The 51,073-nt window shown below is 63.1% G+C and carries 77 protein-coding genes and 1 tRNA gene (2 of these 78 running past the window's edge); 23 read left to right on the top strand and 55 right to left on the bottom strand.

Annotated features, from left to right (window positions below):
* Nucleotides 1-670: the 3' portion of a hypothetical protein gene (locus ACWIGI_RS28845; RefSeq protein ID WP_454205634.1), read on the top strand. It extends 95 nt beyond the left edge of the window; only the last 670 of its 765 coding nucleotides appear in the window; its start codon lies beyond the left edge, outside the window; the stop codon is at nt 668-670.
* 299 nt (nt 671-969) lie between these two features.
* Here ACWIGI_RS28845 and ACWIGI_RS28840 read toward each other — a convergent pair whose 3' ends face one another.
* From ACWIGI_RS28840 to ACWIGI_RS28830, 3 genes are all read right to left on the bottom strand, one after another.
* Entirely contained in the window at nt 970-1,149 is a 180-nt protein-coding gene (locus tag ACWIGI_RS28840; RefSeq protein ID WP_454205633.1) for a hypothetical protein, read from the bottom strand.
* Nucleotides 1,150-1,276: 127 nt separating this feature from the next.
* Entirely contained in the window at nt 1,277-1,495 is a 219-nt protein-coding gene (locus ACWIGI_RS28835) for a hypothetical protein (RefSeq protein WP_454205632.1), read from the bottom strand.
* 69 nt (nt 1,496-1,564) lie between these two features.
* A complete protein-coding gene (locus tag ACWIGI_RS28830; RefSeq protein WP_454205631.1) occupies nt 1,565-1,927 on the bottom strand; it encodes a hypothetical protein in 363 nt (120 codons plus the stop codon).
* Between the two features lie 148 nt (nt 1,928-2,075).
* On the opposite strand from ACWIGI_RS28830, the gene ACWIGI_RS28825 reads away from it, so the two are divergent.
* Nucleotides 2,076-2,846: a hypothetical protein gene (locus ACWIGI_RS28825; protein WP_454205630.1), complete on the top strand. Its 771-nt coding sequence runs from the start codon at nt 2,076-2,078 to the stop codon at nt 2,844-2,846.
* Nucleotides 2,847-2,864: 18 nt separating this feature from the next.
* Here the strand turns inward: ACWIGI_RS28825 and ACWIGI_RS28820 are convergent.
* From ACWIGI_RS28820 to ACWIGI_RS28780, 9 genes are all read right to left on the bottom strand, one after another.
* Nucleotides 2,865-2,935 (bottom strand) — tRNA-Trp (locus tag ACWIGI_RS28820).
* A 340-nt stretch (nt 2,936-3,275) separates the two neighbouring features.
* Nucleotides 3,276-3,503: a GIY-YIG nuclease family protein gene (locus ACWIGI_RS28815; protein ID WP_454205679.1), complete on the bottom strand. Its 228-nt coding sequence runs from the start codon at nt 3,501-3,503 to the stop codon at nt 3,276-3,278.
* 693 nt (nt 3,504-4,196) lie between these two features.
* Nucleotides 4,197-5,432, bottom strand: a complete 1,236-nt coding sequence (locus ACWIGI_RS28810; protein WP_454205629.1) for an IS256 family transposase — start codon at nt 5,430-5,432, stop codon at nt 4,197-4,199.
* Between the two features lie 252 nt (nt 5,433-5,684).
* Nucleotides 5,685-6,206, bottom strand: a complete 522-nt coding sequence (locus tag ACWIGI_RS28805; RefSeq protein ID WP_454205628.1) for a hypothetical protein — start codon at nt 6,204-6,206, stop codon at nt 5,685-5,687.
* Nucleotides 6,203-6,886 (bottom strand): pyrophosphohydrolase domain-containing protein, encoded by a 684-nt coding sequence (locus tag ACWIGI_RS28800; protein ID WP_454205627.1) that lies wholly within the window; start codon nt 6,884-6,886, stop codon nt 6,203-6,205. Before ACWIGI_RS28800 ends, ACWIGI_RS28805 begins: the two co-directional genes overlap by 4 nt.
* Nucleotides 6,887-7,156: 270 nt before the next feature.
* Nucleotides 7,157-8,788, bottom strand: coding sequence for a hypothetical protein (locus tag ACWIGI_RS28795; RefSeq protein ID WP_454205626.1), 1,632 nt, complete (start codon nt 8,786-8,788; stop codon nt 7,157-7,159).
* A gap of 63 nt (nt 8,789-8,851) precedes the next feature.
* Nucleotides 8,852-9,508, bottom strand: a complete 657-nt coding sequence (locus ACWIGI_RS28790) for a DUF7341 domain-containing protein (RefSeq protein WP_454205625.1) — start codon at nt 9,506-9,508, stop codon at nt 8,852-8,854.
* 181 nt (nt 9,509-9,689) lie between these two features.
* The gene (locus ACWIGI_RS28785) at nt 9,690-9,902 is read right to left on the bottom strand and encodes a hypothetical protein (RefSeq protein ID WP_454205624.1); all 213 of its coding nucleotides are present in this window, start codon (nt 9,900-9,902) and stop codon (nt 9,690-9,692) included.
* Nucleotides 9,903-9,904: 2 nt separating this feature from the next.
* On the bottom strand, nt 9,905-10,033 hold the full coding sequence (locus tag ACWIGI_RS28780) for a hypothetical protein (protein ID WP_454205623.1): 129 nt from the start codon (nt 10,031-10,033) through the stop codon (nt 9,905-9,907).
* 1,317 nt (nt 10,034-11,350) lie between these two features.
* On the opposite strand from ACWIGI_RS28780, the gene ACWIGI_RS28775 reads away from it, so the two are divergent.
* Nucleotides 11,351-12,388, top strand: coding sequence for a hypothetical protein (locus tag ACWIGI_RS28775; protein ID WP_454205622.1), 1,038 nt, complete (start codon nt 11,351-11,353; stop codon nt 12,386-12,388).
* Nucleotides 12,389-12,406: 18 nt separating this feature from the next.
* On the opposite strand, the gene ACWIGI_RS28770 is transcribed toward ACWIGI_RS28775, so the two are convergent.
* The 20 genes from ACWIGI_RS28770 to ACWIGI_RS28675 all read right to left on the bottom strand — a co-directional run bounded on the left by ACWIGI_RS28770 (nt 12,407) and on the right by ACWIGI_RS28675 (nt 19,917).
* Nucleotides 12,407-13,015: a hypothetical protein gene (locus ACWIGI_RS28770; protein ID WP_454205621.1), complete on the bottom strand. Its 609-nt coding sequence runs from the start codon at nt 13,013-13,015 to the stop codon at nt 12,407-12,409.
* 265 nt (nt 13,016-13,280) lie between these two features.
* Nucleotides 13,281-13,466 (bottom strand): hypothetical protein, encoded by a 186-nt coding sequence (locus ACWIGI_RS28765; protein WP_454205620.1) that lies wholly within the window; start codon nt 13,464-13,466, stop codon nt 13,281-13,283.
* A gap of 13 nt (nt 13,467-13,479) precedes the next feature.
* The gene (locus ACWIGI_RS28760; RefSeq protein WP_454205619.1) at nt 13,480-13,800 is read right to left on the bottom strand and encodes a hypothetical protein; all 321 of its coding nucleotides are present in this window, start codon (nt 13,798-13,800) and stop codon (nt 13,480-13,482) included.
* Nucleotides 13,801-14,050: 250 nt separating this feature from the next.
* Nucleotides 14,051-14,218, bottom strand: a complete 168-nt coding sequence (locus ACWIGI_RS28755) for a DUF4326 domain-containing protein (protein WP_454205618.1) — start codon at nt 14,216-14,218, stop codon at nt 14,051-14,053.
* On the bottom strand, nt 14,139-14,525 hold the full coding sequence (locus ACWIGI_RS28750; protein WP_454205617.1) for a DUF4326 domain-containing protein: 387 nt from the start codon (nt 14,523-14,525) through the stop codon (nt 14,139-14,141). Before ACWIGI_RS28750 ends, ACWIGI_RS28755 begins: the two co-directional genes overlap by 80 nt.
* Nucleotides 14,518-14,895 carry a hypothetical protein gene (locus ACWIGI_RS28745; protein WP_454205616.1) on the bottom strand — a complete coding sequence of 126 codons (378 nt, stop codon included), beginning with the start codon at nt 14,893-14,895 and terminating at the stop codon, nt 14,518-14,520. The genes ACWIGI_RS28750 and ACWIGI_RS28745 overlap by 8 nt, the downstream gene beginning before the upstream one ends.
* On the bottom strand, nt 14,888-15,196 hold the full coding sequence (locus ACWIGI_RS28740; RefSeq protein WP_454205615.1) for a glutaredoxin family protein: 309 nt from the start codon (nt 15,194-15,196) through the stop codon (nt 14,888-14,890). Before ACWIGI_RS28740 ends, ACWIGI_RS28745 begins: the two co-directional genes overlap by 8 nt.
* Complete coding sequence (locus ACWIGI_RS28735; protein ID WP_454205614.1) at nt 15,193-15,546, bottom strand: hypothetical protein; 354 nt, start codon at nt 15,544-15,546, stop codon at nt 15,193-15,195. Before ACWIGI_RS28735 ends, ACWIGI_RS28740 begins: the two co-directional genes overlap by 4 nt.
* A 37-nt stretch (nt 15,547-15,583) precedes the next feature.
* Nucleotides 15,584-15,877, bottom strand: coding sequence for a hypothetical protein (locus ACWIGI_RS28730; protein ID WP_454205613.1), 294 nt, complete (start codon nt 15,875-15,877; stop codon nt 15,584-15,586).
* Between the two features lie 97 nt (nt 15,878-15,974).
* Nucleotides 15,975-16,205, bottom strand: a complete 231-nt coding sequence (locus ACWIGI_RS28725; protein ID WP_454205612.1) for a hypothetical protein — start codon at nt 16,203-16,205, stop codon at nt 15,975-15,977.
* A gap of 68 nt (nt 16,206-16,273) precedes the next feature.
* Entirely contained in the window at nt 16,274-16,567 is a 294-nt protein-coding gene (locus ACWIGI_RS28720) for a hypothetical protein (protein ID WP_454205611.1), read from the bottom strand.
* Nucleotides 16,564-16,923, bottom strand: coding sequence for a hypothetical protein (locus ACWIGI_RS28715; protein ID WP_454205610.1), 360 nt, complete (start codon nt 16,921-16,923; stop codon nt 16,564-16,566). Before ACWIGI_RS28715 ends, ACWIGI_RS28720 begins: the two co-directional genes overlap by 4 nt.
* A complete protein-coding gene (locus tag ACWIGI_RS28710) occupies nt 16,830-17,252 on the bottom strand; it encodes a hypothetical protein (RefSeq protein ID WP_454205609.1) in 423 nt (140 codons plus the stop codon). Before ACWIGI_RS28710 ends, ACWIGI_RS28715 begins: the two co-directional genes overlap by 94 nt.
* A gap of 20 nt (nt 17,253-17,272) precedes the next feature.
* Entirely contained in the window at nt 17,273-17,965 is a 693-nt protein-coding gene (locus ACWIGI_RS28705; protein ID WP_454205608.1) for a hypothetical protein, read from the bottom strand.
* Nucleotides 17,966-18,079: 114 nt separating this feature from the next.
* A complete protein-coding gene (locus tag ACWIGI_RS28700) occupies nt 18,080-18,241 on the bottom strand; it encodes a hypothetical protein (RefSeq protein WP_454205607.1) in 162 nt (53 codons plus the stop codon).
* Between the two features lie 135 nt (nt 18,242-18,376).
* Nucleotides 18,377-18,592 carry a hypothetical protein gene (locus ACWIGI_RS28695; protein WP_454205606.1) on the bottom strand — a complete coding sequence of 72 codons (216 nt, stop codon included), beginning with the start codon at nt 18,590-18,592 and terminating at the stop codon, nt 18,377-18,379.
* Nucleotides 18,593-18,774: 182 nt separating this feature from the next.
* Nucleotides 18,775-19,131, bottom strand: a complete 357-nt coding sequence (locus ACWIGI_RS28690; RefSeq protein WP_454205605.1) for a hypothetical protein — start codon at nt 19,129-19,131, stop codon at nt 18,775-18,777.
* Nucleotides 19,128-19,406 carry a hypothetical protein gene (locus ACWIGI_RS28685; RefSeq protein ID WP_454205604.1) on the bottom strand — a complete coding sequence of 93 codons (279 nt, stop codon included), beginning with the start codon at nt 19,404-19,406 and terminating at the stop codon, nt 19,128-19,130. The genes ACWIGI_RS28690 and ACWIGI_RS28685 overlap by 4 nt, the downstream gene beginning before the upstream one ends.
* Before the next feature lie 26 nt (nt 19,407-19,432).
* On the bottom strand, nt 19,433-19,780 hold the full coding sequence (locus tag ACWIGI_RS28680) for a hypothetical protein (RefSeq protein ID WP_454205603.1): 348 nt from the start codon (nt 19,778-19,780) through the stop codon (nt 19,433-19,435).
* Nucleotides 19,777-19,917, bottom strand: coding sequence for a hypothetical protein (locus ACWIGI_RS28675; protein WP_454205602.1), 141 nt, complete (start codon nt 19,915-19,917; stop codon nt 19,777-19,779). The genes ACWIGI_RS28680 and ACWIGI_RS28675 overlap by 4 nt, the downstream gene beginning before the upstream one ends.
* A 286-nt stretch (nt 19,918-20,203) precedes the next feature.
* On the opposite strand from ACWIGI_RS28675, the gene ACWIGI_RS28670 reads away from it, so the two are divergent.
* The 6 genes from ACWIGI_RS28670 (at nt 20,204) to ACWIGI_RS28645 (ending at nt 23,214) form a co-directional block, all read left to right on the top strand.
* Nucleotides 20,204-20,404 carry a hypothetical protein gene (locus ACWIGI_RS28670; RefSeq protein WP_454205601.1) on the top strand — a complete coding sequence of 67 codons (201 nt, stop codon included), beginning with the start codon at nt 20,204-20,206 and terminating at the stop codon, nt 20,402-20,404.
* Nucleotides 20,405-20,463: 59 nt separating this feature from the next.
* A complete protein-coding gene (locus ACWIGI_RS28665) occupies nt 20,464-20,643 on the top strand; it encodes a hypothetical protein (protein WP_454205600.1) in 180 nt (59 codons plus the stop codon).
* Between the two features lie 105 nt (nt 20,644-20,748).
* Nucleotides 20,749-21,003: a hypothetical protein gene (locus ACWIGI_RS28660; RefSeq protein ID WP_454205599.1), complete on the top strand. Its 255-nt coding sequence runs from the start codon at nt 20,749-20,751 to the stop codon at nt 21,001-21,003.
* A 3-nt stretch (nt 21,004-21,006) separates the two neighbouring features.
* Complete coding sequence (locus ACWIGI_RS28655) at nt 21,007-21,420, top strand: hypothetical protein (RefSeq protein ID WP_454205598.1); 414 nt, start codon at nt 21,007-21,009, stop codon at nt 21,418-21,420.
* On the top strand, nt 21,417-21,656 hold the full coding sequence (locus tag ACWIGI_RS28650; RefSeq protein ID WP_454205597.1) for a hypothetical protein: 240 nt from the start codon (nt 21,417-21,419) through the stop codon (nt 21,654-21,656). The genes ACWIGI_RS28655 and ACWIGI_RS28650 overlap by 4 nt, the downstream gene beginning before the upstream one ends.
* Before the next feature lie 235 nt (nt 21,657-21,891).
* Nucleotides 21,892-23,214 carry a hypothetical protein gene (locus ACWIGI_RS28645; RefSeq protein WP_454205596.1) on the top strand — a complete coding sequence of 441 codons (1,323 nt, stop codon included), beginning with the start codon at nt 21,892-21,894 and terminating at the stop codon, nt 23,212-23,214.
* Between the two features lie 123 nt (nt 23,215-23,337).
* Here the strand turns inward: ACWIGI_RS28645 and ACWIGI_RS28640 are convergent, their stop codons facing one another.
* From ACWIGI_RS28640 to ACWIGI_RS28630, 3 genes are all read right to left on the bottom strand, one after another.
* On the bottom strand, nt 23,338-23,751 hold the full coding sequence (locus ACWIGI_RS28640; protein WP_454205595.1) for a hypothetical protein: 414 nt from the start codon (nt 23,749-23,751) through the stop codon (nt 23,338-23,340).
* Between the two features lie 93 nt (nt 23,752-23,844).
* On the bottom strand, nt 23,845-24,345 hold the full coding sequence (locus tag ACWIGI_RS28635; protein WP_454205594.1) for a hypothetical protein: 501 nt from the start codon (nt 24,343-24,345) through the stop codon (nt 23,845-23,847).
* Between the two features lie 280 nt (nt 24,346-24,625).
* On the bottom strand, nt 24,626-25,435 hold the full coding sequence (locus ACWIGI_RS28630) for a hypothetical protein (RefSeq protein WP_454205593.1): 810 nt from the start codon (nt 25,433-25,435) through the stop codon (nt 24,626-24,628).
* A gap of 405 nt (nt 25,436-25,840) precedes the next feature.
* Between ACWIGI_RS28630 and ACWIGI_RS28625 the strand changes: the two genes are divergently transcribed.
* Nucleotides 25,841-26,428, top strand: a complete 588-nt coding sequence (locus ACWIGI_RS28625; protein ID WP_454205592.1) for a Uma2 family endonuclease — start codon at nt 25,841-25,843, stop codon at nt 26,426-26,428.
* A 29-nt stretch (nt 26,429-26,457) separates the two neighbouring features.
* Here the strand turns inward: ACWIGI_RS28625 and ACWIGI_RS28620 are convergent, their stop codons facing one another.
* The 3 genes from ACWIGI_RS28620 to ACWIGI_RS28610 all read right to left on the bottom strand — a co-directional run bounded on the left by ACWIGI_RS28620 (nt 26,458) and on the right by ACWIGI_RS28610 (nt 28,503).
* Nucleotides 26,458-27,021, bottom strand: coding sequence for a hypothetical protein (locus ACWIGI_RS28620; RefSeq protein ID WP_454205591.1), 564 nt, complete (start codon nt 27,019-27,021; stop codon nt 26,458-26,460).
* A 330-nt stretch (nt 27,022-27,351) separates the two neighbouring features.
* The gene (locus ACWIGI_RS28615; protein ID WP_454205590.1) at nt 27,352-27,885 is read right to left on the bottom strand and encodes a hypothetical protein; all 534 of its coding nucleotides are present in this window, start codon (nt 27,883-27,885) and stop codon (nt 27,352-27,354) included.
* A 93-nt stretch (nt 27,886-27,978) separates the two neighbouring features.
* Nucleotides 27,979-28,503 (bottom strand): NUMOD4 domain-containing protein, encoded by a 525-nt coding sequence (locus ACWIGI_RS28610; RefSeq protein WP_454205589.1) that lies wholly within the window; start codon nt 28,501-28,503, stop codon nt 27,979-27,981.
* Between the two features lie 226 nt (nt 28,504-28,729).
* On the opposite strand from ACWIGI_RS28610, the gene ACWIGI_RS28605 reads away from it, so the two are divergent.
* The 3 genes from ACWIGI_RS28605 (at nt 28,730) to ACWIGI_RS28595 (ending at nt 32,710) form a co-directional block, all read left to right on the top strand.
* Nucleotides 28,730-29,422, top strand: coding sequence for a hypothetical protein (locus ACWIGI_RS28605; protein WP_454205588.1), 693 nt, complete (start codon nt 28,730-28,732; stop codon nt 29,420-29,422).
* A 1,792-nt stretch (nt 29,423-31,214) separates the two neighbouring features.
* Nucleotides 31,215-32,165, top strand: a complete 951-nt coding sequence (ligD, locus tag ACWIGI_RS28600) for a non-homologous end-joining DNA ligase (RefSeq protein ID WP_454205587.1) — start codon at nt 31,215-31,217, stop codon at nt 32,163-32,165.
* A gap of 20 nt (nt 32,166-32,185) precedes the next feature.
* Nucleotides 32,186-32,710 carry a hypothetical protein gene (locus ACWIGI_RS28595; RefSeq protein ID WP_454205586.1) on the top strand — a complete coding sequence of 175 codons (525 nt, stop codon included), beginning with the start codon at nt 32,186-32,188 and terminating at the stop codon, nt 32,708-32,710.
* A 128-nt stretch (nt 32,711-32,838) separates the two neighbouring features.
* Here the strand turns inward: ACWIGI_RS28595 and ACWIGI_RS28590 are convergent, their stop codons facing one another.
* Entirely contained in the window at nt 32,839-33,549 is a 711-nt protein-coding gene (locus tag ACWIGI_RS28590; protein WP_454205585.1) for a hypothetical protein, read from the bottom strand.
* 385 nt (nt 33,550-33,934) lie between these two features.
* Between ACWIGI_RS28590 and ACWIGI_RS28585 the strand changes: the two genes are divergently transcribed.
* Entirely contained in the window at nt 33,935-34,348 is a 414-nt protein-coding gene (locus ACWIGI_RS28585) for a hypothetical protein (RefSeq protein WP_454205584.1), read from the top strand.
* Nucleotides 34,349-34,522: 174 nt separating this feature from the next.
* On the opposite strand, the gene ACWIGI_RS28580 is transcribed toward ACWIGI_RS28585, so the two are convergent.
* The 5 genes from ACWIGI_RS28580 to ACWIGI_RS28560 form a co-directional block, all read right to left on the bottom strand.
* Nucleotides 34,523-35,185, bottom strand: coding sequence for a hypothetical protein (locus tag ACWIGI_RS28580; RefSeq protein WP_454205583.1), 663 nt, complete (start codon nt 35,183-35,185; stop codon nt 34,523-34,525).
* Nucleotides 35,155-35,952 carry a DNA cytosine methyltransferase gene (locus ACWIGI_RS28575; RefSeq protein WP_454205582.1) on the bottom strand — a complete coding sequence of 266 codons (798 nt, stop codon included), beginning with the start codon at nt 35,950-35,952 and terminating at the stop codon, nt 35,155-35,157. The genes ACWIGI_RS28580 and ACWIGI_RS28575 overlap by 31 nt, the downstream gene beginning before the upstream one ends.
* 79 nt (nt 35,953-36,031) lie before the next feature.
* A complete protein-coding gene (locus ACWIGI_RS28570) occupies nt 36,032-36,688 on the bottom strand; it encodes a hypothetical protein (RefSeq protein WP_454205581.1) in 657 nt (218 codons plus the stop codon).
* Nucleotides 36,685-37,110: a hypothetical protein gene (locus ACWIGI_RS28565; protein WP_454205580.1), complete on the bottom strand. Its 426-nt coding sequence runs from the start codon at nt 37,108-37,110 to the stop codon at nt 36,685-36,687. Before ACWIGI_RS28565 ends, ACWIGI_RS28570 begins: the two co-directional genes overlap by 4 nt.
* Nucleotides 37,107-37,244, bottom strand: a complete 138-nt coding sequence (locus ACWIGI_RS28560) for a hypothetical protein (RefSeq protein WP_454205579.1) — start codon at nt 37,242-37,244, stop codon at nt 37,107-37,109. The genes ACWIGI_RS28565 and ACWIGI_RS28560 overlap by 4 nt, the downstream gene beginning before the upstream one ends.
* A gap of 50 nt (nt 37,245-37,294) precedes the next feature.
* On the opposite strand from ACWIGI_RS28560, the gene ACWIGI_RS28555 reads away from it, so the two are divergent.
* Nucleotides 37,295-37,717, top strand: coding sequence for a hypothetical protein (locus ACWIGI_RS28555; RefSeq protein WP_454205578.1), 423 nt, complete (start codon nt 37,295-37,297; stop codon nt 37,715-37,717).
* Here the strand turns inward: ACWIGI_RS28555 and ACWIGI_RS28550 are convergent.
* The 9 genes from ACWIGI_RS28550 to ACWIGI_RS28510 all read right to left on the bottom strand — a co-directional run bounded on the left by ACWIGI_RS28550 (nt 37,693) and on the right by ACWIGI_RS28510 (nt 42,430).
* Nucleotides 37,693-38,007 carry a hypothetical protein gene (locus ACWIGI_RS28550; RefSeq protein WP_454205577.1) on the bottom strand — a complete coding sequence of 105 codons (315 nt, stop codon included), beginning with the start codon at nt 38,005-38,007 and terminating at the stop codon, nt 37,693-37,695. The genes ACWIGI_RS28555 and ACWIGI_RS28550 overlap by 25 nt on opposite strands.
* Entirely contained in the window at nt 38,004-38,780 is a 777-nt protein-coding gene (locus ACWIGI_RS28545; RefSeq protein ID WP_454205576.1) for a hypothetical protein, read from the bottom strand. The genes ACWIGI_RS28550 and ACWIGI_RS28545 overlap by 4 nt, the downstream gene beginning before the upstream one ends.
* Nucleotides 38,780-39,661, bottom strand: a complete 882-nt coding sequence (locus ACWIGI_RS28540; protein WP_454205575.1) for an HNH endonuclease — start codon at nt 39,659-39,661, stop codon at nt 38,780-38,782. Before ACWIGI_RS28540 ends, ACWIGI_RS28545 begins: the two co-directional genes overlap by 1 nt.
* A 33-nt stretch (nt 39,662-39,694) precedes the next feature.
* Nucleotides 39,695-40,408, bottom strand: a complete 714-nt coding sequence (locus tag ACWIGI_RS28535; RefSeq protein WP_454205574.1) for a hypothetical protein — start codon at nt 40,406-40,408, stop codon at nt 39,695-39,697.
* A gap of 155 nt (nt 40,409-40,563) precedes the next feature.
* Nucleotides 40,564-41,049 (bottom strand): hypothetical protein, encoded by a 486-nt coding sequence (locus ACWIGI_RS28530; protein WP_454205573.1) that lies wholly within the window; start codon nt 41,047-41,049, stop codon nt 40,564-40,566.
* Nucleotides 41,013-41,183 carry a hypothetical protein gene (locus tag ACWIGI_RS28525; protein WP_454205572.1) on the bottom strand — a complete coding sequence of 57 codons (171 nt, stop codon included), beginning with the start codon at nt 41,181-41,183 and terminating at the stop codon, nt 41,013-41,015. Before ACWIGI_RS28525 ends, ACWIGI_RS28530 begins: the two co-directional genes overlap by 37 nt.
* Nucleotides 41,184-41,235: 52 nt before the next feature.
* Nucleotides 41,236-41,385, bottom strand: coding sequence for a hypothetical protein (locus ACWIGI_RS28520; protein ID WP_454205571.1), 150 nt, complete (start codon nt 41,383-41,385; stop codon nt 41,236-41,238).
* On the bottom strand, nt 41,382-42,269 hold the full coding sequence (locus ACWIGI_RS28515) for a YqaJ viral recombinase family protein (RefSeq protein WP_454205570.1): 888 nt from the start codon (nt 42,267-42,269) through the stop codon (nt 41,382-41,384). The genes ACWIGI_RS28520 and ACWIGI_RS28515 overlap by 4 nt, the downstream gene beginning before the upstream one ends.
* Nucleotides 42,266-42,430 carry a hypothetical protein gene (locus tag ACWIGI_RS28510; RefSeq protein WP_454205569.1) on the bottom strand — a complete coding sequence of 55 codons (165 nt, stop codon included), beginning with the start codon at nt 42,428-42,430 and terminating at the stop codon, nt 42,266-42,268. The genes ACWIGI_RS28515 and ACWIGI_RS28510 overlap by 4 nt, the downstream gene beginning before the upstream one ends.
* A 473-nt stretch (nt 42,431-42,903) precedes the next feature.
* On the opposite strand from ACWIGI_RS28510, the gene ACWIGI_RS28505 reads away from it, so the two are divergent.
* Nucleotides 42,904-43,254, top strand: a complete 351-nt coding sequence (locus ACWIGI_RS28505; RefSeq protein ID WP_454205568.1) for a hypothetical protein — start codon at nt 42,904-42,906, stop codon at nt 43,252-43,254.
* A gap of 4 nt (nt 43,255-43,258) precedes the next feature.
* Here the strand turns inward: ACWIGI_RS28505 and ACWIGI_RS28500 are convergent, their stop codons facing one another.
* Entirely contained in the window at nt 43,259-43,783 is a 525-nt protein-coding gene (locus ACWIGI_RS28500) for a hypothetical protein (RefSeq protein WP_454205567.1), read from the bottom strand.
* 868 nt (nt 43,784-44,651) lie between these two features.
* Here ACWIGI_RS28500 and ACWIGI_RS28495 point away from each other — a divergent pair.
* The 5 genes from ACWIGI_RS28495 (at nt 44,652) to ACWIGI_RS28475 (ending at nt 48,346) form a co-directional block, all read left to right on the top strand.
* The gene (locus tag ACWIGI_RS28495; protein ID WP_454205566.1) at nt 44,652-44,870 is read left to right on the top strand and encodes a helix-turn-helix transcriptional regulator; all 219 of its coding nucleotides are present in this window, start codon (nt 44,652-44,654) and stop codon (nt 44,868-44,870) included.
* Between the two features lie 3 nt (nt 44,871-44,873).
* Nucleotides 44,874-45,020: a hypothetical protein gene (locus ACWIGI_RS28490; protein WP_454205565.1), complete on the top strand. Its 147-nt coding sequence runs from the start codon at nt 44,874-44,876 to the stop codon at nt 45,018-45,020.
* 15 nt (nt 45,021-45,035) lie between these two features.
* Nucleotides 45,036-46,160 carry a hypothetical protein gene (locus ACWIGI_RS28485; RefSeq protein WP_454205564.1) on the top strand — a complete coding sequence of 375 codons (1,125 nt, stop codon included), beginning with the start codon at nt 45,036-45,038 and terminating at the stop codon, nt 46,158-46,160.
* 227 nt (nt 46,161-46,387) lie between these two features.
* On the top strand, nt 46,388-47,038 hold the full coding sequence (locus tag ACWIGI_RS28480; protein WP_454205563.1) for a cyclodeaminase/cyclohydrolase family protein: 651 nt from the start codon (nt 46,388-46,390) through the stop codon (nt 47,036-47,038).
* 555 nt (nt 47,039-47,593) lie between these two features.
* Nucleotides 47,594-48,346, top strand: a complete 753-nt coding sequence (locus ACWIGI_RS28475) for a L,D-transpeptidase (RefSeq protein ID WP_454205562.1) — start codon at nt 47,594-47,596, stop codon at nt 48,344-48,346.
* 112 nt (nt 48,347-48,458) lie between these two features.
* Here the strand turns inward: ACWIGI_RS28475 and ACWIGI_RS28470 are convergent, their stop codons facing one another.
* Nucleotides 48,459-49,310 carry a bifunctional 5,10-methylenetetrahydrofolate dehydrogenase/5,10-methenyltetrahydrofolate cyclohydrolase gene (locus tag ACWIGI_RS28470; protein ID WP_454205561.1) on the bottom strand — a complete coding sequence of 284 codons (852 nt, stop codon included), beginning with the start codon at nt 49,308-49,310 and terminating at the stop codon, nt 48,459-48,461.
* Between the two features lie 248 nt (nt 49,311-49,558).
* Between ACWIGI_RS28470 and ACWIGI_RS28465 the strand changes: the two genes are divergently transcribed.
* Both ACWIGI_RS28465 and ACWIGI_RS28460 read left to right on the top strand, forming a co-directional pair.
* Nucleotides 49,559-50,419 carry an ElyC/SanA/YdcF family protein gene (locus tag ACWIGI_RS28465; protein WP_454205560.1) on the top strand — a complete coding sequence of 287 codons (861 nt, stop codon included), beginning with the start codon at nt 49,559-49,561 and terminating at the stop codon, nt 50,417-50,419.
* Nucleotides 50,420-50,482: 63 nt separating this feature from the next.
* A protein-coding gene (locus ACWIGI_RS28460) for a putative protein N(5)-glutamine methyltransferase (protein WP_454205559.1) crosses the window boundary here: on the top strand, nt 50,483-51,073 show its 5' portion. Its footprint extends 363 nt past the window's final position; 591 of the gene's 954 nt are visible here — the first part of the coding sequence; it begins with the start codon at nt 50,483-50,485; the stop codon falls past the right edge of the window.

The raw sequence follows: 51,073 nt of genomic DNA, 5'->3' as shown, positions 1-51,073 counted from the left end.
CAGCAACCGACTCAACGTAAAGCTGTTCTGGGAACCGAGTCGCACGCACATTGGCGAGGTCGACATCGAGGTCGTCATCGACGGCATCGCACCAGCCGAGGTGCCGGACGACTGGGGACTGGTCGCTGGTGATGCTCTGACGAACATGCGCGCCGCACTAGATCATTCGGTGTTTCCTCATTCGCGACAGTTTCCTATCCTGAAGACCTTTCATGACCGGCGGGGACGGCCACAAACCTTCGATATCTTCAGCCCTGCGGTTACTGCACTCATCGACTCCTACCAACCACGAGCAAGCGATTCGCCGGATCTCGATCCATTAGGGGTGCTTAACGAGTTGGTCAACGAGGACAAGCATCGCCAACTGCTCGTCGCAAACAGTTTCAACGCCGGACTCCTGGTCGCCAAGACTGAAGAGTACGAGATCACTCATGAAGAGGTCTACGACTTCGAAAAGCTCACCCAAGGGGACATTATTAGCCGCCTCCGGGTTAAGTCGCCGCAACGGGCGACCGAGATGGAGTTCGTCTACCGGCAGTACCTCTACACCGAACCGGTCATCAACATCCCCCATACCTCCGAGCATATTGTGATCGTCGATGGGTTACGTCGCGTACACGAGCGGGTTAGCGAAGTGGTTGAGGCCCTTGCTAAGGCCGGCATCCCCTAACCGCAACTGTCTGCACCGCTGCGGGAAGAGCCACGAGGGACACCCGGCGCTCGGGATTTGGTTGCGCTGCAGCAGTTGTCGAAGCACGGGCAGTCGAGGTTGTCGTTCCAGCACAGGTCGCTTTCGATCTGCGGGTCTGACTCGTACTCGTCTGCCCAGTCGCGCCATGATCGTTTCTCGCGGGCGCGGGCGATTCCGTGCGGGTCAGGTTCGCAGCAGCCGTACCGGCAGTTCGGCGGAACCATCATCGCCACAGCGCCTCCGTTCACATCTGAAAGAGAAAACTGCAGTTCAGGGCGCTACTTGCTGAAGAGTGCAGGATGCTGCGCAAAGAAGTAGGCGGCAGCGACATCCTCGTAGCAGGGCCGCAATGCCCGGTCGACGATGCCGGTCAGCTCTGCGGGCATTTGCAGGCCGATGGCGAGCTGATTCACGACCTCGCGCACTGTGGCACTGACGGTTTCGGCGACGTTCACCATTCGATGACTCCGATCGGTGGCACGAAACGCGCTTCGAGGGTGCGGATCGGCTGATGGTAGAACAGGATACGGACGAGTGCCGCGAGATCCATGATGCTCCTGGCGTGAGATGCGGTGGATGGGTGCGTTAGCCGGCGGGTCGCGTCAACTCGATGTCTGCGGCGTGGTTCGCACCGAGCAGCCAATGCGTGCCATCGCGGTCGACGAACACGGCCTGCTGACCGAGCAAACTGCCGAGTTCTCGCGTGCGCTCACGCGAATAGGCGTCGAGCATCTCCGCCTGGACCACGGAGTCCAGGGCTGGAGGAGGCAGCTCAAGATCTTCAGCGCGAACGGTGAACGACACGAGGACTCCTAGCGAGGTTCAGCAATTCGCGGCGTTCAATTCTCGTGAACAGGGCCGAAGGATGAACAATCACACCGTCGGCGTGTACGCGTTGTTCAACGGAACAGGTTGCACGCCTTCGGTATAGAACTTGATCAGCGTCCGCCCGACACGACACACCCAGACACCATCCGCGCTGTCGAAGTAGGGGATGAAGCGCGCCGCGGGAAGATCCTCTTCGAAGCCAGGCCAGCCAGCGAACGAAGCGAGGTACTCGTCGACCACGAACCAGCCCTCAGCGGTTGGTGTCGGATCGTCCTTCGTCTCGGCGATGACCGTGACCGAGTCGGGCAGACTGCCGGACTGTTCGATCGCGATGATTCGCGAGCCAGTCGGGAGATAGAACTTGGTCCAGCCAGTGTCAGGCAGGAGGAAGAGGTGACTGAGCTTCATGCAGACTCCGGGTTGAAAGTTGTTGCCGGAGTCTCCATCCGAACAACTGTTTGTTTGGCGTACAACGGAACTCTTAGGGCGTAGCGGAATTGCGCCACGTTCGTCATGCTCGTGCACCAGACTTCCTGCCCTACATCACACTGTCGGTATGGAAGAGGCTCCTCGCCCTAAGGCAATCGATGAGGACGCGCTGAAGGTCCTTCTCGGCATGTACGCGTCGGAGCGATCGGACGGCGCATCGTTGATGTCCGCCGGATTTGCTCAAGTCGCTGCAATGCTTGCCTACGTCGGCGTCGTGACAACGCTTGTTGCCAGGGAACCGCCCCCGTCGCCCTTCGCCGTGCTCGCAGCTCCAATCCCTGCACTACTGCTACTGCTGACCTACACCGTTCACAGCTTCGTACAGGGCATCCGCGCAACATCGGCGATGACGCTCGAACGGCTACTCCACTTCAGCCTCGATGCGTTCGCGCCGGCACAGCCCTTGCTCATCAACAAACCCAAGATGCTGCAACACCAGTTCAGTTCCGAGATCCTCAAAGACCTTCGGCTCGCGGCGCTCGGCCTTCACTCGACCGAAACCTTCTTCAACGACAGCCTTGCGAACAAGCGCCACGGCCGCGTGATGAGGTTCTACTACGTTCTGGCCATGCTCATCGTTCTCGGGTTTGCTGTCGTTCTCGACGTCCGGGGGTTCATCCTCGTATGGCATACCGAGGCAAACCATTTCAATGGTTGGATGCAGTTTGTGGCCGGCTTTGAGATAGCCGCAGCGATCGTGCTCGGACTGCTCGCGGCCTACTACGTAGTTGCAGGAGCGAAGCATCGAGGGCGCGCCCAGGAGGCGGGTCGGATCGTGATCCAGCGTGCCGCAGAAGCAGTCGCCGAGGCACAACCGCCTGATCCGACTCCAACGTAGCCAGTCGGGCTGGGCTCGCACGCCCGGCAGGAGTCGAACCTGCTGATCTTCCGTTTTGGAGACGGAGCCGCTGCCACCAGCTCGGGCATCTGCTCGGATTACGCGCCGAGTCGCGGGCCGTCACCGCCAGGTGGTCTGCACAGGAACCGCAGGAACGCGGAGGGTTGAGGAGTCGAACCCCCAGGACACGATGCCTGCCTCCGGTTTTCAAGACCGGCTGGCCTCCACAGGCCGGAACCATCCAATGCCCCTCAGTCGGGACGCCGACCGGATCTGGGCATGATGTCCCGAACCCATACGACCACAGATTGCCCCATTTGCCTAACTGCTCAATTGGATTTCACCGGTTATATGGCGTTCTCGCGAGGCCCGACCCACCCCCACCTGCACAAAGTCCATCAATGTGATTTAGGTCACTAAACCGCAGAATTACGCTGCGCGCGCGGCCCGCGCCCATGCGCCACTCGTACGCATCAGCTCCACATGATCAACCAACTCGGGCGCGAGGTGGAACCACTCCCCCGTGTGCCGGTACGGCCGAAACCGCTGATGCCGAGCTGACTCAAGCCGCCGGCCACCCAACTCCACCGCACGCAACTCGTCGTAGGGGAGATTCGCCAATCGCAGCGCGAGATTCGTAGACGTCCCGATCTTCAGATACGTTCCGAACAGGATATACTACACCACTTCCTTTCGCGCGCAACGGAACAGGTACGCCCGCTCCATCTCAGCACGAAAGGCCATCTCATCCCGCGTGTGGGGGCAGTCCGTACACCGCGCGATGCTGCCGCGTGGGTCAAGCCATACGGTGTCGCGACCTCCGGACTCCGGGCATGGCCAGACGATCCGTCCGGCACCTTTCGGCGCCGCGGCCCCCAGCGATGAGCTGCGGTCCAGGTCGTGCGCCCTCAACGTTTCGGCGGCGAGATTGAAGTCGCGAATGGCTGTACGCCAGTGAAATGTGCACAGTCGTACGTCGGACACGAACGCCTCGGCGACCGTTTCGTCGCAGCCTGGCTGACCACAGTGTGAACGTTCGAAATCGTGCGCTGCGTCTCGCTGGCGACCACGGCCGGACACATAACCGGGCATTACCGATTCGATTGAAATATCTACTCCCGAAACAGAATTCGCTGGTGACTCGGTCTATCGGCGACCGCAACCCGGGTTCGGGCTATGCTGCCGAACCGCAGTTGTCAGGCTGCGACCGCGCCGTAGATCTCGGATCGTGTTGCAGCCCCGGAGAGGACTGCTGGAGGTAGGTGGCCGGCGTGCCATCCGTGGCCCCGCAGGGTCAAGTCCAAATGCGTGGTGTAGCTGGGGTGGTCACCGCATGATCCGGGGTGTGGGTCAGGCGGTGAGTTCTGCGGGTGCGGTGTCCTCCTGTTCGTCGGGGGTGGCTTGGCCGCGGGAGCGGGCCAGGACATCGAGGCCGAGATAGCGGCGGCCCTCGATCCATTCGTCGTGTTGTTCGGCCAGGACCGCCCCGACCAGGCGGATGATCGAGCCGCGGTCGGGGAAGATCCCGACCACGTCGGTGCGGCGGCGTATTTCCTTGTTCAGGCGTTCCTGGGGGTTGTTCGACCAGATCTGACGCCAGATCTGTTTCGGGAAGTCGGTGAACGCCAGTAGATCCGCGCGAGCATTGTCGAGGTGGTCGGCGACTTTCGGGAGTTTCTCGGCCAGGGCGTCGAGCATTCGATCGTATTGAGCGGCAAACGATTCGGTGTCGGCTTGATCGAACACCGAATGCAGCAGGGTGCGGACCCAAGGCCACGAGGATTTCGGGCAAACGCTCATCAGGTTGACGGTGTAGTGGGTGCGGCAACGCTGCCAGGACGCGCCCGGCAGGGTCGCTCCGACCGCGGCGACCAGGCCGGCGTGCGCGTCGGAGGTCACGAGCTGGACCCCGGTCAGCCCGCGGGCGACCAGGTCGCGGAAGAACGCGAGCCATCCGGCGCCGTCTTCTCCGGATGTGACTTGGAGGCCGAGGATTTCGCGGTAGCCGTCTGTGTTGACGCCCGTGGCGATCAGGGCGTGGACGTTGACCACGCGCCCGTTCTCACGGACTTTGAGCACGAGGGCGTCGGCGGCGACGAGGGTGTAGGGGCCTTGATCGAGGGGGCGGGTGCGGAACGCGTCGACCTGGGTGTCGAGGTCGCGGGCCATCATCGACACCTGAGATTTGGAAAGACTGGTGACGCCGAGGGATTCGACGAGTTTCTCCATCCGCCGGGTCGAGACCCCCAGGAGGTAGCAGGTCGCGACCACGCTGGTGAGGGCTCGTTCGGCGCGTTTGCGGCGCTCGAGGAGCCAGTCCGGAAAATACGAACCGGATCGGAGTTTGGGGATCGCGACGTCGATGGTGCCGACACGGGTGTCGAAGTCGCGGTGGCGGTAGCCGTTGCGTGAGTTGACGCGGTCGCCGCTGCGTTCGCCGTAGCCGGCACCACAGACGGTGTCGGCCTCGGCGCTCATCAACGTGTGGATGAAGGTGGACAGCAGCTCCCGCAGCAGGTCAGGGCTGGTAGCGGCCAGTTGCTCGGACAGCACAGCGCCGGGGTCTATACGCTGAATATCGGTCATCGCGTGGTCTTTCTTTCTTCAGTGACTTTGGTCGGTCTCTTGAAGAATCACGCGGTGACCACCCTCATGTCTGGGGATCGGCCTCACTGGCCGAGCTACGAGCTCCTACACCACTCTGATGGACGCAACCCCCGCAGGCACGGGTAAGCCGACGGGTGCTCGGCGGGGAATCGTCGCCTGCACACGCGGCGCGCGTCTTTGCGCGTGTAGTAGGCGACCTTCTTGCACCGAAAGCAATAGCCGCAGCACGGGTTACGATCCCGCACGACCAGGCTCCAGCCGGGAAATGTGCGCGCGGAGGCGAGCGACTTCAGCCTCGGCTTCGACCCGCAGCTGATGCGCGGACTTGCCAGCCTTCCGCTGCACGGTGAGCACGAACTGCTCCCCCGTATCCGGGTCGCCGACCTGCATCTCCATTTCGAGGTAGTTCACTGCGCCGGGGTTGTCGGCGAACATGCGGGTGGCGAGGAGCCCGACTTGATACTTGATCTCTTTGGGTGTCGCGACCGAGATGCCCTCGCGGACGCCGGTGAGGATTTCGTCGCGTTCGGTTTCCAGGTGTTGTTTCGCGGCCCGGATCTCCACGCGCGCAGCCTCGTTCCGATAGCGGTCGTCGTTGGGGATGCGCATCCGCAGCATCTCGCGCCCATACCCGTGTGGGTTGGTGTCGATCATCGCGCCGGGGTAGACGGTGCCGATCGTTTTCATCAGCGTCGCTGACACATCCAGCGGCAGCGGTAGCCCGATATCGACGGTCACGTAGTCGTCGCTCATGCCGCAACTCGCCATCCGTGTCGTTCGAGGACGCTGCGGATGTCGGGTGGTGCCCGGCCTTCGGGTTTGGGCACTTTTCCGCCGGCGTCTCGAAGCACGCGCCCGTCGACGAGTTTGCTCATGTTGTTGGCGTGGACTTCATTCCACAGCGTCTTCAGCGGCAGGTTGAGTGCCGCGGCGAGTGCGAGGCAGGCGCTGACGAGGGTGGCGATGTATGCCTCGGTCAGTGCGAGGTGGCGTTCGTGGGCGGCATCAGCGAGGCATTCACGGAACACCTCCAGGTCGACGGGCATTCGGTCGCCCATGATGTCGTCGTAGGCGTCCCATGTTGCGGGACCGCGGAAGTCTCTCAGCAATCCGACGCGCCGAAGTTTGATCGGGATGCAGCCGATGCGTAGCCCGAGACCCACGGTGACGTAGATGACGTCGACGATGCCGTCCGCGGTCTCGACCATGTCGCGAGCGACGAGTGCGTAATGAAGCTCGGCGACTTCTTCTTCGATGAGTCGCAGCGCGAGGGCTACGTCGGCGTCGGCAGGCCAGCCCGGTGCATCACACATCTCGATGTCGAAGGCGCGGTTGAATTCGGCTACGTCGGTCCAGATTGTAATGCGCTTACCCCGGCATGGTGAATGATTGCTGGCGAGTATGGTTCTACCACGACAATATCGCGTGCACACTACTCAATGGTCTATACACTACGCAATCCATGTAGGCCAACGACCATGACGTTGTCGTTTGCGGGCATCGAGTCTGCATCCAGGACCGTGACTGCGTTCGCGTTACCGGTGCCGGTGAGCTGCTCGCCCCATCGGCAACGGAGGTGACCGACGAGCACGCGCTTCAGCTGCACTTGGCCAACGACGCGCCACGCAGATCCGTTGTCCAACGCGGTCAATGCTCAGATCTCACCGGCTACGCGCGCCGCTCCAGCGACCAGCGCTACTCGGCTACCGTTCGAACCGCTCGTCCAGCGGACTGTAGGTTACTTTCATCTCGAATACTGCCCTTGCTCTTGTGAACTCGCCGTTTCCCCGGGCCAATCGGACGGTGTTTGCATCCGTGCTTCCAATCCATGCCCCAACGGCTAATTGAGTGAGGTAATTGGGAAGATCGATCACCGCATGCCGCACGTCCTCGTACTTCAGAGTGAATGACTTCCCATGGGTGGTACGAGCATTCGCTTTGGCCTGAACCAACTTGGCCGGAAGTACCAATATCGAACCGTCTGCACAGATCAACCAGTATGAGGCAGTCGAGCTGGCGCGCAGAACATCCTCGATCTGAGCAACGCTGATTCTCCAGCGCTCGTTGGAAAGCAGAGTGGTGGTCTCGTGCGATTTTTTCACTTGAACGAACTCAGCGAACTCCAGGTTGAGCTTTTGATGAACTTCAATCGATATGACCAGCGCCAGATCCGCACCCACGTTCTTTTCTTCGGACTTCGGGACTGGTCGGTACGAACCGACAACTCCCGCAGGAGCAGAGCTCTCTTGCCTGCCAGCGGATCGAAACTTGGCTTGTTGCTCCAGTTGCGCTTGGATGCGTGTCATGAGCCTCGCTACGTGGCCCTCCTCTTCTGCCCGAGCCCAATCCATGAACTCTTCCGCGAATCGATCGGTCGCCGCTCGTACTGCGTTCTCGAAGCTCGCTTCAAGATCCAGAGACGAAAGCCATGTCGAGCTTGGCTGTCCGAGCGGCCGGGGAAAGACAGAGCTGAGGTCCATCCTCCGAGCCAACATGGATGCGTAGGCGCTAAGCACCTCGTTGCCGTCGCTGTTGTCAAGGAACCTCTTCAGTCCTGTGGCACGTAGTTGAATTCGCTCAATCGGGTGTCTCACAGCGTTATCGAGCGCAGCGGTAACACGAGACGGATTACGTTCGTACGCGAGGATAGTTCCGTCAATCAGTTCGTCACAGTCGGCAGGGAGGATCTGAAGCAACCATGGGAGAACATAAGCCCATTGGACAGCCGACCTGGCGACGAGCGCATGGAATGCAGCACGAACTCCTTCGGCATCGAGGTCATAGGACCAGGCCCTGTGTCGACGGTGCCCTTCGGCCGCCGATAACATGGCCAAGGCAACCAAATGGGCTGTCCCTGAACCTAGCTCGCTCAAATCGCGTGGAACGCGCTGCCGATGCAGATAGTTGCTGCTTAGCCGATCCATCACTGCTTCAACACCCTCTGCGACCGCAGCAGCAACACGCATCGTGCCGTAATCATCACCAACCCGATCACGCCAGATGAGCAGCAAACATTGATGCGTGTCATTCAACTTCTGACTTAGATTTGCGCTATTCGAGAGCAGTACATGCTCTAGCCCTGATTGGTGCGCCTTCCCAAGAACGCGAAGTGCGGGGCCCGAACTGAAGAAGCCTTCTCGGAAGCTCGCATCGACATCAAGTACTTTCACGACACGCCTAGCCAAGGCAGGCTGCTCCGCCAGCAGTGCAACGATCTCCTCGTCCCGCGGGCCGGGGCTAGAGCCAAAACCCGCTTGTGCCTGTAGCAGTGCGTAGTGGAGCCTAAGCGGGACGTCGCTGTTGTCGGACTTCTGTATCTCATCCCAGATGGTCACGACTCAAGCATGACGGGCACTGTTCAAAGTTGCCGCTGCTTCGCCAGCCGCCGCCACCGAGCCCTACTCCAACACGCCTTGCGGATTGGAACAGCCCATCAGCTTCGCAAGGTCGAGGAAGCGCCCTGGTGACCAAACCGTCTCACACGCAAGACAGCGTGCGGAGGACCGATCAGCCTGCAGCACGTACCGTCGGACGCGCTCCCCCGTGCCGTCGTCGGCCGCAGTGGAGCTCTCCCCGCAGGCCGGGCAGGCAGCACGCAGTTCCCACATGTGCGTGACCGCGGTGGGCAGCAGTACTCCCGCGCGGTTCACCCAGGCTTGGACTTGCCTGGTGTATCGCTTGAGGTCGCCGAGTTCGTGTGGGCTCCAGGGCCAGTCGACCATCGTGTAGAGGCGTGCGACGGTGATGGGCTGGTCGGCGAACTCGGGAAGCGGAGTGAGCCACCATCGTCCAACCTCCCTGTCAATCGCGATGACGAGGGACATGGCGTCGGTCCAGCCAGGCGCGGTGGAGGTCGGCGCGGACCGGACGAGGGTGTCGTCGATGCGTTCGCCGTGGCGTGCTTCGAGGAGTTCCGTGTAGAGGCTGTCGCGCACGATGCATTGGGGGCCGGCGTCGCGGTCGATGGTGTCGGGGCGCAGGCCGATGAGGTCGTGGACGGCTGCTTCGAACTCGGCGTGCGCGAGGGTGACGAGTTCGCTGGTTGCCTCACTCAAGGGCGGGTTTCTCCTCCATTGCTCGCCGGACCTTGCGCCTCAGACTGGAGTCGCTCCAGCAGCGTCAGCATGTGGTCGCTCATTCCGAGCTGGGCCAGCTCGTTCGCGGACAAGGTGTATCCGCACGCAAGGTCCAATGTGACTGGCGGGCCTTCGATCCGGCCGCCATCTGCCGAGTCGATCACCTTCGGCCTCTGTGGGACGCGCGGACCATCTCCTGATATCGCCGTAGCGCCTTGTCCACGTCCGCAGCGGATCCGCTGGCTTTCATCGTGATCTTCTGCGAGTCGCCCAGAGGCCGTCGTGATTGGTCGGCGCGACGCATGTACCAGACGGCGAGCACACCGCACGCGAGGATGGCGACGAGAACGAACAGCGTCAGGGCGTCGATCATGCTCACTCCTCGAATTGCCCTGCGTCGTTGCCGAAGCCGAGGTTGGCGGGCGTGATGGGCCGGTTGTTGTGGATGAGTGCGTGGACCTGCATCAGCGCGCGAATGTCTTCGGGCGGCAGAGGTGGTCCCACCCAGATCTCGCATCCATGCGATACACAGGAAATATGCTGGGCTGCTTGCGGTTTAGGCATCGTTGATTCCTTCGGCTCCGGTGAGGAGCCAGCGGAGGATTGCCGGCGCGCCCAGAACCCAGGCGACCACCACAGCGGCCAGTGCGGCACAGCTAATTGCAATCCGGTTCATCGGGTTCGTGCTCCTCGTCGATCTCCCAGGGCAGGTCAGGATCTGAGGTCACGGGTGCCGAATCGTCGCGATCATCGGGCATTTGCTGACTCCTTGCCACTGCTGAGCACAGAATATCGGCGGAGTCAAACTCGAAGGCTCCTGAGAGCTTGCGACCTCGTCCTTGCCAGCGGCGTCAGGCCCAGCGGACGAGACGGCGCCCAACGCTGGCGGCGAGGGGTCCGCAGAGTCAGGATGCCGACCAGCAGCCAACCTGAAGTGGAGACGACATCCCAAAGAGGGGCATCCACCAGGGCGATTGGCCCCAGAGAAAGTCCGTTCTGACCGGGATCGACTGTACGGCAAGGGAATCAACGTCTGCGCCAGTCATAGGACCGCGACAAAGACGCTGCATGATCGCGGGACCTCACGTATATTCAAAGCCGTCTCGGATCGAGACCGCGCCATAGGGGAGGGAAGGCATCACCCAATGTTTGCCCGCGTCTGTGTAATTCTAGCTCTCATTCTTTCCCTAGCGACCACTTCAGGTTGCGTAAAATCAAAACCCGACAGTGTCGTGTTACCCCCATTGGTTGCGGGCCAGTCAGGCCCCTGGGACGACGATACCGCCAGATGCTCTGAGGAATACGACGTAGCCGCACTAGTTCGTTGCCTCGAAGAATCGATTGACGAACAATGTGGATACCAATGCCTGGACATCGGGATTGAATACACCGATCCGACGGCGACCACATGCGACGTAGTTCGCATGGTGCCGGATAGCAGTCAAGGCGAAGTACGCCTAGACTTAGGGGCCAAGGTAGTGATCTACGCCGGAACCCGCGAGCCCTGCGAGATTGAAGTGGCACCAATTGCGACTTACGCAAACTGGGAAAAACTCAGCGCGCTGAGCGGAGTAATCGTTTGCTCTGGAGGCGTCAACGAGATGATTAGGTGCATAAGGTATACCTCGCCGCTAGGGTGCGACGATTCCTGCTTAGACATCGTCGTCGAGTACACCGAACCTACACTGAGTAAATGCCAGGTAGCACGTACAGAGCCACCAAGTGACGGAGGGTTAAGAGTACCCCGCGGATCACGGCTGACCATCTTCGCCGGAACCCAAGAAGCATCCTGCCCTGAATAGCGAAAGAGCGAGCCGGTAGATGACCCAATCCAGCCCGGATCCTGGAACTAGCACGGCCGAGTCAACCTCCAACTCATCGCGACTCGTCGCAATTTTTAGCGAAATCGTGGCCCCGACAGCTTTCGTAGGAGCGTTACTCTTCTATTTCGGCTGGGCACGCGCCTTTGCTTATTACAACTACTTTGGCATACACCTCAGCGTGCTCAGCTTCTCGCAACAGGAGCTCTTAATGCGGAGCGTTGATGCACTGTACGTTCCCCTGGGGTTCGTGGGAATTGTCGGGCTGGTCGCGGCATGGGCGTACACCTTCGCTCGGCATCGATCGGTCTCTATCGTTCCAATGCCGCTGAGGCATCTCGCCCATGTTCTTACCCTCGCGATTCCGGCTGCCTTTCGCACACGAATCGCATGGTTGTGGCGAGTGGCGGCCATCGGGGTACCACTGGCGGTTGCGATACTCCTTGTCGCAAACGGATTGGCCGGTCTGCTGAATCTACCAACGCCGATCAACCGAACGATAATTGCCGCGGCGCCCGTAACATTCATACTCGGGGTTCTGATTGTCTCATGGCTGGTAAACAGGCATAGATTAATTCCGAACGTGTCTACGAATAGGCGTCGGTTCGAACGGCCCGGTTTGGTCGAATCTGGATTTCTGATCATCGTCATTGGGCTCAACGCATTTTGGGCTGCTGACGACTACGCGGAGGAAGTCGGTAGGGCGCGTGCGATCCAGTTTGCTGAGACCCTGCACGATCGACCACTGACATACCTATACACCGAGAGTCGCCTCCACCTAGTCGCGGCGACCATCGCAGGATCTGGAGTGCGGGAAGCAGTCTGCGCCAACCCCCCTGGTGCCAGCGAATCCAAGCCAACTTACCGCTACGAGGGGCTAGTGCTGGTGATCCAGGCCGCGGACCAGGTGGTGCTGGTGCCTCGCACATGGACCCCGAAGGCGGGAACCGCGATCGTCCTCTCGAAGGGAAGCGGTGGTGGCGCCCCACGTCTGGAGTTTCAGATGCCGGGTATCAACCCACCCACCGGGAACTGCTAGCCGGGGCACCCGCGCACGCTAGACGGAAAGCCCTTCCGTTCCATCCTGCTTCATCGACCTCTCCAATACCGGGAAAACCTCATCCCAGCCCTCGGGCTTCGTGAAAAGGTTCGGGTCGAGCGCGAACGTCACCCAGTCGGTTCGAACGAGCGCGTCAACAGCGTTTCCCCGCAACTGCGCGAATCCGCACAGAGCTTCAGCGAGCTGCAAGCGATGCTCTGCGTTGAGCGCCCGCGCTTGCCAGTGCCGGCGTGACGGCCAGAGCACTTGCCACAGGAACTTGTTCCGGTCTCGATTGATGCGGGTCACGCGATCAGGTTGCGCGGAAGCTTCTTTCGTCGCTTTGCCCGCGGTGAGCGCCTTCGACTGCCAGTTCTGTCGCGAGGTCCACAACGTGTTCGTGAGCGCGGTCAGCTGGCCGTTCCTCGCTCGGATCAGCTCAACGTCGCCCACCAGGCGTTCCATGCGCGCGTCGGCTTCGAGAGTGCGCGACTGCCAGGTGCGACGCGATCGGAGCAGCCGGTCCACCACGCGCGCGTATTTCTGCGCGGTTTCGGCGCGGCCTCTGCGGTAGCCGAAGATGACAGCGCTCCACTGTCGCATCTGATACTGGCTGGCCTCGTCCACGGGTTCGCTCCCCCGGCGGTTCATGCTGCCTCCTGAATATCGTTGTGACGTTTACGTTTGCCGTGGTTGGGCTTGAGCGGCCCGGAGATGCGGGCCAAATCGGACTCCGTGTTGAAGAGCGGGAAGCTCGGCGTCGACGGCACCGATAGGACTTGCACAGTTGCCGGCCATCGAAGTCGGTGCCGGTGCTTGCCGGTGCGCCCGACGTACTCCCAGCCCGCAGCTTGGGCACGGCGAAGTAGGTCGCGGACTTCCTTCTGGCTAGTCATGCCGCAGCGTCGATCTGGGTCCATGGACTATGCGGGTCGACGCGGGACTCGACACGCACCAGGTAGCCGGCCTGAAGCAGCAGGTCCATGTAGTAGCGCCAGTCGCTCGGGCTGACGATGAGGGCGATTTCGCCGCTGTCGTCGTCGCTGTAGATCAGCTGGTATTGGCGGGCTGTTGACATGGTTCCTCGTGTTTCAGCTCGCGTGGGCGATCCCGTCGGGGAGCCAGAGTCGTTCCAGGGCAGCCAGGTTCGTAGCTGGGAGAGGTTCATCGATGGGTTCTCCGAGGAGTCGGCAGCCGATCGCCATCAAGATGACAGCGTCGGCGATGTTGTTGTTGATGATGATGTCGATGGCCGGATAGCGGCGCACCGCGGCGGCAAGTACAGCGTCTTTGCCCGCGTTGCCTCGGCCGGTGGCGTATTTGGCTCGATTGGGGGGCGGGACTGCGATCACCCAGTGGCCCTGTTCGGCGAGGGTGTCGTAGATCAGCCACCAGAGTCCGTGTCGGTCCATGGCCGAGCCGGTGGTAGAGGCGTAGGCGGGTGCTTCGATGACGATGAGTGGGTTGTCGTCGGGGATGAGGTCGGTGATCTCGCGGGTGAGTTTCCGGAGTCTCTGCCAGCGGTCATCCCAGGTGGCGGATCTGGCGCCTTCGGATTCGACGAGCGCGGTCTATGCGCGTGCATCGCCGGGGTGGGTGCACGCGAATCCTGTTGCGGTGAGTGACAGATCGAGTCCGACAACGGATCCGAACTGATGGGGATCAGGCATTGGGCGCCTCCACCGCGTTGGCAAACTCCAGGAGGACATCCGCATGGCAGGGAAGGTGGAGCGGGCACCAGCAGGCGAGGTCACGCCCGGCGAGTTCGGCGCGAACGATCTCGATCGTGACCGGGTTGCCGGGCTCCGATCCGATGCCACCGCGGGTCACGAAGGTGCACGAACTCGCGGGTGAGAACTTCGCGATACAGCCCGACAGCTTCAGCCCTGCTCAGGTCGCGAATTTCGCAGAGCGTGACGCGGCCATCCCCGTGGAAGTAGTCGTGCCGCATGCCCGCAGCCGAGATCCGGTCTTCGTACTCCCAGCCTTGACCGGTGATCGCTCCCGGCACGCACGCGAGACCAGCGTGCCCGCCGACAGTGAACGGGTTGCCCCATTTCGTCGGCCGGCCCACGTACACAGCGTCTTCGGGCAGGCGCCAGCCGGCGGTGCGTTGGCGTTGGATGCGTTCAGGCATTGGCCACTGCCTTGAACAGGTCGCGGATGCCGCCCTTGTAGAGCAGTTCGGTCACAGCCTCGGCGTCCATGGCGGTGAAGCTGTTCGGCAGGGTCAGCGACCCGTCAACCTTGTTGTGCTGGGGCATGTAATCGCATTCCCCGTAGCGAGCGAGCAGGTCGACCTCGTGGCCTTCGATCTGGTCCGCCTCCAACACGAATGCCGGAATGTCATGGGCCGCCAGCTCGTCGTTGAGCATGGTGAGGTGATCGTCGAGGATCGCGAGGGCTTCCATGTTGCCGTTGACCTGGAGCCAGAAGTTCCAGACCTCGCCTTCATGGTCGTTGGTCTCGATGAATCGGCGGTAGGTGGTCATCGGCTGGTCAGGCATGGTTGATTCCGTCCTGGTCGACGGGCGCGCTAGGCACCCAGTTCTGGAGCGCGGTGAGAAGCTGGTCGATCTTGGGGAGTTGGAAGCCGGACCAGTGCATGTCGCCGACCACAACGACCGGCAGCGACTGATAGCTGAGGGCCCGCACTCGCGCAGCAGCGTTCGCGTCCTGGGTCACATCGACCTTCACGAACGGAATGCCACGCGCGGCAAAGGCTTTCTCGGTCGCGATGCACTGGCCACAACCGCGCTTGCTGTACAAGACGACCGCCGGCGCCTGCGGATGAATCGAGGCGGTCATCGCTGAATCGCCCCCAGTGCAAGCGCTTCGACGAACCGCGGCGGCGGATTCGTGACACCGAGGTCGTCGAGCGCGCGGTCGGCGTCCTGGAGCGCACCGCGGTACAGGTCATGCTCATGCGCGTACCGCTGCTGTCGGGCGTCGATGGCGGCGTAGTACTGCTGCGTGGTCACGCGCAGGTTCTTCCAGCGGGTGAGAATCGTGGGCAGACGGTTGATCGCCCAACGCATGACCGCAGCGGCAGTGGTCGGGTCATCGTCGAGTTCGGCGAGCTTCTCGAAGCCCTCCGCGATCAGCTCCCCGTCTGCTATCAGCGAATACAGGTCTTCGGGGCTCGAATCGCCCCCCACATCGCCTGATGCATATATCGACATTGGCTATCTCTTCCTAGGCCGCTGCGGCCTGGTCGATGTCTGACTGGTCCGCGAAGATCCGTCCGCCCCAAATGCCGGGCACGCGCATCGATGTCGACGCGGCCAACTCGTCGTGGAGGTCGAGGCATTCCTGGCGCAGTGGGCAGTTGAAGCACTGCCAGCGCGCCTTCTGATGTCGGATCGACTTCGCGGTCGGCAATTCGCCTTCGACATGCCAGTCCCACATGCTCGCGCGATGCTGGCGTGCCCAATCCCAGTACCGCTGCTGCCGGCACACGGCTTCAGCCCACGGATCGCGGCGGCTCATCGATGCATCACCGCAATCACGGGAGCGATGAGCACGCCGATGGCAACGAGCGGGACCGCAGCGATGTAGCCGGCGATGCAAGCGAACAGATGACGTTTCATCGCGTCTCCCCCGCCGTGCTCACCGGCTTGCGGACGGAGTGTTCGCCGAGGTCGCCCCACGCCTGCACGCCTTCGCCGACGAGAGCGAGAAGTTCGGCGCGGGTGAGCGAGACGGACATGGCCCCCTGGGGACCGGTGTAGTTGAGGCTTGCGCGTGCGTCGCTGTCGGCGGTAAGGCGCGGGATGGGGGTGATTCCGACGGTGGTGCCGGATTGCGTGCTGATCATGTGTGGCTCGCTTTCGATCGATGCGCCCGTTAGCGCGTTGCCCTTCAACGCATTCGAGCGAGGACGTGCTAGGCGGCGATGCGGTACGTGCGCCGCTTGTACGGCTGCCGGCGTCGCACGCGTGTCACTGCCCGCAACACCTGGGCGACTTTCCGTTCCTGCTCCTTCGCCTTGCGGTCCTCGGCAGCCTTCTTCTCGGCTTCGAATCGGCCGCGGCGGATGGCACTGCCTTGGAGAGCGGCAATGTAGTCGGCCAAGACCTTCTCGTAGGTCGGGTCTTTCGGCGACGTGTACTGGAGGCGCTCAGCCAGGACGTCGGTGGCTTCGTAGTCCCATTGCGCGTAACCGCCATGGATGCTCATGACCCCGCCTGCACGAGGTCGGCAGACTGGTCGAGGACGCGACTGCGGTGGGCGGCGAGGATGTCTTCCAGCCAGGCGACGGCGTTCCGGTTGTCGCTCGCGAAAAGTCCGGCGGCTTCTTCGGGCCACATGCCGAGCAGGCGTGCGGCGACGTCCTCAACGTCCTCGGGGTAGCCGTCCTTGTTGATGACCTGCGCTGCGTCGCCGAGTTCCGAGTTGAACCAGAACTGGTAGCCGCCGTGAAGTTCGACCGCGATGCCCGCTACACAGGTGCGCCATTTCGACTGGTCGAGGTCGGCGGGGTGTCGTCCGATGTGTTCGCACACGCGGCGGATGAGGTCGATGTTGTGTTCCACCAGCTGGTCCATTCAGCGTCGAAATCGACTCGGGGGTAGTCGAAGTTGTTGCGGTTCTTGGCGATCGCTTCGGCGGCGTCAGCGTCGAGGGCGCAGACCCGGTCGACGAGCGCGAGGAGGCTCTTGGCCATCCGGCGGCTGTCGACGGTGTCGGCGAGGTCGTAGACAGCGGCGGTGAGGATGCGGAACCGGTTCGCGTCGTGCCAGAGCGACTCGATGAGCACGCTGTTGGTCGCGTTGGCCATGCCGGTCATGCCCTGGATGACCGCGAGCACAACATCGAGGTTGCAGTCCTCCGTCGCGGGCAGGGCTTCAGTGTTGTGTTCCATTGGGATTCACCTGGTTTCGTTCAGATGTGGCAGTCGACGCTGACCAGCCACATGTCTTCGGTGAGTGAGTCGATGTGCTTGTTGGCAGCCGCGAGGTACGCCTGAGTGCTGTCGGCGTTGGCGTCGTCCATGCCGAACCAGCCCATCTCGCCCTTGGACATCCAGTAGCCGGCCTCAGTAAGGAAGGCATATCCGGGCAGTGCCTCGTCTCGGCACTGCTGCACGTACTCGTCTCGGGTGAGGTGGTCGAAGCGATCTTCGGGGCCGCCGAACCGGTGCTTGTACTCGTCGAATGCGCGCAGTGCGGCGATTCGCGGTTGCACGCTGTAGTCCCGCCGTGCCCGATCCATGCAGTAATCCAGACCCGCCCAATAGGCTTCGCGCGCCCTGTCGATCTCGCCGGTTTGCCGATTCGCAAATGCGCGGTAGAGCGGTGAGGTGGATTCGAGCGCGTCTACTTCAGCCTTGGTGAGTCTGAACGCTTCACACGCACGCTGCAGGGCCTCGTCGTACACCTGGGGCCACGACTTCGGCGCCTCCTCCTGCGCGGCCTTGACCCTGGCGTAGAACTCGGACCACGGCTTGTGCTGCGGGGTTCCGAAGATCGCCATCGCGTACTGATCCCACGCCTTGCCACCCTCGTCGCCGCGCGCGGAGCGGGTGACTTCCAGGTTGAGGGCGCTGATTCGTCCGCCATCGACCTTGCCGGGCACACGCGCCTTCTTCTCGTTGCTCCAACTCGGGGTGCCGAGGACGAGGGCGGTCTTGTCGGCGGGGATTCGAGCGTCGAAGTTGTCGAGCCAGCGTCCGCCGATGGTCCACCAGTCCTATTTCGCTTGAGGGTTGGTCCAATAGGTTTCGCCGTCTTCTTCGTACTGCCCGACTTCGAGGGCCTCATTGAATGGGGCCAGGGCCGTCGTCAGAGCATCGTCGAGGGTGGCGAGTGTGGTGGTGGCCGGGAGAGCAACCGTAACGGTGAAGTGGCTCAATGCTTTTCCTGTCTGGTTCGAAGTGTTTGGTGGGAGCCGCGGCCCGGAAGTGCGGTCATTCCGGGCCGCCGCTCCCCCTTCGTGACTGGCGTCGGCGCGATCGGTTTGGGTCGCCGCGGTCAGTCGTGAAGGTCTTCAGGCGGCAGGATGTTCGACCCAGCCGTGCGCGGTACCCCACCAGCGGTCGACTTCGGTGGGGGTGTAGATGGCGGGACTGTCGGGGTAGTCGTCGACGACGCAGTCCTCACCGAAGCGCGTGAACGTGGCCTCGGATGCGTTGCCGCCCTGCCGGAAACGGATGCCGACTGGGACGTCGCCGGCGTAGTCCCAGCAGCGGACGTGGGCGGTCATCGGCTAGTCCTCGCCTTCGCAGGTGTGTCCGTACACGACACTGCGAGCGTCGGCTTCTCCGAACGGCCCACTCTCCCACAGGTTGTAAGCAATCCCCGTTCGCATGCCACACGGCTTGTGCACGAGTTGATAGAGGCTCCACCAGCCCGATGCGGGTTCGGTGGTCCAGTCGTCGGGCAGTCTCATCGGGTCGCTCCTTCGGGCAGGCAGGACTGCATGTAGTGGGCGAGAGAGGTGAAGGCGTCGAAGTCGTGCACGCGGAGCCAATCGACGACCCGGACCGCGAGCTTGCGCATGAACGGGGCGTCGTGGCTGCTCTCCCAGGCGACGAGCCGGGCGAGGATTTCGCGAACGCCGTCTGCGGTGAGGTCGGCGCGGATCTTCGGTCCGTGCCCGTCCGCGTGCGCAGCCACACGGAGCTGGCAGTACTGCGATCCTTCATCGGGGCAACCGATTTCGACCGCGTACCCATCAGCGTCGACCACGGGCGCGTCACCGAAGTAGGTGACGCGCGCCGCCTGATCTTCGCGGGTGATCACGCCGCAGCCCTGGCAATCGCTTCGACGGCCCGCAGCTCGGGGCCGGCAAGCGAGCCGACCGGGCACCACACGGTGAACTCGTGGCCGGCGACGATCAGGGTGTCGCCGTGGACGACGCGGACCGGGATGCCGTCACCGGGGTACGGGATGGCGAACAGGAACGCGCGCCCCGAAACAACGTTCACTATGACGCGCCGGTCGCTGGCATCGCTGTACGTGCCGGTGGAGATACCGTAGTAGACGTTCACGGTGCTGCCGACCAGCAGTTCACTCATGGGCGTGCTCAGAAGGGAGTGGACGGTCATGCCGCCACCGCCTCAACGCTCGTGTTGGCGAACGCCCCGTACTGGATGGCCCAGTAGTTGACGGTGATGTCGGTGTCGTGGTCGACCGAGCGGCCCGGGTTATCGAGGATGCCGCGGACTTCGTCGCTGGCGTGGTCGCCGCAGAGCATGGCGTCGGTGCTGACCCACTCGCCTTCGGAGTCGACGACGTACTCGACGTAGACGGCGCCGTGCTTGGTGCAGTGGTCGCAGACGGGGTGGTCGCGGAAGGCTTTGCCGTCGCGGTCGACGATGCCGGCGAATCGGGGTGCCCAGTCGGGGATGCCGAGGAGTCCGCGGATTTCGAAGGTGTCGGTGTCGATCATGCTGCGGCCTCCAGTTCGGTTGCGGTGTAGATGAATTCGCAGGTGGTGTCGCATTCGTCATGGCCGCAGTGTCCGCCGTCGGGGCTGTGGAGGTTCTCGTACCAGGCGCTGTAGTCAGCGGGGTCGATGCGCTTCATGGGTTCGCTTTCGCTTGGGTTCCGGTGCCAGCCGGTTGTTGATGTAGCGCACACACTATGTTGCGTTGCACACGCTACGCAATGGGCTTCATTGACACCGTGACTTGATCGTTATCGAAGCGTGCACCCAAGGGCGCAACATCACCCCAGGAACCCGAATCACCCCAGGGAAATAGGCTATAGAGCTGCAAGAATGACACCATGATAAGCAACGCGCACGACGGCCTGCACCCACTCGGCGATAGGCCAAATTGTCTACACCAATCTGTAGTATATACACTACTTCATGCGTATAGTGGGACGCACCAACCCCGCCGCAGGAGCCACGATGACCGCCGAGATCCTCACCCCCGCCGACGCCCGCTGGTTCCTCACCGGCTCCGGCCTCACCGACGAGCAGGCCGCCTACGCCGTCGCGCACATGAGCGACTACGGCACCCCGCTCACCTCGACCAACCTCAGGAACTGGGCGTACACGGCCCTCTGAACCGAGCCGGCCGCACCGAAAGGTGCGGCCATCACCACTGATCACGAAGGGCATTCGTCATGACCACCACTCCGCACCCGCTGTTCGAGATCGAACGCACCATCGCGGTCGGTCCCGGCCATTCGATGGTCATCCGCCGGCACCACTCCCCCGAGGACGCACCTGCGGGTGTGGTCGGGCGCCTGGTGTGCAGCAACTGCATGCACGCCTGGGACGGGCCCGTCCACGAAGCCTGCTGAATCAGCTAGATCGTGGGCCGGTCGCAGTCACAGCGCCGTGACGAGGCCAGTGTCGTCCTCCAGCGAACCGGCCCACCCACTCCCTGAACGACGAAAGGTACTGCTATGCAGCTCATTTACACCGCGACCTGGGATGTCGAACCCGACGACGCCGGCGCCGAACTCAACATTTACGGGTACACCGCGGGCGTCTACCTCACGTTCAGTGGATTGTTCACGTGGTGGGCGGCGGTTGTGATCGACGGCGACGAAGAGTTGGACCGCGGCAAGGTCGATTCCCTCGCTGCCGGCCAGGCTGCGGCGGAAGCCGCGATCATGGCGGACCACGCCGCACGATACGGCTCGAAGGTGGAGGCTTGATCCGTGACTGAGATAAGGACTCTCGGCTGGTTGACTGTTGGCGCGAAGGTCGCTTACGTCAGCGCGCGGGTTGGTGGCGAGGGTGCCACTGAGGCGACGGTCGAGAAGATCGGCAAACGCGACGTATTCGTGAAGGTCAACGGGCGCAGCGAGAAGTTCAACATCAATCACACGCGAGCGCGTGGGTCGAATACGTGGCTGTACCGCTCGGGCTCTTCGACCTGGGATCGTGGCGTCGAACTCGCGCCGCTCGATGATCCCGCGGTGCAGAAGATGCAGGCGCGAGAAGCGCTCTCGGACGCTGTGCATCTCGTTCGAACCCGCACTGTGGTGTTCGTGCGTCAGCGAGACGTTGCGAGCGCGGTCGAACTGCGGGAAGCGGTCGACACGTTCATTGCGCTCCAGGAATCGCAGTGAAGCACGTCTCGCTGGTGCAGTCGTGCAGCGCCAGCGAGGAAGACGAGCCTGTGCGTGTGCTGTCGTCGAAGGCCGCGGCGAAGGCGTGGGTGAAGTGGCAGGACCCCTCAGTCGCGTTCCGATACGAGGACGCCGAGTTGGTAGTCGCCGGCACGCGGGGCAAGGACTGGGTTCGGCGGTATGTCGTGCAGCGTGTCCCGTTCGGAGATGACGATGGCGAGCACTCCCCCACCTGAGCGACCGGACCTCGCGGCCTGGCGTCGCAGGCAGGCTCTCCGCGATTCGAATGCGGCGCAACCTATTCCGTCGGGCAAGCGGTATCGGCGAACCACGAAACACGAGAAGGAACGAAGCAAGAGAGATGGGCAAGGATGAAGCCCCGCGCCGGCGGACCAAGCCCTCCGCGACTCATCCTGAAATCCGCGTGACCGCTCGCTGCTCAGGACGTACGTTGTTGCTGGAAAGGACAACATGGAGAACATCGATCTGAGCGTTCTACCCAAAGGTCAGCTCGCCTGGCGCGCTTTCGTCGAAGCGACCGGCAGCGTAGATGACAGTGCCGAGAGGTACTTCCTAGAGCTGAAGTCCGACGTTGACCTCAACTCCAAGGCCGGCCGAGCCAAGGTTGCAAAGTTCATCCTCGGCGCACTCAACAGGATGCCTGATCACTCGGCGCGCCGGTTTGAGGGCTACGCCTTGATGGTCTTAGGAGTGGCCTGCGGCGCGGTCGAGGGCATTCCGCCCTTCGAAGCACTCGAACTTGACCGGGATGTTCAGAATTTTGCAGGTGCAACGGTGCGCGCACTGTGGGACTTTCACGCCGTGCCAGTTGCAGGCGGCAAGAGCGTTGTGATCATTCAGGTGTCTCCACCTCAATGGGGAGATCGCCCCCTTGTCTGCAGAGCAGATGGCGATGGCCTAGTTGCGGGCAATGTATATGTTCGAGCGGATGGCAATACGCGGAAAGCAACTGCAGCAGAGCTGGATCAGCTTCATGATCGCATGGCCGCTGGCACCTCTGCCACGCCGTACGTTCGGATAACGGGGAGCGCCTATCGGCTGGGAGCTGAACGCGACAACGTGCAGAAAGCCTTCGAGGCAAAGATCCAGGCGACGCGCGACGAACTTCTTGCGAGCGTCAACTCGCCAGGACTTCGGCATGTTCTCGACTATGGTGGCCGTGACACACGTGGGGTTGACGGATTCCGGCGCGAAGTTGACATTTGGGCTGAAGAGTCACGGCAGGCGCTCGGTGGCGTCCTGGGCCTCCTAGCCGTATCAAGGCCAGCGTTGAGTATCGTCGTCGGAGTATCGGAGCCGCGTGGCGTGTTGACGAACGTCGAGGTTGATATTCATCTGGACGATGATGTTCATGTACGTGAACATATACCCTGGGATAACTACGAACTTGCAAGGCGTCTCCCTAAGCCCCCGGACGACTACGGCTCAATTCGTCGTTTGACTGCACGGGAATTACTCGGGGACAGTCACTTTGCGCCCGCAGCGCAGCCAAACCTGGTCGACGCATCTGGCGTCGTGAGTTGGACTGAACAATCGCCGCACACACTGTCTGTCAAGTTCTCTGATGTCCGCCCGACCAAACCGCGACAGAGTGTCGATGACGAGTTCGTTCTGCTCATTCCGGGTACTTCGAAGGCAACCGAGGTCCGCGGACGCTGGAGCTTAACCGCAGTCGGCCATAGTCGGGTCTACGAAGGCGATCTCTCAGTACCAATCACCACGATCGACTTGACCGACGCAGCAAGGGATGCCCTCGGCATAGCTGGAGTCTGACACCAATCGAGCCCCGGACCGCGTGCGTCGGTTCCGGGGCTCGGTTTGGTCGGTCATGCGGATCGCATCAGCATGTGTGACGAACGCACGCTACCAACACACACCGACACGCGTGGGCTCCTGCTAGTGCGCGAGCTGCCACACGAGATTGCCTCGCAGGCGCCCGTTCTGGGTCTTCGCGCACACGATCTCACGGTTTTGACTGTCGAGCCACAGTTCGCCTTCGCCACGGCAGTCGTCGCCGGGGTCGACGTTGAAGTGCGGGTCGACGGGGATCTTCTCGTTGACCGGCCACCACACGTATGCATCGGTGCCCATTACCTGGACGCAGTACAGGGTGCGGCCGTTGGTGTCTTGGGCGGTTGTGCGTGTAGGTCCGTTGCCGATCTCGCAGTACTGGCCGATGTTCTTGATCGGCCGGCTGGGGGCGGATGGGGCTTGGTCTCCTCCGCTTCCGGTGGGCAATGCCGCGGCGACAGGAGCGCCGAGCAGGAGCGCCAGTACTGCCAGAGCAGCGATACGAGGTGTGTGAGTCATGCTGGCCCAATCTGTCCACCCGCACGGGCTGTTAGCGATGCAGGCAAAATCGGCACGCTATGTCACCCCGGTTGGCGCGGAGGAGTCGTAGCTTCACGGCAGCAACTCTTCCCGCATCAGGGTAGAGAGACGATGGTAGGCGGGTGTAGTTGCGAACCGCTCACCACGCCGCGCAGCTGCTGCCTTGTCGTCCACCGCGCTCATGAACTCGTCGGCGGCCTGAAGCACTTTCTCGCCGCTGATAAGCCGCAATACATCCACCGCCTCACGCCACTCCAGGTCCGTGTCTGGCCACTCTCTATCCGCCGCAAGAGCGGAGAGTTCTGGCGTCTGTATGCTGCCATGCTCGTTCACCTCGTTACGTAGCAGAACGAGTTGGTGGTTGAGTCGGGTCCATATGGCCCAGAAGCGCGCGTAGGCCTCACGACGTTCGGTTCGAAGCAGCTTTACCTGCTCTTGATGAAACTGTCGAGTTGCGTGCTCTGCTTGCCACCGATGATTCAAGATCGCGACGACGATCCCTGCGGCAGCAGTGAGGGTTACACCGCCCAGCGCTCCCGCCAGCCCCAACCAGGCCACACTATCGGTGCTCATGCCGTCCAATTGTGCCCGTTTACTCTGTCCTACACCATGATTCAGGAAACAGCTGACTTGGCACCGAATCATGTGCGGCGCCCAAGCATGTCTGGGTCACCGCCGGCTTGGACTTCCCACCACAGCAGGAGCCTGATCCAGGCAACGTCGAGCTGCACGGTGATGTCGTCGGGGTCGTAGCCATCTGCTGCAGGTGCCAGCGGCGGTCAGCGTCCATACGGGATTAGACGTCGATCGATCAGCGATGGTTCCGCCCGCGGTTGGCCTGAAGCAGCCAGCATTACCGCCCGCGCTGGCGCAGCATCCTCCAGCCCTTCTCGCAGAGTTGAAATGCAGCCAGGTAGGGCTCAGCCAATTCCTCGGCGGACCCGCCAAATATAGCGGTCGCCAACCCGCTGTTGTCGTCCCCACCAGCTATCCTGATCGTTCCAGCTCTACCGTAAAGGGGCCAGAAAAAGCCATGAGCAACGCCCGACCCTGAGCGCCAGGACAACACAGCCGCTTTGACCAGCTGGTCGCGATCATCCCTATCCGCGAACGCTTCTCGGGTTGCATCTCTGATCATCGACGTGTTGCGGAACCGGCCGGTTTCGTTCAGTGCGGCGCGCTTGGCCTCCATCTCGCCGATCCGCGTATTCAGATGCGCGAGTGCGAGATTGAGGTTTTCGTCCCCACAAACCCCGACATAGTCCCGTAGGTCCTCCAGGTACACGCGGTGGTTCGCCTGCACGTCGGTGATCAAGAGGTGGTGACGGCGAAGTCGTTCTTGCCGTTGATCCGGCGCGAGCAGCCAGACTGCCTGGGCAGCACCAACCAACGCGGTGCGACAAAGCGTCAGGTGTGCCAATGGGAATAGCTGGCCAGGCCCGTTCTCGGGGTCTAGGTGAGCTCGAATTGCCTGCAGGTGTTCCTGCGCTACCAACAGACCCTGGTGGGCAAGCTGCGAAAGCGGATGCGGCGGCCAGTCCTCGTCGTCGCCCCGGAGCTGGCTACCTGAACCTGGTTCGAACGGCGCTTTGGCTGCCCTCCACCTGTCGAGCTGGCTGAAGGTTTTGCGGATGAGACGCTCATGTTCAACATCACTGGGCACGTCGTGATGCTATTCCGCATCGAACCGCTACCGCACCGCAATTTGTACAAGCCCAAACCGCCCAGGCACCCCACCCCAAACATCAGCGCTCGATCCATACACATCGGGAAACCGGCCGGGTGTCACGACGATGCTGGCCGCGCCCATCCGGTTACGATCTCCGCTCGTGCCCGATGACGAGAAGCTATGCCAGATCTGTGGGACCGCGCCTGTGGGTGAGGGGCGGACGATGATGTGCGACCCATGCTTCACCCGCATCGACGACACCGCCCGCAACAACCCTTATGGGTGGATGGACGCGCGCGGAGAGGTGTAGCCGGTACCGGTTCGCTGGTTGATGCTGGCCGCGGGTACCTATGCTGAATCGCACCAGTTCCGCGCGCCGATGTCGAGGAGGATCATCAGGTGGCCACTCTCGATGTCGGTCCTGGCCCGTACACGGTGGACGATCTGCACGCTGGCCCTGAGGACGGTCGCGGGTTCGAGCTGTGGAATGGCTGGCTGATTGAGAAGTCGTCATCGTCTGCTCGCCACAATCGAGTGAGCCGTGGGCTACGGCAGCTGTTCACTGAGTCGGCACTGTGGGCTGGTGTCGATGTGTTTGTGGATGGCGGCGAGTACGAGTTCGAGCTGCCCGGTGGCATTCGAAAGCCTGACGTTTTCATCCTCGACCGGGCAGCCGAGCGCGAAGGGGTTGAGGCGGACGACGCCACCTTCGCCCCGTCAGGGCTGATGCTCGTCGCCGAGGTCGTGTCCGCGCGCAGTGGCAGCGAGTTGCATGATCGCGTGATCAAGCGTGACGAGTATGCCGCGGCAGGCATCCCACACTACTGGATCGTCGACTTCCAGCCTGAATTGCGGATCGAGGCGCTTGAGCTTGATAGCGGCGTGTACCGTCGCAGCGGGATCGGTACTGGCGGTGAGCTTCTCACCATCTACCGGCCATTCGACATCGCGGTGACACCCAACGCGCTGATGGAACTCGGCGCCTAACACAACCGCTGGAGCCGCGGATAACACGCTCAGACGATCGGCACGTTGAACCGGTTACATTTCCACTTCACGCGAATGGTCCTCCAGTGGCCTTCAGGCTCGCGCAGGAACCAGAACCAGTTCCGGGACCGATGCCAAACCCACCGTTGAAGCTCCTCGTCGACGACGTTCTGTCGGATTGCCATCTCACGTGGGCGCAATCGTACGGCGTCGGTCCAGACGACTCCCACGAACGGCCGAGGGGCCGCCACTTGATCTTCCCTATTGAACACAAAGCGGGGATCTGGGTAGTTGATGACCACCACCAAGGGTTCGCTGTCGCAGGTCATCTTGGCAGCTTCCGGCAGATCTTCGACGACGACGTTATCAAACGACCAAACGCGAGCCTTGACTTCATAGACAGCAACCGGTCCCATTGGCCGAATCAGCACCCTTAGGTGCTCTCGCCCGTCGGCAGGGCCATCAACCGGCACGACCTGTATTCGCCATCCATCGCGAGCGGTTTCCAGATGCTTGAGGAACAGCTGCCTTGCACCGAACGCCGTGCCGATCAGGGCAAGTGGCGATATTCCCAAAGCTAGCAGCCACGACATAGCCCGAGACTAGATGGACTGCGGGGAGGTCGGAACCATGTCACCGTGGTCCGGCGCGTCCGCTCACCCTGTCGACGCGTAATGGTCCCTGGTGCACACCTTCCCAGTGGACGCGAAGGTCTTCGGGGCCAATGGTGGCCGGCCCCACGCCGACGACTGGGTGTGTGGTGTCGGGTCGGAGTCGGGTCGGGCTGGTCGCATGCCCCGAGTTGCCGGTTCTGGCCGCGGATGAACCAGTTGACCCATGTGGCGGCGGGATGGGGCAGGTGGTGGTGCAGAAGTGGATGCCGCAGGTTTGTTCGTAGACGTCGACGCGGTCGGGGTTGCGGGTCATGGGGTTTCGTCTCCTTCTTCCCACCACCAGCGAAGACCCGGTATCCGGTGCCACCAGCGGCGCGGCGGTTCGGGCGCGGTCACGCTACGGATTCGGTCGAGTTCCTCGGCTAGACCGCTGGCGATTTCTTCGAGGTCGACGACTTCTAAATAGCCCTCTGATCGGCGATGCTTCGTCACGCGATACTTCGGGAGCGGGTTAGCTTTCAGCCACGCGGCCAGGTCGTCTTTGTCCTGAAATGCTGCAACGAGTAGCGCGTCTAGGCCCTCCAACCTTTCAACGAAGTAGCTGTAAGGCTCCATCAGTTCTCCTGCGCTTCGAGTCGGATGCCGTAGTTCGCGGCGCGTTTGCAGCCGATCCAGGTGCCGGCGATGACCCCACAATCGATGGTCGCGTGTTGCGACGATGGCGAGCATTTCGGTCATGAACATCGGGTACTGGACACCGGTTGCGGTGTCCTCGGCGACGAATCGTGCTGCGGATCGGCCGCGTTCGGTGCCGATGATGCGCAGGCACGCGTTGAACGGCACGTTCAGGCGCCATTCACTCCGAGCGTTCGCGCAGCTCGCCATGTGACCGGTGGGTGAGCGTGCTGTACAAGATCTCGGTGAGGGCTTGTCGAGTCATGCTGCCCGCTGCGCGATGCTGGACCCACGCCGCCTGCTGGTAGCCGCATCACATGTGCGGCAACGCCGCTGGTGGGTTCGGCCTCTAACTATGTGGCGGGTGTTCGCCTCGTCGTAGGGATGCCCGTTGGCGCAGAATCGCTTGTTTGCGTTGTGGTTTCGCCCGTGCGCAACGATGTCGAAGTTGTTCTCCGATGACGAGCCGTAGGCCAAATTAGTGCAAGCCGGGTTTCCTGGGTTGCCATCCAGGTGACGAACCTCGAAGCCAGCAGGCGGCTCACCCAGAAACGCTAGGGCGACGAGTTGATGCACGTTCTTGGTTTGCTGGCAGATGCGCACCTGAAGGTAGCCGGTTCGCACATTCGGGCTGCGCTTCAAGATCCGGCCGGGCAGATACCGCTGACTGCCGCAGGCGCCGTACACATGCCGCGGGTTCGACCGCACCTGACCAAGGTCGGACACCTCGTAGTGCGGGATGCCCAGGACGGCCCGCCAAACTTCGCTCGATGCAAGCTCCCTCACTCCACTATTCTCGAGGCGGTGTCAAGCTGGGATTTCAGTCGATTTTGCCCATGAGTGTGGGCGAAGCAGCTTCCTTCGTTGTATCCACCGTCGAGAGTGCTCACGATGCCTCGGCGGGAGCCTTCTTGGCAGTCGAGGCCTGCACAAGATTGGTTCCATTTGCGGCATTTCGACCGTATTTTCCTGCACGGGACCAGCTTTCACGAACACGGTCTACGCTCGTGATGTGAGCGCGCCCGAGATGGTCTTGCAGTACATCGAAGCCCTGAAATGGCCTGTCGTCACTGGCGGCATCATCTTCTGGCTACGCAACCCGCTCGGCGGCTTGGTGGCCCGCATGCAAGGCGGCCGGGTCGAGGCTCCGGGCGGATTTGCGCTTGAAGTCACCGCCGAGATCGCAGGCCAGGCGGCACAGACAGCACAGGAGATCAGTGCTGCAGACGAACGACGCACGGCCGACGAGGAACCGGCCGAGACAGACGACAGTCCGGGCTCGGACCCTGCACTAGCGGCCGCATTGCGGCTTTCCCCAGCAGAGCGCAACACAGTTGATGCGGGTGTAGTGGATCTTTTTGGGGCAATTCGTTCACCTGCACGCACAGGCAATGCTGTTGAAGACCTGATGAGTTTTTGGGCTGAGTTCCAGCTGTGCTTGGCAACGATTGTAGATCCGCTAGACACCGCGCCGACCGTTCGCCAAGGAAGGTACCGAATTCGCCTGTGGCCAGGAACTGACAAGTGGTATGAGGATACCCTCAGGCAACTGATTGAGCTATACACGTCGATCCGAAGCCATCCAGAGCAAACCACCAACTACGCGACGACGCGTTTCCGCAACGGAGTGGGCGAGTGGTCGCACCTATACGGCAGATTCGTAGTGCGCCAGCTAGGAGCCGCTGCCGAGGCAGAATCCACCTAGACATCCCAGCGGCAGGAATCCGCTCAGGCTGCCGCCTTCCATGCCCGCGGGTCGCAGCCGTTGTCACAGGGCACACACCCGGTGTGCGCAGCAGCCCCGCACTGACGGCAATGCACTGTCCGGCAGCGCCCTTCACCGTCTTGTCGGCAGCAGAAGTCGCCGGCTCGACGAAAACTGTTGTTCTACAAGGCTCGTCGACCAAAGAGGGGTCGAGTGGGTAGATGCGGACGGCCAGGATCTCGACGGTGCCGATCTGAGTGCGATCGCTCATCACCGCCCACGCTGTTAGCTGCAGTTCGTCTTGCGGGACTTGCGTGCGACGCGGTGCGATGTGACGCGATCTTGCCCGCCGACACGTTACCGCTATACATGTGCCTGGACTGCAAGCCGTGAAGGACAACACCCGCCCACGGCATGCCGTACGGGTCGAACAATTGTCGCGAAGCGACAGCTTCTACTGCAAACCGGCGAAAAGCGGTGTTGCCGGAGGACGGGCTACACGCCCGAAGCATCTGCTTACGGCGCTCGAAGTTGCAGTCAACCCATCAGTTGACAGCCGCCTTGAAGTGCAGCCCCTTAAATCTGTTAGACCGCTTCTCCTGCCGGAGGCGCGGCACCACCTTGAGCGAGTGCGGTAGCGGGGGGCTGCGCTGCCACTGGAGTCTTCTCGCGTTGGCCCATCCCCCTTGTGATAAAGGCAGTCACTATGGCGACGGCTGCTACGGTGAGTACTACTGCCCCCTCGGCAGGGGCCCCGTGATCCACGAAGTATTTCGCTGTGGCCGCTAGTATCCAGAGAGCACCCAGAGCACTTAGTGTGCCCACGAACTTCAGCCCGACCTCAGTCCAAGCAATCCGTTGATCATGCAGCCGCGCTGCCTTTATTTCCGTGAGAATCGTGTCTGCAGTGCCAGGCTTTACACCTTCCCAAGCCTTGGCATTCTCGACCGTTGCAGGGTCTGCCCAGTATGACTTCGGGGCGACAGCATTACCCTCAGGCTGCGGGGTGCTCATGACTCGTCTCCATGCCGGGTTCGATCCGCTTGGCTCGGCGGTGGACCTAGCCGGGCGTAAGCGTCAGACAGTGCCTTCGAAACCCGTTCCGACGCGGGCGCGTGCGTAGGCCGGGGCGCCGGCACAATTACAAAAGCGTTCATCAAGCCCTCATAGAATGCAGACAGCGCTAGGCGGCGCGTACCCGGTTTAGCGACGGACACAACCTCGGAAGCCAGCTTTTCAGTGTCAGCCGTCGCAGATTGCCGACTGAATACATCATTCCAGTTCGCCTTATTTCGCGACCTTCGAGTGTTTTGCCGCGCCCAGTGCGGAATGTCAGTGCCGACCAAGACATGCCCAGATATCGAAATCAATGCTATTGCGAGTGCTATCCAGCGAGCGGCATCACTATCCCCGATAACATACGAGAATATTAAAAACCCCGCCACGCCAACACCGGAAATAATAACCATGACTCGGCCAAAGAAGTAGTTCGTCTGGCTTGATGCTTCACCAAGTTGAATACCGCGACTGCTTGCCGGGTGTTCGCTTCGATCAGACCGAGAGTCGCTGGGTTCAGGGCCGGAGGCGCCGCTACTTGGATCGCGCGGTGTTGTACCCACTGCGGGCCCCCTGAATTGATGATCTGCTGACTACGCGAGGAAATCTGACCCAAGGGTAGTGCTTCGTCGGCTGGTTCGCAGTATTTCGCCCTTAACGCTGTCATTCGCATTGGCCATGTCCGTCGGCACATTCAGAAAACGACCGGTCTGCACTTTTGACATATCCTGAGCTGATGGCCGTGCCGGCTCCGATGCTCGCAACCGCGGGACAGCCACCCGATCATGCTGGGTGGGCTGTCGAGATGAAGTGGGACGGCGCCCGAGCCATCGTCATTGTCCGCGGCGGTCACCCGCGCTTGTACAGCCGGAACCAGCGAGACTTCACCGGCAGCTATCCCGAACTCGTCCACGCCCTGGCTGAGCAGTGCCGCGGTCACGACATGATCGTTGATGGTGAGATTGTCGCCCAGGATGAGGCTGGTGCGCCGTCGTTCAGCAGGCTTCAGAGGCGCCTGCATGTCGCGAATCCGAGCAACGAACTGATGCGCACGGTACCGGTGCAGTTGTTCCTGTTCGATGTCCTCGCGGTCGGCGACGAACCGACCACGACGCTCTCGTACCTGAATCGCCGCGAGCTGCTCGACGGGCTCAAGCTCGACACTCCCCCGCTCGTGACTCCTCCGTTCTGGCGTGACGTGCCGGCCGCGGACCTGCTGGAGGTGAGCGTGCAGCACGGCCTGGAGGGGATCGTGTCGAAGCGACTCGACTCCCAGTACACGTCGGGCCGGTCGAGGGCGTGGTTGAAAACTGTTCTGCGGCAACAACTCGACCTGGTGGTAGTCGGCTGGCTGCCGGGGAGTGGAAGCGCTTCCGGAACATTCGGTGCGCTGATCGTCGCCGGCCGTGACAAGGACGGCGCGCTCCGGTACGCGGGTGCGGTCGGCACTGGGTTCACGGCCGCGGCTCGACGATCGTTGCGGTTCCATTTGGACGAACTCGCGATCGCCGACGCGCCGCTAGGTACAGCGATGCCGAGAGATGTTGCTTCCCAGGCGCGTTGGGTGACACCGCGGCTCGTCGGCACCGTCGAGTTCAGGGAGTTCACCGGCGGAAGTCTGCGACATCCGAGCTGGCGAGGTCTACGCACAGATAAGAGCGCTGAAGAGACAGACGGCATGCTGTAGTTGGGTCTACGCTTCGCAGGATGTCAGACAGCTACGTTGCTTTGGCGGCGGTCATCGTTTCAGGCGTAACGTCCGTGGCCACCACCTGGAACTTTTGGTATACCCAGCATCGCACCGACAAGCGCGAGATGTGGAAGTGGAAGCGAGAAGAGCTACAGAAGCTCACGGCCAAGTTCATGGCGACGTCGGCTCAACGACAAAGCGGACTGATGGAACACTTGGGTCGGCTTGAGACAGGTGGCTCGTTTAGGGAGGGTCAGACGAGCAGCGCTCAATTGGCGGAAGAGATGCTGCTGACACTGACTCAAATCGAACTTGTCGATGAAGCCACAGCAGTTGCCGCGCGGGCGGTATACCAGTTACATCGCGATGCTGAAGATCGCTACTACCCGACAGGGGGCGACCTCTACAAGGAGATCTCAGACATCACGGTAGACCCAGGCGAACTCTCTGCCAAGCATGCCGCATTGGTCGAGGCCTTCAAGCAATCGGTAGCGTCTCAGAAGCCACGGAGACTTCCTGGACAACGTAGCATCCCTGAGTAGGCGAGAGTTCCCCCGAAGCTTCAACCTGGTGACCGGCGGGGCATGGGCACTACTGAGAGACCCCGCCGGTCCGAACAGTGACATCCACAGAGACGGAGCAGCCTCCAACTGTAGCTCCAGTGTTGCGCCTACTCGGACGAATCGCCCTTCCCGCTGGAGCTTTGGCCGAAGAAGAAGCCGAGGATCAACAGGAAGGCGCTCGCTACCAGCTCGGGAACCTCGGTGTGGGTGAACATCGCAACGAGCAACGCGCCGCCGATAACGATCAGCAGGAGCCCGCCGATCAGCACCGCGGCCGGCTCGCGTTCCAGAAGCGACCTTCGCATCGCCCATTTGCGTTCGGCCAACTCAACCTTTTGCATCTCACTGAAGAACTTGGAGTCTTGAGTCTCGCGTTCGGCAGCGGCCTCGTCGTAGCGTTTGGTGATCGCCTCAACCTTGCCCGGTAAGGCTTCCACCGCATCTGGGCTGCCCTCAGCCGCCTGCACCGCTTCCAGAATCTCGCCGTGTTCCCGCTTGCGCTGCCTATTTGCGAGCATTTGGGCGATTTGGGAACGATGGAACAACAAGTGGGGAACCGCCCATCCACCTGGCAACAGCCGTCCATCGACGTTAAAGTTATAGTCGTTGCCCAAGTGCGCTTGTCGAACCAGTGAATCAATTCGATCCAACGCTCGAGCCAAAGTCTCCGGATCTGAGTTCGCGAAGTCGGTGTCGATTCCCTCACTCCGCAACAGAAGCTCGACACCAGCCCTAGTAGATCGTGGAGTGCCAGGCTGCGCTGTCGCACCGCTCCAATCATCACGCTTGCCCTTGAAGTCCGACTCAGTCTCCTCCAACCGACGCTCCCTCCCTCAGTTCAACATCGTCGTCCGCGCAATATAGCCCGATCAGGTTGCCGTCGCAGAGAAGTCATCAGTATGGATCCAGGACGCGCCAGCAGATCCTGATAGGCCGATACCGCGCTGTCGCGGAGCTCCTCATTCTCGATCACCTTCAACTGCTCGTTCCGCGTCAACCCGACCTCGAACGAGGTCACCCACCCAGCTGGCCACCACATCATCCACTGAGTGAACTCCGCAGCCAGCCGGGGCCGACTCGACCGCGAACTGAGCATCCCGCCGGTCGCCGATCACGACCAACCCGCCCGGCCAACGATCCAACGCCACCCCGCGAAGTGTGTCGCGACAGTGGATCGCGTCAGCATCGACTTAGCATGTGGACATGCGGGAATGGATACTTCCAGAAGACCTGGACGACGAAACGCGCCGCCTCGTATTGCGAACCGGCAAAGAGCTGATGGCAACCGTCAGCGACAAGAACATGGGAATTCCCGTGTGGCAGTTCCCCGCCCGAGCATTCGAGATCTCACTTCAGTCCTTTGAGGCCAACATAGCACCAATGTCCGCCGAGATGTGCTTGGAACTGTTGGCACACAGCCCAATTCGAATTCGCCTCGGCGACGGCACCGAGACAACGACCTCTGTCGCAGAATGGGCCACCGGCACTGGGCAGAGCATCCTCGAAACTATCGCCGATTTCGAAGTCGCTCATGAGACCTCACACCTCCACTGGGACGAAACCGACGGTGCACACGTTTTCAAACCTTCCATCTCACGAAGTGAGCCTGCTCGGTAGTGGGCTCCCGTTTGCACCCACTACCGACCGACCCATCGTGCTCAGTCAGCGGCGTCCAGTCACGCCGCCGACTCGTTCGCAGATACATCCGCAGCATGAATCGCGGCCTTCAATCGCGACCCGATCCACGCACCAACCGCCGGCGGCACCGCATTGCCAAAACCGTCCAGCTGGTCACGCGCCGCTCCCCCACACGATGAACTCGCCCTCATGTCCAGGGAAGGTGGTGTCGAACCCGCAACCACGGCCGACCTCGTGCGGGCCGAGCATCCGGAAATGGCAGTCCTCCAACGGCAAATCCGCCAGCGCAGCAACCCACTCGGCAGTCAGCAAACCGGGAATCTGCTCGGACGTGACTGTCGGCATCGGCTCAGAACCGACTGCGGACAGCGTGTTCTTGCGGTACGGCACAACACCGGCCATCAACCCGAGCGTCTCGGAGCCGGCCTGCGTCGGCAACGGCTCCCCCACCCCGCGCGGGGCACCCTGATAGTTGTTGACCGCAGCGAACAGCATTGCCAGCTCGTGCGTCGAGGTGACCGTGTCCGTCGGCTGGCTGAAGTGCTTGCCGTCTCCGTTGTGTCGGTGCGCCGCGAACACCGCACCCGTCGACAGCAGCCCGGTCTCCTGCTGGCTGGTCTGGGTCGACATCGGCTGCCACGGATGCCGCTCTGAACCATGAGCGCCCTTCGCTGGCATGAGGATCGCCGGGAACTCTGCGAACCGTCGACGGCAGCGCTCGATTCGCTCCATCGTGCTCGGCCGCAACGGCTTCAGTCGATCACCGATCCGAGTGCCGAGCTTGCTCAGATCCAGAGCCCGAACCGATGGCGCCATCGGAGGAATCTACCGGTGCCCGCGGTGCCGGCGGGAAGTGAGTGGTATTGCGTGCCGTACCGGACCGTGCCGCTCGGCGGAATGCCAGTCTTCCACGACCACACGGCCTCCACGTCATCGTCACACCGCACACACCGAGACAGCGGACGATGCTCCAGATCCGGAGCTGGCAAGTGCCGCAACCAGAACGCGATATAGATCCGATCCCGACTTTGCGGCACATCGAAGAACTGCGAGTTCAGATACAGGACCTTGTGCTCGTACCCCTCGATACCGAACTGGGACAGCCACCACCGGTACGTCGACCCATCGGCAACCTTCGCCCGACCAGGAATCGCCGTCCCCCACGAGGTCAACTCGGTTGTGCACTCGATCAGGATCATCCGCGGATGATGCTTGCGGGCGTAGTGCAAAACGCAATTCGCTGTCGCGCGATCGCGTTCCGAACGGGTCACGCGCTCATCGAAATCGGGGTCTTCCAGATCGAACAGGCTCAGCCCCTGCTCGTACGCCTTCTTCGTATTGGCGATCGTGTGATTAGTGCACGTAACACCCGCCACGAGCAGATCGGCAGCAGGAAGATCGCGTGCCGAATGATAGTCGGCCGCATCAGGATTGATGAGATCAGCGATCCAATGCTCCGCATGAGGATGATTCGCCTCATGCACTTCGACCTTGTACGCGTTGTGGTTCGCGGCCATGATCGTCGTGAAGCCGGCCATCTCGATGCCGCGGGTGAGCCCGCCGAAGCCGCTGAACAAGTCCACGGCGATCAGTTCGTCGTGCCGGAACCGACGCACACGAGTCGCCGGCCGGTGAGTGGCAGTACGACCAGACTCAGGACGCTTACCCACGATCCGCCCCCAACTGCTCCATCAGCCACGCCAGCTTCCCGCGCGCCTCATCCACCGACTCGTGCACCAGCATCGAATCGATTTCCGCGAGCACCTCGACCACAGCACTACGAGATCCCGCGGCAAGCTCGCTCGAACCGATCAGATCCCGCACCTCACCGATCCGTGCGATCACCAACTGCATCACCTTGTCGCGTCCACGCCGGCGCTCGGCGAAGTGCTGCTTCGCTTCCAGGTACGAGGCCGGCGTCGGGCCGCCGTCGGGGCGATCAGGATGCGACTTGAGCGCAGAGTTGTCGTGCGCGTTCTGCGCGTTGAGCGAGTCACGGATCTCGATCAACGCCCGCAGCCAGCGGACGCGGTTCTCGTTGCGCCGCAACACTTCGTAGAACGGGCCGGCGGCGTAGCGGTCTCGGAGGTCGGCGTTCACCATCGCTTCGAAAGTGGGCGGTTCCGCGCCCTGCCCGTCTGCGTTCCGGGATGCCGGTTTGGGTACCGATGCCCGGTTGTTGCCTGAAAGTCGCCCAGCGGCTTTAGCAGACGGCAAAACGGGCATGCGCCGATTGGATTCACCCGCGCTGAATACGGGGCGAGTCGGACGAAACTGCGTCGATCGTTGTTGGGAATCATTTTCATTAATGCCGTTCATACGATCCTCCGTCGCTTTCCGTGCTGTGGTGCGCTGTGGACTGGACGCCCGAGAAGCCGGGTGATGTGGGGTCCGGCGGTTTGCTCTCCGTCACGGTTGACGCAGAACTCGCCAGCCGCGGCGTTGCAGTCGCCGCAGGGCTCGTTGAGGGAGCCGGTGACGTTGTAGGCACCCATTCGCGCTCGACGCATCGGAGCTTGTGTCGTTGTGCGAGTGCCGATTTCGGATGCGAGCTTCAGGATCTCGTCGGGGGTTGCCGCCCACGGGTTGACCTTGTGGTGGATGTTGACGGCTTCACAGGCGACGTCGAGGTCGAGTTCGTGGAGTCGTGCGTGCCAGCGGGTGATGAGGTCGGCATCGATCTCACGCTGGTCGTATTCGGCGACGTAATGCAGGAGCTGGCTGGTTTCGGCGCGGTTCATGCGATGTCCTCGCGAACGGCTGCGAGCGTGTACAGGTCGGCGACGCGGATCGCCTTGATGAGTTCGCGCCGGCGGTCGAGATGGTCGAGTGCGGCTTGTTTGCGGGCGGTGAACGTGGCCTTGAATTCGGCCATCTGCACGTCGGTGAGGGGTCGGTGCGCGGCGTGCGTCCGAGTGCGACCGCGTGAGCGATGGCACGGGAGAGCTGGTGTGCGCGTTGCGGGGTGAGGCTCATGTCCTGGAGCACATGGTTGGCGAGTTCCATCTCGTCGATGCGCTCTTTCGGCAGGGCGGCGAGGACGTCACGGCGGGCTGCGTGTGCGTGCCTCAGGATCAGGTCCGGTGTGGGTCGGAACTGTTCGACGGCTTCGGCACGGGCTTCGGCTCTGGCCGCGGCGGTGGTGGTGTGGTGTGCGCGTGCGTGGTTGACGCCGTCGAGAAGCTCTTCGGTCGAGAGGCCGGAGGCTTCGAAGTGGCCGGCCCAGGCCGCGACGGCTTCGGTGCCGACTTTCGGGAACCACAGATCGAAGGCCTGGAGGTTGTCCAGGACTGCGCGGGTGGCGTCGAGGTAGTAGCTGGTGGTCATGCGGTAGCCGTCCAGTCTTGAGCCTCGAGTTCGAGGGGTTGTGCGTCGACGATCTGGACCAGGGGCGGCTGGGTGGATACGGCGTTGCGGCGGCGAAGTTCGTCGAAGATGGCGTCTTGTTCGAGCGCTTTGCGGTCGGAGGCGGCGAGTTTGGGACGGGCGTAGTCGGCGCTACCCGAGATCGCGGTGGGGCGGGGCTTGGCGCGGCCGAGCCAGGTGTGGAATGCCGCGGACCAGTCGACCTGGGTGCGGCCGTTCGCGAGTGCGTGGTTGCGGAATTGGTCAGCTTCGTGTTCGAGGTCGAGGTTCATCGTGCGTGCTTTGAGGTGGTGGGTGTCGGTGGGTTGCCAGTCGTCCGGGATGGGTGTGGGGCGGCGTCGGCGTTCGGTGGGTACGGGTGTGTCCTCGCGTGCGCGCTCGCGCGTGAGAGAGCCTTTTGGTTGCAGGTCTGAGGTCTGCTGTCTGCTGTATGCAGGTAGGAAGTGGACCGATCGGCATTACCGTTCCGATTACCAATCGGATTGGTAATCGCGACCGGTTCGGCATCACCGATCTGAGTACCAATCTCGTTGGTGATGTCGTTGCTGATCTGGTTGGTGTAGCCGACCTGTTCGAGGTCCGGCCGGCCCATCAGCCGAGTGATCTGTTCACGGGAGATGGCGGAGCTGAACGACGAGTAGTCGGGGTGCTCGACATGGTCGCGCTTGACCTCGGTCACGACTGCCGCGCGGAGGGCGCGGGAGGCGACGGCGCCGTATGCCTTGACGACCGAGACGCCCATTTTCGGATTGCGAAGCAACTCGTCGCTTCGAATCAGCGCCCGCACGAGGGCTTCCTCGGTGTCGAGGTCGAACAGCACGAACCGCGCGTGTTCGAGTTCGGCTGCCGCGGAGTTGATCTGCTCCGGCGTCCACTGCGAGGCGCGGACTCGCAGGCGTGCGGGGCGCCAGTCGACTCGTCCGCAGTAGGACAGGCCCGGGTCGGTGGCGAGGACGAAGTACAGGTGCTGTGCCGGCGGGGTGAGGTTGAGGAAGTCGTCGTCTTCCCAGATCGACAGTTGGAAGCGAGCGTATTCGCGTGGCATCAGCGATCCTCTCCGTCGTGGGCGGACTGGATTTCGAGTTCTGCCAGCGCGTAGTTGCGGAGTTGTGCCATCGCCTCGAAGGCCCAGTCGAGGTCGTGGAGTGCGCCTTCGGCGAAGGCGGCGATCGCGGCCTTGCACGTGTAGCGTCCACAGAACCGGCTGTCGGGGAGGCAGCATTCACATTCGGGAAGGACGCGCCCGGTGGCTGCGTGCCAGTCTTCCGAGGAGATCCACCAACGGCTTTCGACGGACCTGCGCTCGGAATCGGCGAGGTTGGACGGCGAGGGTGCTGCGGGCTCGACAGGCGCCGACAGGAGTTGAGTGGCTCGTTCTTGCGCCTGTGCGAGGCGTTTCCAGCAGCAACCGCAGAAGTACTTCCAGAGAGCGTTATCGTCTCGCGGCCCGTTGGCGTTCATGGCGACGTCGATCAACTCGTCGAGGTCGGTGAATGTCAGTCCCGCGGACAGGAACTGGCGGACGGAGCTGGCGAAGTCGCCAGGAAGTCCGAATGGGTGCTTCTCTCCTGATCGATCAGTCCACGTCCACTGCTCCCACAGGGCACGGAATTGGTCGGCGGTCTTCTTGGAGTCGGCGAACTGCTGTGCCCGTTCGTTGGCTGCCTGCTGCAGCGCAGCCGCCCAGCGGACTGCATCGGCCGAGACGTCAACGACGATCGCGGAGTCGGGTGCGATGGAGGTTTTGCCGCTGTTGCAGTCAGCGCAGGCGGTGACGAGGTTGGTGGGGTCATCCCGCCCGCCCAGTGCGGTCGGGACGACATGGTCAACGGTGAGGTTCACTTCGGGTGCGGCTGCTCCGCAGTACCGACACCGGTGGTCGTCGCGCCGGAGGATTTCGAAGCGCAAACGTCGAGATACCGACATTCAAGTCTCTCTTGTCGTTGTCGATGAGGATGTTCAGGCCGCGTCGCGCGCGTGCTTGCGCCGACGTCGCAGGGGTGCGTGCTGCGCGGTGTCGAGGCTGACGTTTAGTGCGGTCGCGACCTGCTTTCCGCTCCAACTGTTTTCGACCGCGTGATCGAGTACGGCGTTGCGTTCTGCTGGCTCGATCCGTCCGCGGTGCTCACCGCGCAGAATTCGCGCTACCAGCACGTGGTCAACCCCGCCGCGGCCTTGTGCCCCTGAGTCAGGGGGCGCGTCCGGGTGATCGATGTCGACGCCTTCCCATTGCAGTGGGGTCGCGAGGCCTCGCCCTCGGGCGCGCTTCTCGCCGTATCGGCTGGGGCCTGGTGTGCCTGAGAGAGATTCGTACAGGTCGCGGACCATCGCCCATGTCTCGTAGAGGACCCAGCGTCGGACGGTGTATTGGCTGAACTGGCCCCCGGTTACACCTACGTGGTTGCCGAGGTCGCTGAGGGTCCACCCGATCGCGAGGAGCGCTTGGATGCGTCTGCGGGTGCCGATGTTGGGCATTTTCATGCCCGATTGCGCGGGGTGGGGTACATGGGTGACGCTCATAATTCGCGCCGCGCATTGGATGGTGACCGTCTGGTGGATTCGGTGACGGATCTTCCAAACCGATTTCTGGTCCAGTCCGGCGACTGCAGCGATTGCGAAGTCGCTGAAGCCCCAGCGGTGGAGAGTGTCGGGTTCGTCGATCGGTACGAACATCGGGATGCCCCGGGCTGCACGGACCTTGGCGACTTTGGCAGCCTTGTAACGGCCGAGCCGCGGGATGGTAGACCGCCGTCTGCCTACGGTGGCTTGCCGCCATGGTGCACGCGGGTAAGCGGGTGCAACGGGCTGTCGTGTCGTGTCGTCGGTTGTCACTGCGCACCGCCGACCAGCGCTTCGTTGACTTTGCTCCAGGACATGCCGAGCCGGCGCGAGATCTGGTTCTTGGTCCAGCCGTGCTTCTTGTGCAGCGCGCGGGCGTAGACGGGTTTGTCGCGGGCGACGATCGCGACCGTGTCGTTGTGGACGAGGCGGTGAAGCATGACCTCGTCGGTCTCGGTCTCGGGCTGCGGGACGATCAGATGGAGTTGCTCGAGTTCGACTGCGAGGAGCCGGGTTTCGAGGACGGGGTGGATGAGTTGTGCGGTTCCGTCGTGGATGCGCAATAAGGTCGCGGAGGCCCATTGCAGGTGTTGTGCGAGCTTGTTGAAGGACACCTTCTCGGTCGCGATGATCGCTCGCAGGTGTTCGCGCGCGGGGCCGACTGGTTTGTAACCGGCGGCGATCTTGGTGCGGGCTGTAGGCGACAACTCTGCTGTGCTCATGCGGCTTCGGCTTTCGGTGAGTAGATAGGCCACGTGGTGGAGACGTCGCTGAACGGCTCACCTTTTCGGCGGAGGTAGTCGATGAAGCTGTAGGCGCGTTCGCGGTACCAGGAGGCTTGGGAATCCATGAGCTGGTCGGCGGTCAGCCCGGCGATGGCGGGGTACACGCGCGGCAGGCGCCACGCCAGGCGGGCCGCGGCGACAGCATCGCCTTCGGCGTCATGGGCGTTGTCGAGGCACGTGGATGTTGACCGGCTGCTCGACGGAACCTGCCGAGACGCTCTCGATGGTTACGGTGCGCGGGCCGGCGATCAGATCATCGGCTTGGATTTGATCGGATTTCGGCGCGAGCGTGTCTTCGATGTTCACAGCACCATGTCCATTTCCGGGAGAACTCGATCGGTCATCGGCAGGCCCTCGACGGCGGCGTTGTATCGCCGGATCATGTCGATGGCAGTGGTTTCGAAGGTTTCGACAGCGGCGAGGAGGGCGTCGAACCAGCGCTGGTCCGGGTACACGCGCGTGACCCACAGCGCCATGCCGCCTGAGAAGCTGATGTAGTCGATCCACTGGCGTCCGGTCACCAGCAGTCCGCATTGCAGCTGTGCCATGACTTCGGCTGGTGGTCGACCTGACAGGACGTGTTCGACGTGGATTTTCGGGCGCCGTGACTTGACTTCGATCAATCCGTCGGCGCCGACGAGTCCGTCTGGGGAGTAACCGATTTGGACGCCACCGTATTCGCGGACCATGAACCCGACTTCTTGGACGGGCGCGTAGTGCTCGCTGTATGTGTCGCGGGCGCGGGGCTCGTCCTCGATGCCCCGCATCATGTCGTCGCTCATGAACGTCGGGTCGGTCCAGCCGGTGATGCGTTCGGCGACGAGCAGTGCGGTGAGGCCGCGGCTGGTGTCGTTGTTGGCGGTCGCGAACACGGTGTCGTCGGCGTTGTTTCGGGCGACGTCGGCGCGCTCGGAGTGCAGGGTCTTGATCGCCGTGCCTGCGGTGACCTTGCTGCGGCACGGCAGGTTGGCGCCGGCGCCGCATGCGGGGCAGCCGTATTCGATTGCGGTCAGCGAACGGGTCGTGATCAGGTTGCCGATGGCGGAGGCGGTGACGATGCCGCGGCGCGCCGCATGCCATTCGTCTGCGCCCTGGAGCAGGTCCAGGTAGACGGTGAGGCGGGAATCGGCCCAGTCAGAGCCGCCGTGGAGGGTGGATGGAAGTCGTTGGCACAGAGCACGGCTTCTCACAGGAGGCTCCAGTCCAGCAGCCATGCGACGGTGCCGAGGAGGGCTCCGAATCCGATGATGCTGAGTTCGGCGGCGATGGCGTAGGCGAGTCCGCGGAATGCGTTGTCGCGGTGTGGATGTTCGGGTTGTGCGGTGGGTGCAGTAGCATCGGGTATGGGCATGCCACGGTTCCTTTCGCTTGGGTTTGGTCGTGGCTGCTCGGCCCGTCTTCCATGCCAGTGGAGGGCGGGCGTCTCTCGTTTTCCAGCAGGCCAGAGAGCTAGGTGGAGAGTGAGGCAGCGCGAGTGCTTGTAGTGCGTACGAGTTGTTGTAGTGTGTACACTACACACTACGCCTGCGAGTGATGACTACGCAACCTTGTCGAGACCGAATCCGCAGGAAAGCGTCACAAAGACGGACAGAGCCGTCACGACCTGCATGAAGGCGCAAGTGAGGCGCGGCGGCGCGCCCGGAGCGCCCACTAGACAGTGTGTTATCCATGCGTCACCCGATAGGCTTAGGCCACCAGAGAGCTAGGCCTTGAACCAGGGCCGGGCCGAACACGAAAGGGTGTCCGGTGACGCCGACTAGTACCAAAGCCGAAGCCGCGCAGGAGTGGGGTCGCTATATAGCCCTGCTCATGGAGCTTCACAAAATGAGCAACGCCCAGCTCGCGGAAGCGCTGGGCGTTGCCAGGTCCACCCCTGGCCTGTGGCTCAAGGACGGCGCGACGAGCATCCCGGATCGGGACTCGATTCGCAACGTCGCGAAGGTCTTCAATCGGCCGATCTCAGAAGTTCTCACTCGGGCCGGCTATGCCACCGAGGAGGAATTGCGTTACAGCGCACCGCCGGTCGATGCGGGCAAGCTGACCAATGCACAGCTCCTGGCCGAACTGAGCAGCCGACTCCCCGACGATCCAGTCGATGCTCCCCAGGATGCCGATCCCGCCGACGCTCCCCCGAAAGTCGTGAAAGCGAGGCGGGTGGCAACCGGCCGTCGCTGACGGTTCAGCAGTCGACACCGCGGAAAGGCGTGGTCTGCGGACTCGTGCTCAGCTCGCGATCCCTGACGTGCACGTCGTTGTAGTGTGCGCGAAACTGGCGGTCCTGCCAGCCGGCGAAGGTCCGGGCGGTACGTATCGCCCAGATCGTGCGAGCCAGGGGGTCGCCGACGCTCGCCCGAATGTGCAGGGCGTGCTCGTAGAAGGTGCCGTGGTGTCGGCTCACGCCGCGCCACCAGCCTTCGGGGTGGCGCCCGTGGGGGCGTTTTTCCCAGGCTGCCCAGCCTGCTCCGCGAAGGGCATTTTCTTCGTAGTCTTCGAGGTCTTCGTAGGGGAAGAGCTGGATTGCGCCGTCGACTGCCCATACGACGACGCGACCAATTTCCTTCCACAGCCCGGTCTTGTCCGGCCAGTAACAGGCCGTACCTCGTGGTGGGAGCATGGTGATCCCGAGTGCGTGCAGGTCCTGCACGTGGGCTTCATCGCCTGCAATGCCGCTGAAGTAGACATCGCAGTAGTCGGGTTTCGCCATCCTTTTCCCCTTTATGGACATGTGTGATCGCGGCACCGCCCCGGGCTCACTCAGGAGGGTGTCATCACTGGTTTGTGGGGCAGGATCTCCGGTAGGCCGGCAATGAGCCCCGATAGCTGGCCGTTGTTTGCCCTGCAGGCCGGCCGATGTCACCCCGTTCGCCGCGCACAGTCGGCTGCGTCGCGCAGCAACCCGCTCGCGCGTCTCAAGAGGCACGAATCGGGAGGCGCCAGACCCTCCCCGAGCTGCACGGACACATCCGTATCGACCCGCAATACGGAGCGACTTGGCCCCTCGACAGAAGCCGGAGCAACAACCCGACCATCCGATGCACGCGGCATGCCCGAATGTCGCAGCGACGTTCAGGCACACTCCCGCATCGGTCAGCGGGTCACGAATGTTGCACCCCATTCTCGAAGGCTGGAGCCGGCGCCCCGGATGCACTAGCAATCGGATAGCTCAGCGTTTCCGCGCAATCCTCTAAAATCTTCTGAGGGTACGGGGTGCGAATGCTTCCAGATGGTTCACAAAGGAAGCAATCGGCAGGCAATCACAGGCGTGGATTCACACATCGCACCGAATCGTTATCCACGTCCGGGCGGTTCCGAAAATGGCTCGATAGAACGAAGGAAGCGGGTGCGTATGCGCAATGTGCGTATACGCAAATAACGGCACCGGGTGCACTATTGCCCGCGCGAACCTCTCGGAGCAACGACCCTACAACCCCGGCGACCAGCCCATCGTGCACACATCAATGTAGTTTATACGCTACAGTGAGTGCGTGCAGCTCCGCGACGCACCGGGAGACCGGGTGCATGCCCTCAAGTGAGCCAGATGCCAATCCAGCGGTCTGACAGCAGGAGAAACGATGAACCATCGCCAAGTCGCCCCAGGCGCAGTCTGGCTGACGCGAGCACAGCTCGCCGCACGAACAGGCTTCTCGGAGAAGACACTTCGCAACTGGGCTTCGACCACACCACGAATCGGGCCGCCCTTCAGCCGGTTCGGTGGACGGGTTCGCTACCGGCTCGTCGACGTCATCGCGTGGGAAGGCGGCCGGCTGACGAGCCCGCAACAGGTGGCGTGAGACATGAACGAACCAGGCGAGCTGCCGGACAAGGACGACCTGATACCTGTCCGAAACCCGAAGGGTGGCTGGATGCTCGATCGCGTCCGCCACCGCGCGCTGACAGGCGAGGAAGTACGCACGTCCGCGAAGGGCCGCACGAAGAAGTAGTGCGTCGACGAGTGGATGCGCCGCTTCGAGATCAACATCCGCAAGAACACCAAACGCAAGCGCACCAGCCGTCGCGTCCAGTTCTCCCCCACCGATTCGATGAGTCTGGTCTTCGCTGAGCTCGACAAGCAGTGGAAGGCGCGTGTCGAGGCTGGCACCATGTCGCGGGACTCCTACGACAACAACTATCGGATGATCTATGAGTCCACGAACAGGGTGCGGCACAACCCGAATCCGGACGCGTTCAAGCTCGAAACCGAGATGGGGAACCTGTCGATCGCCGAGTCCGCCGACGTCGCCGATATCACCGACTATCTCGACGAGGTAGCCGAGTCGGCGCCGACGCGAGCCGAGAAACACTATCAGCTGCTCTGCCAGGCGTACCGGCTCGCGATCCAGGGCCGCGGTATCACCGCGGCGAACAATCCGATGCCGCACGTTCCGCGGCCCACCCTCAGAGCCACGGTTCCGCGGCCGATGGACAAGCCGGCGCAGTGTGCGATGTTCGAGCAGATCCTCAGGACGCCGGCGAACACTTCCTATTTGCCGATTCTGTACCTGCTGCTTCTGGGCACGGGAGTTCGCCCTGGCGAGGCGTTGGCGGTCAGGTGGTCCGATCTCAGCGTTCACACCCTTGATGACGAGTCGACCAGGACCGTGCTGTATGTAGCGGCCACGGTGTGCTGGCATCCGGGTGTCGAGCCGTACCGGCACGAGGATCGCAAGTCCGGCAATCCCTATCGGGTCGCGTTGCCCGCGTGGTTGGCCACGGAGTTGGAGGCGGAGAAGCGCCGAGTGAAGCCTGCGTCGTTGGATCTGCCGATCGTTCAAGGCTCGAAGGCGTGGGTGAGTGTGCCGACGGCGCGGCAGTTGGCGTTCCGGGTGCGCCGGGGTGGGCCAGTGCCGGGGTTCCGGTTGTCGGATCTGCGGGACACGGTCGCGACCCATGTGGCGGTGGTGACCGAGGACGATGAGCGGGTGAGTGCGCAGTTGGGGCGCACCGAGGGCAAACTGTCGATGGCGCAGCGACACTACATCGATCATGGTCGCAAGCGGATGACGGTGGTGGATAACGCGGATGAGCTGGAGGCGTTGAATCCGCAGATTCCGGGAGAGAGTTGGGAATCGAGCGGAGATTAGTCCGGTTTCAGAGGCGCTATAGGGCTCTGACCTGCGCGTGTTTTCGCAGGTTAGCGTATCGACAATCCGATACGCATAGCCGGGACATTACTCACCATGCGATTCCCGGTTCACATCGGCCGGGGCTGCCGGAGTCGGGGCCGATGTCGCGAACCGGTACCGTGAGCGGCGACAACGTGCGTGTCTCGCGCGCGAAACACCCGCCATCCCAAGGGAGGTCATTCCTCATGACGCAGGACGCCACGCAGGCCGGCACCGGCTTCGGTGATTCGACATTGCAGGCCTACCTGGAGGACTTGGCCGCGAAGGTGCCCGCACCCGGCGGCGGCGCGGTCGCTGCGCTGCACGCCGCCCAGGGCGCCGCCCTGGTGGCCATGGTCGCGCGCTACACCACCCGCGCCAAGGACGCCGACAACCGCCCGGTCGTCGACCGCATCATCGCCGCCGCCGACACCGCCCGCGAACGCGCGCTCGCATTGGCCGACGCGGACGCCGCCGCCTTCACCGCGGTCGGAAACGCCTACAAGCTGGCGAAGGAGTCCGAGGCGGACAAGGCCAGCCGCGCCGAGGCCATCACCGCCGCGCTGCTCGAGGCCGCACGCGTCCCGGCCGCGGTGGTCGCCGCTGCTGACGAGGTCGTCTCCCTGGCCACCGAGCTGCTGCCGATCGGCAACCCCAACGTGGTCACCGACATCGGCGCGGCCGCCGACGCCGCCCGCGCCGCCGCGGCCAGCTCCCAGCTGAACATCGCGATCAACGTGGCCTCCCTGGACGGGGTCGCGGGCGCCGAGTTCGCGCCGGTGCTGAAGCAGATCGACGAGGTCATCGCCCGCGCTGACGCCCTGCACAACGACGTGGTCGCGGCCATCACGGGCTGAGGATCGCGCGCCGTCACCGAGAGCCCCGTCCCGACCCGGACGGGGCTCTCGCGCGTTCGGGACAGGCCCGCGAATTTCACCGGCGCCGTCACCTCGGCCGACGCGAGGTCGCCGGCTCTCGCGACGATCCGGGCTGTGCGCGACCACGACTCTCGCACGGCCGCAGAGGCCGAGCACGGGCGGGCACTGTCACGGGCACGGCCGGGGCACGGCAGGAACGACACACGGGTCGGATTCCGGGGCAGGCCCGACCGCAGCGGCTACCCGATCGAAGCGGCCGGGGATCCCGGCGCCGAGCGCGGCAGTGGCGTTGACACGGTGTGAATTCCGTGTGGCGCACGCGGGTCGCCACGCCGGGCGCGGGTGGGCGGGAAATCGGCACATTCGTCCCAATACCCCTCGTCAGAGTGGGGAATCACTACTAGAGCAGCGGGTTTTCGTCCATCGTCCACGCCGATGCGTAGGTCACGAAGCGGGAACGTTTCCGTACGGCGAGGGCGAATCGGTCATAGGCTGAGCGTCCAGGACCACACCCCTGTGCGAAGGGATGGAACCATGCGGAACGCGATTCGTCTCATGTTCGTCGCAACCGTAGTGGCGGCGGCCGCCGCGTTCGGGTCCGGAGCCGCAGGGGCAGTGCTGATATCGGCACCCGATCTCCCGGCGGTGCAGGCGATTACGCCGGGGCCCGGTCAGACAGTGGGAATTGCCGCACCCGTGAACGTGCGGTTCGCCGAACCCGTGAAAGATCGCGCCCGCGCCGAGCGGGCAGTGAACATTCGCGCCGGCACCACCTTGGCGGGCAACTTCTCCTGGGTAGACGACCGACAGCTGCAATGGACGTCGGCCGGATACCTGCCCACCTCATCGCCGATCACGGTGTCGGTGGGGCGCCTGCACACCCAATTCGAAACCAACGGCGGCGTGAGCGCCGATGCCGACATGTCGGCGCACACCTTCACCGTCTTCATCGGCGGCGTCCCGGTGCGCACCATGCCCGCCTCCATGGGCAAACCCGGCTGGGAGACCCCGGTCGGCACGTTCCCGGTGCTCGAGCGCTTCCGCTCGGTGACCTTCGACTCGCGCACCATCGGCATTCCGCTCAATTCCGCTGAGGGGTACCTGATCGAGGGCGAGTTCGCCGAAAGGCTCACCTGGGGTGGTGTTTTCGTCCACTCCGCGCCCTGGTCGGTGGATTCACAGGGCTACGCCAACGTGAGCCACGGCTGTATCAACCTGGCGCCCGGTGACGCCGAGTGGTTCTACAACAACGTCGGTATCGGCGATCCGGTGACCGTGCACTGGTAAGGGGCGCACTCCGGAAGACACAGCGACGGTGCGGGATTCGCGAGAATCCCGCACCGTTCGGCGTGTACGGGCGGAGTGCCCGTCGTCGACCTGGGGCCGCCGGGCACGAGACTCAGGCGTTCGCGTTCTCCGCCGCCTGCACCACGTGGCGCATGAGCAGCGCGGTGGTGACCGGGCCGACACCGCCCGGAACCGGGCTCAGCGCACCGGCTTTGCCGAGCACCGACTCCGCGTTCACATCACCGGTGATGTTGCCGTTCTCGTCCTCGTTGGTGCCCACGTCGATGACCGTCGCGCCCGCGCGCACGTGATCGGCGGTGATCAGGCCCGCGCGGCCGACCGCGGCGACCACGATGTCGGCGGCCGAGGTGATGGCGGGCAGGTCGCGGGTGCGCGAGTGGGCGACGGTGACCGTCGCGTTCTCGGCCAGCAGCAGCTGGGCGAGCGGCTTGCCGACCACGTTCGAGCGGCCGACGACCGCGACATGCGTTCCCTCCAGGGCGATTCCGTGGAACTTGGCCAGTTCCACCACGGCCTCGGAGGTGGCGGGCGGGAAGCCGGGCAGGCCGGAGGCGAGCAGGCCGAGCGAGAGCGGGCTGACCCCGTCCACATCCTTGGCCGCGGCGATGGACAGGCTCACATCGTCCAGGCCGACGCCCTTGGGCAGCGGGGTCTGCAGCATGATCGCGTCCACCGTGGCGTCGGCGGAGAGTTCGGCGAGCTTGGCGCGAATTTCCTCGCCCGTGGCCTCGACACCGAGATCCACGTTCTCGCAGACGATTCCGTTGCGTTCGGCGGCGCGGTTGAGCGACTTCACGTACCAGGCGCTGGCCGGATCGTCATTGGCGATCACCAGGGCCAGGCGCGGAGCGGATCCGGTCGCGGCGCGCGCGGCGGCGCGCTGTTTGGTGTCGGCGTTGATGGCGGCGGCGAGTTCCTTGCCGATGAGCGAAGTCGTGTCCACGGAACAACACCTTAACCCGCCCGCCGACACGGGCCGCACGCGCCTTTGGGCGACTCGAGTTGATTTCCGCGCGCCTGCGCGCGTTGCCGGTAACAGGTCCGCTCAAACCTGCAATTTCTCTATGGCAAATCCCCGACAACGGCCCGCGCCAGCCGTATCGTGTCCCAATCGGAACCGAGCCACTATTCAGCAAAGGTACGAACCGCTCGGAAAGCATGCGTGACCGTCTCTCGGAAAGGTCGACAGCAGTGCAGATCGCCAGGCGTATCCCCACCCTGCTCGTAGCGGCGGCCGCCGCCCTGACCCTGTTCGCACCCGGCACCGCGTACGCGGACCCGGGGCACCTCTACAACTCGGCACAGGACAACTTCCTCGACGGTGACGACGCCGCGGGTCTGGCGGATCTGCGGCAGTTGCTCGCCGAATCCCCCGATGACGCGCACGCGCTGTCGCTGCAGGCCATCTGGTCGGACTACGCCGGGGATCTGATCACCCGCGAAGTCGCGCTGAACCGGCTGACCGCCATCGACCCGGAGCTGGCCGGGCGGACCCGCCACGTCTTCCACGCGATCGGCTCGGCCGTGGGCACGCTGCCCAATCCGATTCCGGCCATCGCCGGACCGGGCACCGGCATCGCGGTGCTGGGCTACGGGCTGCTGCCGGACGGCAGCATGCGCCCGGAACTGGTGAACCGCATGCAGGCCGCGTGGTTGCAGGCCATCGCCTCGCCGATGTCGCCGATCCTGGTGACCGGCGGCAACCCGCAGAACGGGATCACCGAGGCCGCCGCCATGGAGGGCTGGCTGATCGGGCGCGGCATTCCGGCGAGCCGGATCCTGACCGATCACCGGGCGGGCTCGACCGTGCAGAACGCGCTCTACGGTGCGGCGATGCTGCGTGAGGCGGGCGCGACCAGCGCCATCGTGGTGACCTCCCCCAACCACATTCGCCGCGCGGTGGCCGATTTCATCGTCGCCGGGATCCCGGTCGTCGGCGCGACCACCTCGCTCGAGCAGCTGGTCTCCCAGCTGCCCCCGCCCGCGCGCAGCAGCCAGCGCGGAATCTACCTCGATGTCACCCGGACGATGCGCCTGCCCTCCGAGCGCTGAGTCTTCGTTCCGCCCGCCGGGCCCGCGTCGATTCGACGCGGGCCCGGCGTCGATAATGGCCCGGTGACCGCGCCCGACCTCGACACCCTGGTCCACCGCCTGCGCGCGGCCGGATGCGTCTTCGCCGAAGACGAGGCCGCCCTCCTGCTGGAAGCGGCGACCGACCCCGCCCACCTGGAAACCCTTGTCGCCCAACGCGTAGCGGGCTCACCCCTCGAACATCTGCTCGGCTGGACCGAGTTCCGCGGCCTGCGCGTAGCGGTCGGCCCCGAGGTGTTCGTGCCTCGGCAGCGCACGGCGTTCCTGGTGGAGGAAGCGGTGGCGTTGGCTCGGGAACTGGTCGAGAAATGGAGCCGGGAGACTCCCTCCGAACCCGCACGGCCCACCCTGCAGGATTGGGTGGACATGCAGATCGAGATGGGCCGACCCGCCGACGAGATCGTGCGGGACGAGGATCTGATTCCGGCATTGTGTCTGTTCGGCCGAGGCCCGCGTATCGATCCCGTCGTCGTCGATATGTGCTGCGGCAGTGGCGCGTTGGGCCTGTCGCTGGCGGTCGATCTCGCCGCGCATGGTATCCGAGCGAAGTTGACCGCTTCCGACATAGAGCCCCACGCCGTCGACTACGCCCGCCGAAATCTCGCCCCGTACGAC

Source organism: Nocardia sp. NPDC055321 (assembly GCF_053645575.1).
Note: the sequence above shows the minus strand (reverse complement) of the source record. Positions and strands in the feature narration are given on the sequence as shown.

Excerpts from the sequence above, each read along its gene's own strand:
- ACWIGI_RS28840 (WP_454205633.1), bottom strand. The coding sequence starts at position 1,149 with ATGGTGAACGTCGCCGAAACCGTCAGTGCCACAGTGCGCGAGGTCGTG.
- ACWIGI_RS28830 (WP_454205631.1), bottom strand. The coding sequence starts at position 1,927 with ATGAAGCTCAGTCACCTCTTCCTCCTGCCTGACACTGGCTGGACCAAG.
- ACWIGI_RS28825 (WP_454205630.1), top strand. The coding sequence starts at position 2,076 with ATGGAAGAGGCTCCTCGCCCTAAGGCAATCGATGAGGACGCGCTGAAG.
- ACWIGI_RS28810 (WP_454205629.1), bottom strand. The coding sequence starts at position 5,432 with ATGACCGATATTCAGCGTATAGACCCCGGCGCTGTGCTGTCCGAGCAA.
- ACWIGI_RS28805 (WP_454205628.1), bottom strand. The coding sequence starts at position 6,206 with ATGAGCGACGACTACGTGACCGTCGATATCGGGCTACCGCTGCCGCTG.
- ACWIGI_RS28785 (WP_454205624.1), bottom strand. The coding sequence starts at position 9,902 with ATGATCGACGCCCTGACGCTGTTCGTTCTCGTCGCCATCCTCGCGTGC.
- ACWIGI_RS28775 (WP_454205622.1), top strand. The coding sequence starts at position 11,351 with ATGACCCAATCCAGCCCGGATCCTGGAACTAGCACGGCCGAGTCAACC.
- ACWIGI_RS28765 (WP_454205620.1), bottom strand. The coding sequence starts at position 13,466 with ATGTCAACAGCCCGCCAATACCAGCTGATCTACAGCGACGACGACAGC.
- ACWIGI_RS28760 (WP_454205619.1), bottom strand. The coding sequence starts at position 13,800 with ATGGACCGACACGGACTCTGGTGGCTGATCTACGACACCCTCGCCGAA.
- ACWIGI_RS28750 (WP_454205617.1), bottom strand. The coding sequence starts at position 14,525 with ATGCCTGAACGCATCCAACGCCAACGCACCGCCGGCTGGCGCCTGCCC.
- ACWIGI_RS28745 (WP_454205616.1), bottom strand. The coding sequence starts at position 14,895 with ATGCCTGACCAGCCGATGACCACCTACCGCCGATTCATCGAGACCAAC.
- ACWIGI_RS28740 (WP_454205615.1), bottom strand. The coding sequence starts at position 15,196 with ATGACCGCCTCGATTCATCCGCAGGCGCCGGCGGTCGTCTTGTACAGC.
- ACWIGI_RS28730 (WP_454205613.1), bottom strand. The coding sequence starts at position 15,877 with ATGAGCCGCCGCGATCCGTGGGCTGAAGCCGTGTGCCGGCAGCAGCGG.
- ACWIGI_RS28725 (WP_454205612.1), bottom strand. The coding sequence starts at position 16,205 with ATGATCAGCACGCAATCCGGCACCACCGTCGGAATCACCCCCATCCCG.
- ACWIGI_RS28720 (WP_454205611.1), bottom strand. The coding sequence starts at position 16,567 with ATGAGCATCCATGGCGGTTACGCGCAATGGGACTACGAAGCCACCGAC.
- ACWIGI_RS28710 (WP_454205609.1), bottom strand. The coding sequence starts at position 17,252 with ATGGAACACAACACTGAAGCCCTGCCCGCGACGGAGGACTGCAACCTC.
- ACWIGI_RS28695 (WP_454205606.1), bottom strand. The coding sequence starts at position 18,592 with ATGACCGCCCACGTCCGCTGCTGGGACTACGCCGGCGACGTCCCAGTC.
- ACWIGI_RS28685 (WP_454205604.1), bottom strand. The coding sequence starts at position 19,406 with ATGAGTGAACTGCTGGTCGGCAGCACCGTGAACGTCTACTACGGTATC.
- ACWIGI_RS28680 (WP_454205603.1), bottom strand. The coding sequence starts at position 19,780 with ATGATCGACACCGACACCTTCGAAATCCGCGGACTCCTCGGCATCCCC.
- ACWIGI_RS28675 (WP_454205602.1), bottom strand. The coding sequence starts at position 19,917 with ATGAAGCGCATCGACCCCGCTGACTACAGCGCCTGGTACGAGAACCTC.
- ACWIGI_RS28670 (WP_454205601.1), top strand. The coding sequence starts at position 20,204 with ATGCGTATAGTGGGACGCACCAACCCCGCCGCAGGAGCCACGATGACC.
- ACWIGI_RS28665 (WP_454205600.1), top strand. The coding sequence starts at position 20,464 with ATGACCACCACTCCGCACCCGCTGTTCGAGATCGAACGCACCATCGCG.
- ACWIGI_RS28660 (WP_454205599.1), top strand. The coding sequence starts at position 20,749 with ATGCAGCTCATTTACACCGCGACCTGGGATGTCGAACCCGACGACGCC.
- ACWIGI_RS28645 (WP_454205596.1), top strand. The coding sequence starts at position 21,892 with ATGGAGAACATCGATCTGAGCGTTCTACCCAAAGGTCAGCTCGCCTGG.
- ACWIGI_RS28640 (WP_454205595.1), bottom strand. The coding sequence starts at position 23,751 with ATGACTCACACACCTCGTATCGCTGCTCTGGCAGTACTGGCGCTCCTG.
- ACWIGI_RS28635 (WP_454205594.1), bottom strand. The coding sequence starts at position 24,345 with ATGAGCACCGATAGTGTGGCCTGGTTGGGGCTGGCGGGAGCGCTGGGC.
- ACWIGI_RS28620 (WP_454205591.1), bottom strand. The coding sequence starts at position 27,021 with ATGTCGTGGCTGCTAGCTTTGGGAATATCGCCACTTGCCCTGATCGGC.
- ligD (WP_454205587.1), top strand. The coding sequence starts at position 31,215 with ATGGCCGTGCCGGCTCCGATGCTCGCAACCGCGGGACAGCCACCCGAT.
- ACWIGI_RS28595 (WP_454205586.1), top strand. The coding sequence starts at position 32,186 with ATGTCAGACAGCTACGTTGCTTTGGCGGCGGTCATCGTTTCAGGCGTA.
- ACWIGI_RS28585 (WP_454205584.1), top strand. The coding sequence starts at position 33,935 with ATGCGGGAATGGATACTTCCAGAAGACCTGGACGACGAAACGCGCCGC.
- ACWIGI_RS28580 (WP_454205583.1), bottom strand. The coding sequence starts at position 35,185 with ATGGCGCCATCGGTTCGGGCTCTGGATCTGAGCAAGCTCGGCACTCGG.
- ACWIGI_RS28570 (WP_454205581.1), bottom strand. The coding sequence starts at position 36,688 with ATGAACGGCATTAATGAAAATGATTCCCAACAACGATCGACGCAGTTT.
- ACWIGI_RS28565 (WP_454205580.1), bottom strand. The coding sequence starts at position 37,110 with ATGAACCGCGCCGAAACCAGCCAGCTCCTGCATTACGTCGCCGAATAC.
- ACWIGI_RS28560 (WP_454205579.1), bottom strand. The coding sequence starts at position 37,244 with ATGGCCGAATTCAAGGCCACGTTCACCGCCCGCAAACAAGCCGCACTC.
- ACWIGI_RS28550 (WP_454205577.1), bottom strand. The coding sequence starts at position 38,007 with ATGAACCTCGACCTCGAACACGAAGCTGACCAATTCCGCAACCACGCA.
- ACWIGI_RS28545 (WP_454205576.1), bottom strand. The coding sequence starts at position 38,780 with ATGCCACGCGAATACGCTCGCTTCCAACTGTCGATCTGGGAAGACGAC.
- ACWIGI_RS28540 (WP_454205575.1), bottom strand. The coding sequence starts at position 39,661 with ATGTCGGTATCTCGACGTTTGCGCTTCGAAATCCTCCGGCGCGACGAC.
- ACWIGI_RS28535 (WP_454205574.1), bottom strand. The coding sequence starts at position 40,408 with ATGTTCGTACCGATCGACGAACCCGACACTCTCCACCGCTGGGGCTTC.
- ACWIGI_RS28510 (WP_454205569.1), bottom strand. The coding sequence starts at position 42,430 with ATGCCCATACCCGATGCTACTGCACCCACCGCACAACCCGAACATCCA.
- ACWIGI_RS28505 (WP_454205568.1), top strand. The coding sequence starts at position 42,904 with ATGAGCAACGCCCAGCTCGCGGAAGCGCTGGGCGTTGCCAGGTCCACC.
- ACWIGI_RS28500 (WP_454205567.1), bottom strand. The coding sequence starts at position 43,783 with ATGGCGAAACCCGACTACTGCGATGTCTACTTCAGCGGCATTGCAGGC.
- ACWIGI_RS28495 (WP_454205566.1), top strand. The coding sequence starts at position 44,652 with ATGAACCATCGCCAAGTCGCCCCAGGCGCAGTCTGGCTGACGCGAGCA.
- ACWIGI_RS28490 (WP_454205565.1), top strand. The coding sequence starts at position 44,874 with ATGAACGAACCAGGCGAGCTGCCGGACAAGGACGACCTGATACCTGTC.
- ACWIGI_RS28485 (WP_454205564.1), top strand. The coding sequence starts at position 45,036 with ATGCGCCGCTTCGAGATCAACATCCGCAAGAACACCAAACGCAAGCGC.
- ACWIGI_RS28480 (WP_454205563.1), top strand. The coding sequence starts at position 46,388 with ATGACGCAGGACGCCACGCAGGCCGGCACCGGCTTCGGTGATTCGACA.
- ACWIGI_RS28475 (WP_454205562.1), top strand. The coding sequence starts at position 47,594 with ATGCGGAACGCGATTCGTCTCATGTTCGTCGCAACCGTAGTGGCGGCG.